The following is a 57,671-nucleotide window of genomic DNA, read 5'->3' as shown; positions in this document are numbered from 1 at the left end:
ATTTTTGCTCGAAGCATCTTTTTCTCTCTTATCACCCTCTGCAAACGGAATATAACACTTATCCAAGACCTCGTCCAAAATCAGATTTTTCTGAGCATACAGACGAACATCCTTGGCTGACTTATCGTCAGAAAGGTATTCCAGCTTGTAATAGTCTGCATACCGATTGTATCTGGCACCGTTTTTGAATACATCAAAAGAAACATCAAATATTTTGCTCGTCCTTTTCGATGATACGGCTGCAGAAATGATAATAATAACTGTCAACGCCAAATATCCCCAGACAGAATTTGCAAATCCAAACAAAGTGTTGTCAAATCCCAGTGTAGTTCCCTTAACACCTGCATTAAATGCCAACAGCACAATCGCAGTCGCTGCTGAAAACAAAGCCTTAAAGATTATTTCACAGTCCCAGTAAAGACTTCCCATGCCTGCACCTGAACAACTTATGCTGCCAGATACTTCATCACGCAATTCTCTAATCTTTTCATTTTCCAAAAGACTGAATTTCATAGCATTTGCTTTCTCATTAAGTCTAATCTCATGTGCCGGAAACAATTGGTTATAACCAACCGAAATCCGTTTATTGATAAATGCCGATACTATCGTAAGTATCAATGTCAGCATAATTGCTACAGTTACACTCACAGTCAATACCCATACCCGCTGATGTGAACTTAGCTCACTTATAACTACAGATGTCATGCAGATACCAATATACGGTATCAGCATGGTTATCGCAGAATATATGAATAACAATTTAAGCTGTCCCGGAAGAAATGTCTCAAATTCATTCATTCCACGATTAATCAATTTAATGTCATCTAAGAGGGTTCTGCCGTTCTTTTTCATATTGCCTGCACCCCCTCCTGATAATATCTGCTCTGTATCATATACATATCATGATACAGACCTCCCTTATCCATAAGTTCATCATGTGTGCCGGCTTCTCTGATTTTGCCGCCATCAATAAGTATTATCCTGTCGCAGAACCTTGTAGATGACAGTCTGTGAGAAATTAAAAAAGCCGTTTTGTTCTTAGATAACTCATTATATTGCAGATAAATATTCTGCTCCGCAATTGGATCCATTGCGGCTGTAGGCTCATCAAGAATCAAAATAGGAGATTCCTTATAGATTGCTCGTGCCAACAAGAGTTTTTGAACTTCACCGCCTGAAAATTCCGTTCCATTTTCAGTGATATGCCTGACTAACGGTGTTTCCAGTCCCATTTCCAATGAAGCAATCTTATCCTCAAGTCCTACAAGAGTTACAATGCGAGCCAGCCTTTCTTCATCAACTTTTTTATCATTCATGACAATATTTCTCTTAATACTGACAGGCAACAGCACAGATTCCTGAAAAACTGCGGATATTGCCTTTGAACAATCTTCCCAGCCAACAGATGAAATCGAAATTCCACCAATCAATATCTGCCCGGCTGACGGATGCAGCAAGCCACATATCAATTTGATAAGTGTAGTCTTTCCGGCTCCATTAGAACCAACCACAGCAATCTTCTCACCCGGTTTAACTTTTAATGACACATTATCTAACACATTATTCTTACCGTCATAAGAAAACGAGACATTATCCAGTTCTATGCCCGGAGCACCGGAAAGTTCCAATTTCTCCTCAGAACCAATCTTTCCGTCCGGCAAACCAAGAAACTGCCTGAAATCAGTTACATTATTATCGCTTTCTCTAAATGCCCCAACACCTGTCGTTATCTGTGCTAACCACTCACCAAGACCATTTACTGCGGCTGCATACAGTGCGAAGCTGCCAATAGTAATGTCACCTTTAAGAGTAAGCCATATCAATATCAGATATACTAAACCATCTCTCAACAAGACGACCATACCGTTGACGATAAAAACAAACAGTTGATAGTTTTGAACCTTGTCATCTACTTTTTTCTTATCAAGCCTTGCCATTCCAGCCATCTGACTAATCCACTCTCTCATGGAATATACTCTGATGTCCTTAGCTATGCTCAAATCTCTGGTGCTATAAGCAAAATAATTCATTTTTCGTTCTGCTTTTGCAGCATCGTCCTTTAGCATCTGTTTTTTCTTCTCTGCATAAAAAGTCACAACCATATTTACTGCATATGCTGCGATAAGAACAGCAAGAACAAGAGGATGAACATATATGAGCATCACGCCATATATAATAAAGCCAATAAAACTCGTTAATAATTCCAACAATCTTGGAATATATGTACCTATGCCCCATCTGGTCGTTCCCTCAAGTGTCATTCTCGCCTTGCTCACAGACTGCTTTCCAAGCTCTGATGTAAAGACTTCGTAATCCATGGTTGCCACTTTCTCAATCCACAATTTGTTGAGCTGTATCAATACGAATGAATTCATATTGTGCTCCATCGTATTCTTTACCAACAGTTCGACAATAGACGAGACAGCAATAACAACCGTTACGATAATAATATTTATCAAGAATGTATATTCACTTCTAAAACTTTCAAGTGAATCAATCACAAGTTTAGGAATAAATATCGAAGCCACGGATTTTATAATCCCGGCTGGCACTAAAAACAGCGATAAAATAAATCCTAACTTATTATAAATGAAACTCTCTTTACAATAAAAATAAAAATTGTTTAAAATTCCGTACTTTTTGCTATGTATCTGCAAATATTTTTTTACAATATTATCCTGAAATATCATGGTATTCTCCTTATTAAATAGTTTATTGCACCATTCTCTGCATAAAACTACTTAACATAGTTTCATGCCATCAGATATTTCTAATACGCCAAAATACCACCATAATTTTACCTCACTTTCAATCTAAATCTGCCATTAGCTACAATTTATTATAACAAGCTATCTATAAGTCCACAACCAAAATACTATATTTTTTCTGTAAATTAGTAACAGTTCAGCCATAAAAAATAATTGACAATACTTGAGCTTGCTCATTGTATTGTTGATTATCTTTTTATGGTAGAATAGCCTTTCATTTCTGAAATGAGGGAAAAGCCCTCGCGAGCACGCTCAGATGGAACAAATTTATTTGTTCCATCTGAGCTTTGCTTTCGCGTAAATAAACCAAAGCTGCTAAGCAGCGACTGACAGCTTGCTGGCAGGTTTATGAATTGAGGAAATAAAAGGCTGAACTGTTATGTAAATTATCAAGTTTTCCCTATCAATAAGAATAAAAAACTTTAATAAAATATTTTAAATCATCTGCATACTTAAATACCAGAGTCAATCATCTCTTTTGCACGATATAAAACAGGTAATTCTCTGTTTGCCACAAGTTTCCCTAATCTTGTATTTGACCTGTATTCATATTCTTTAACTGCATCTTCATATGATAATTTCAATGTAGACAAATGAAAACAATTTATCTCATCTTCGGTCAGATTTTTATCACCAAACGAATTAACTCTACATAAAAAATAATTATTAATATTATGTCTATGAATAAGGTTATAATAATCACTTACAACTCCGATTTTACAAACCACTTCTACATCTGCACCCAATTCTTCTTTTAATTCCCTTTTTATTATACTGTTACATTTTTTCATTTTTAACAACTAAAAGTCATTTCCCAATCCTCTATATATAATAAATATTTCCCTAATGTACTTTCATATTCTCTGTTTCATACTTGTGATTAAGTAAAACACGCCAGACAAAATCAATGTCTGGCGTGTTATTTATAATTAGATTATGAGATTTCCAGCGAAACATCTAAGATGAAATCTTTGATTTCATCATTTATACCGGATAAGCCTTGTTCTCTGTATCCGCTGCTGAAGCATCTACCTTATTCTGCTGAGCTTCTCTGTACTTGAAGAACTCTGTAGCAACCTGTGGGAATAATGCATATGAAAGCACATCCTCGTCCTGCTGCTTGTACTGAGCCATCTCTTTCTCAATATCAGCAAGCTGTGGCTTGATGAGATCTGCCGGACGGCAAGTGATAACTTTTGCATCATCACCAAGACATTTCTTCTGTACTTCAGGGTTAAACGGCTTAACTGTCTGTCCAAACTCACCTGATAGGAGTTTCTTAGACTCTTTAGTTACCATCTTGTATCTCTCACCTGATACTACATTAAGTACAGCCTGTGTACCAACGATCTGTGATGAAGGTGTAACAAGTGGAGGCTCACCAAAGTCTTTACGAACTCTTGGCACTTCCTCAAGCACCTGCTCATACTTGTCTTCTTGTCCCATCTCTTTAAGCTGTGATACAAGGTTGCTTAACATTCCACCAGGAACCTGATAACGAAGTGTCTGAATATTAACACCGAGAACCTTTGTATTCATAAGACCGCTCTTAAGTGCCTCCTCACGCATTGGACGGAAGTAATCAGCTATCTCTGCAAGTTTTGTCTGATCAAGACCTGTATCATAAGGAGTTCCCTTAAATGCCTCAACCATAACTTCTGTTGCGGGCTGGCTTGTTCCCATTGAGAATGGAGACATAGCAGTATCGATAATGTCACATCCTGCTTCTACGGCTTTCATGTAAGTCATTGAAGCAACACCTGATGTGTAATGTGTATGAAGATCGATTGGAATACTTACTGACTCTTTAAGTGCCTGAACAAGCTCTGTAGCCTTTGCCGGAACTAAAAGACCAGCCATATCTTTAATACAAAGTGATTTAGCACCCATATCCTCAATCTGTTTTGCCATATCTTTCCAATAATCAAGTGTATAAGCATCACCTAATGTATAAGAAAGTGCAATCTGTGCATGGCCGTTTTCTTTGTTTGCTGCATTAACTGCTGTCTTAAGGTTTCTAAGGTCGTTAAGACAGTCAAAAATACGGATAATGTCAATACCGTTTGCGATTGATTTCTGTACGAAATATTCTACAACATCATCTGCGTAATGATTATAACCTAAGATGTTCTGACCTCTGAATAACATCTGAAGTTTTGTATTTTTAAATCCGGCTCTTAATTTACGAAGTCTCTCCCATGGATCTTCCTTAAGGAAACGAAGTGAAGCATCAAATGTTGCACCACCCCAGCACTCTACTGCATGGTAGCCTACCTGATCCATTTTATCTACTATTGGAAGCATCTGCTCTGTTGTCATACGAGTGGCAATAAGAGACTGATGCGCATCACGGAGAACTGTTTCCGTAATCTTTAATGGTTTCTTTTCTAAATCTGCCATGATAATCCTCCTATATTTTAGTATATACTCTCGGTATCTTCTCAAAACGAGTCATTTCGGCTGGATTTCCGATATACTGTTTCCATTTTCTCGTCGTACACACTGTAAAAATGTCATTGTATATCAAAAATCCATCTTGAAATTCTTCGTTCAGAAGATTCCAAGAATACATTAGTGTTTAAATTCCGAATATTGCCATAAATACACCGGCGGCAACCGCTGTACCGATAACACCGGCAACATTTGGTCCCATCGCATGCATGAGAAGGAAGTTTGTCGGATCTGCCTCCGCACCAACCTTCTGTGAAACTCTGGCAGCCATAGGAACGGCTGATACACCTGCTGAACCAATCAGTGGGTTTACCTTTCCGTGTGTAACCTTACACATAACTTTTCCGAAAAGTACTCCTGCTGCTGTACCTACACAGAATGCGATAAGTCCAAGTGCAACAATCTTTAACGTAGTTACTTTAAGGAATGCTTCTGCACTTGTTGAAGCTCCTACTGATGTACCAAGTAAGATAACTACGATATACATAAGAGCATTTGAAGCTGTCTCTGCGAGCTGTTTAACTACTCCTGACTCTTTAAAGAGGTTACCAAGCATAAGCATACCTACAAGAGGAGCTGTTGTTGGAAGGAGAAGACAAACAATAATCGTAACGATGATTGGGAATAATATCTTCTCAAGCTTTGATACCGGACGAAGCTGAGACATTTTAATCTTACGCTCGTCTTCTGTTGTGAAAAGCTTCATAATAGGAGGCTGAATGATAGGCACGAGTGACATATAAGAATAAGCTGCCACTGCAATAGGTCCCATGTACTCAGTCTGCTTTAATTTACCACAAAGGAAAATTGATGTAGGACCATCAGCTCCACCAATGATTGATATTGCTGCGGCTGCCTTATCATTGAATCCTAAAAGGATAGCAATAAGGTATGCTGAGAAAATACCAAACTGTGCTGCAGCTCCGAGAAGGAAACTTGCAGGGTTTGCAATAAGTGGTCCGAAATCTGTCAATGCACCTACACCCAAGAAAATAAGTGAAGGCAATATACTCCATTCATCAAGTATATAGAAATAATGTAATAATCCTCCGACACCATTTGATGTACTATCAGGATCTGCCATGATATCAGGATAAATATTTACAAGAATCATACCAAATGCGATAGGTACCAACAATAATGGTTCGTATCCTTTTTTAATCGCTAAATAGAGAAAGATACAGCCAACCACGATCATAAGGTAATTTCCTAATGTAAGTGATGTAAACGCGGTCTGACCTGCAAGATTCTCAAGCGTTGTAATAACGTAATCCAAAGTCAGTCCCTCCTAGTTTAATGTTGCAAGTACTGCTCCTGCTTCTACTGAATCTCCTGCTGCTACATTGATACTTGCTACTGTACCATCCTGTGGTGCAACTACTTCATTCTCCATCTTCATAGCTTCAAGAATCATGATGACATCACCTTTCTTTACAGCCTGTCCTGCTGAAGCCTTAACTGATAAAATCTTACCAGGCATTGGTGCATTTACCTTAACTGAACCTGCTGCTCCTGCCGGTGCTGCTGCCTTTGGTGCTGCTTTAGGAGCCGCCTTTGGTGCTGCTGCCTTTGGTGCTGAAGCTGCTGAGCCTGCTGCTCCTTCCTCTACTGTTACATCATAAACAGTACCATTTACGGTAATTGTATAATTTTTCATGAATTTGTCCTCCATTTAATTTACTTATCTTCTAATAATTGAACGAATAACAAGACCGTCTGCTGACTCTGTCTCACTTGCTGCTGCAATTGCTGCTGTAATAACTGCCACAAGTTCAAGGTCATCAACAAGATTTTCTTCTTCAACGACAGGTGCTGCCTCTACAACAGGCTCTGCCTTAACTTCCTCTTTCTTTGCACCATTCTGGAAATTGCCAATGTGTTTAAACTGTGCAATAATAATTGCTATAAATATAAGAACCGCAAATACTATAGCCATACTAAGAACCGTATTAAGTCCTGCTTTAGCCATCTTGTCTCCAAGACTCTTATATTCTTCTACTTTCCAAGAAGATGTCTGACCCTTTTCATCATATGTCACGGAAAAAATAAGTTTCTTTCCTGATGAAGTCGTATATGTCTCTACAACTGTTGCAGAATCACTGCTGATAGTGAAATCAGTATCAACCTTAGTTCCCTGCTTTCCATACTTTTTCTTAAGCTGTATAGACTCTTTATACTGATTAACCGTGTCCTCGTCAACTTCTGTTGACTGCTCTTTCATAGATTTAACTGCACTCTCAAAATCATAACTAAACCAACTTGTTACAAACGAATCTGCGTTTGTTTCAAGTGTTTTCTTGTTAAAATTTTTGTTGGTCTTTGTAAGACTAAGACTACAGCCTGCCATCATCAGAATACATGACACGATACAAAAAATTAAACATAATTTCTTCTTCATATAACGCTCCTTACTTAGATGGTTCCATGTTTTTTGCCAATAGGATATTCGCTTTTTGTAAACAGCATCTCAAAAGCAAATAAAAGCTGCTTTCTTGCAGATTCAGGAGCGATAACAGAATCTATATATCCTCTTGCTGCTGCTGCCTCAGTACCTGACTGAGTCTCAAACTCTGCTGCCTTTGCAGCCACATCTGCATCTTTGTCATCAGCATACATTATCTTAGCTGCGACATCTGCATCCATCATTCCAACCTTAGCATCAGGAAGTGCAAATACCATATCTGCACCGATATGCTTAGAATTCATTGCAACATATGCACTTCCGTAAGCATTTCCGGTGATAAGATTAACCTTAGGTACATCTGCCTCTGCAAATGCATTTGTAAGTTTTGCAACTGCACCTGCGATAGTTATCTCTTCGTCAACTGTTGTGGCAAAACCTTCAACATTTGTAAGTGTAAGTACAGGAATGTTAAATGCATCACATTTCTTAACAAAAGCTGCTGCTTTCTCACAACCTGCTGTTGTAAGACGTGCATCATATTTTGCTACTGTCTTTCCGTTTTCATCGAACTCAGCAGTTCTGTTTGCAACTGCACCTACAGTCATACCGTCAAGACAAATGAAACCTGTAACCATCTCTTTTGCATAACCTGCTTTTTCCTCAAGGAAGAAATTGTTGTCTCCGAGGTCTGCAAGTGCAACCGCCGGGTCTGCAGCCTCTGCCGCAAATGCATCAACAACACGGTTAAGGTCATCCATACATTCATCTGAAATACCTGTTTCATTATTATTCTGTGGAAGAATAGTGATAAGTTCTCTCACACTGTTAAGAACTTCTTCCTCTCCCTCGATAACAAAATCAACTGTTGAAGCAGTCTTCTGGAACTTAGCTGATGCAGTATCAAGTTTATCTGCATAATTTCCCTCAAGTGTATTTGGTGAATTCACAAAAAGTTTTGCGTTCTTTTCTTCCATGAATGTAAAATCACTCATAGCTGCAAGAACTGCCACACCACCACCACAGTTTCCAAAAACAGCACTTATCTGTGGAACTATTCCTGATGCGTCAGATTTAACTTTGTAAATCTTTCCAAATCCTGCAAGTGCGTCCGTTGACTCCTGAAGACGCATACCTGCACAGTCAATAAGACCGATAACAGGTACTCCTGTTTTCATAGCAAGCTCATATACATGTGCAATCTTCTTTGCGTGCATCTCACCGATAGTACCATTCATTGCAGATGCATCCTGACTGTAGATATAGACAGGATTGTTCTGAATAAGTCCGTATCCTGTAATAACTCCATCAGCCGGTACTGACTTTTCCTGCATGTTAAAATCCGTACTTCTCTTTGTAATCATAGCACCAATTTCAACAAAACTGTTCTCGTCAACTAAAGTCTCAATACGAGCTTTTGCTGACAAAGCATTTGTGTTACTCATGTTCAGCCCTCCAATAATAGTAGAATATATTTGGTAAATCTAATTTATGAAAGTAAATACAACTTCCATAAAATTAAACAAATTTACACCAATGATAAGTTTATTACTTTTATGCAAAAATATCAACCTTTTTTTAGCATTTCTACCAAAAAAATTGCATATCATTACATATAAAAATAATAGGACATTTTTTAATATGCCAAAAAAAATAAGTTTATTTATATGTTTACTAAGTCTTCTGATTACTGGTATCTCATCATATAAAGCTTCCTGCCATTTTCTTAACGATACATATTTCTTGGATACCCCCCTCTCTGATACAACAAACTGCGTTATCAAAAAAATATCCGCTTCTGAAAGTGGCATCAAAAGCTTTTCAAAAACTCCGTCAGGACTTTACTCAACCGCCTGCTGCGTTATTGAAAAAGACAGCAAACAGATATTGTATGAAAAAAACAGCAGCAAAAAACTTCCGATGGCAAGCACTACAAAGATAATGACCTGCATACTGGCACTTGAAAAAGGCAGTCCGAAAGATATAGTAACTGTTTCAAAATATGCCGCATCAATGCCTGATGTACAACTCAATATGCAAACCGGTGAACAGTTCAGGCTTGCCGACCTTCTCTACTCTCTTATGCTTGAATCACATAATGATACCGCTGTTGCGATAGCCGAGCATATCGGCGGCTCGGTAAAAGGCTTTGCAAAGCTAATGAACCAAAAAGCCGCTGAACTCGGATGCAATAAGACACACTTTGTAACTCCTAACGGTCTTGACTCCGACAAGCATTATACCACTGCATATGAACTCTGCCTGATAGCAGATTATGCGTTAAAAAACAGTGGTTTCAGAAAAATAATAACTACTCCTTCATACAGTTTTTCCAATATCAGCGGTTCTAAACAATACAGTGTCAATAATAAAGATGCTTTTCTGACGCAATATAACGGTGCCATAGGTGTAAAAACAGGATTTACCGGAAAAGCCGGTTACTGTTTCTGCGGTGCGGCAAAAAGAAAGAACACAACTCTTATCTCCGCCGTTCTCGCCTGCGGCTGGCCGCCAAACAAAACTTACAAGTGGAAAGACACCAAAAAACTAATGGACTACGGTTTCAATAATTTTACAAAAGTAAATTTCAAACCTGAAAATAAAAATGTAAAGATATTCGTAAAAGGCGGTCAGTCCCCATACACATATGTAAAACTTAAAGATAATTCATGTAAACTCATGCTGTCCTCCTCGGATACCGTCACCTACAAGATAAAGCTGCCAAGAACACTTGACGCACCGATATCAAAAAACAGCATAATTGGCTATGTAAAACTTTTTATCAACAACAAACTATACCGTCAGACTCCTCTTAGAACTGAAAATTCAGTAAAAGCAGTTGACATAAATTATATAAGGTACATTCTCATTCACACATTGTGCGGCATATCGTAAAATAATCCGGCTGCTGCCACTTTACTGCAGAACTGCTCCTAAGAAATCACCATTTTGAGCCAGCTCTACTGCTGCACATATCCTTTTGTGTATAATTGAAGATATCTCAACAGATTTTTTATCTTTATATTCATCGTACAACATAGGTTTTAGATAAAAAACTTCTGTTTTTACTTTTCTAAGACTCCAAAGGTCGAAAACTTTCCATGAATCAACTATTGCAACCGGCACTATTGGAGCCTTAGCTTTCATTGCACTCTTAAATGCTCCCGGTTTAAATTCATCAACATAGTTTCCATTCCGGTGCTCATAGCCTCCCGATGGAAAAATAATAAACTTCCGCCCTTCTTTTACTTCCCTGGTCACCTCTTTTATTATCCCTGCTGCCTGTTTTAAATTGTCAATTTTAAGTCTTTTCCCCTCGACGAGGTCAATAAACTGTTTGACTAAAGGACCATGGCTTCTCGCATCATCCATCACAACCGAGCAGGGTTTATCATGTGTATGCATTATTCCAAGTGCATCATACTTACCCTGATGGTTTGAAAACATGACATATCCGCCCTCCTTAGGCAGGTTTTCCATTCCAAAACCCTCTGTAGTTATACGCCCTGTTTTTTTCATAAGATTTATCGCATACCTGTCATATTCATACCGGAACTGTTCAGAATATTTTTCAGGATGCCTTGAATAATATCCCATCTTTGGAATCATCCATGCTCTATATAAATTACCTGCTATCACATAAATAAATCTCAACAAAATACTTCACCTTTTCTTTATTAATATCGCTTTTTCATCTTCCCGTATATGATATTTATAACTCCCGAACCACTATCTACAAAAGCAACCAAAAAATCCGCAATATACAGTAACATAATTTGAAAAAATTTACAACTGCTATTTTTTATAATCCTGTAACGGCGGTCTAACTGTTACCGTTTCTTCTATATCATGTTTCTTCTTGAATAATAAGCAGTTTTTGTTTAAAATATAGCTTAAATATAAAAATACAGATAATTGCAAAACTAATCATGTTATATTAATTACATCATATTGGGTTCAAAAAATATTTTCCCTCTAACGCAATGGATTACTATCTATTGCATCATAATATACCATAACGGTTTTGCAGACACATATCTAAAAATAATGAAATGAGGTTATTATAAATGGCACTTGACGGAATCGTTATATCAAGTCTTGTTGATGAACTTGACACAAATATTACAGGCGGTCGTATCACAAAGATAGCCCAGCCTGAAAAAGACGAACTTTTACTTACCATAAAACGAAGTACGCAGGATGAAAACGGCAAAACGGTACGAAGCACGAAAAGACTCACCATTTCGGTAAATCCAAGTCTTCCGCTTATATATCTCACCGATACGAACAAAACATCACCGCTCACGGCACCTACTTTCTGCATGGTACTAAGAAAGCACTTAAACAACTGCGGTATTATTTCCGTATCACAGATGGGACTTGAGAGAGTTATAAAATTTGAACTTGAACATCTGAATGAAATGGGTGACCTTTGCAAAAAGTTTCTGTATGTCGAACTGATGGGCAAACACAGCAATATCATATTCTGTGATGACAACAATAAGATAATCGACAGTATAAAACATATATCACTTCTTGTAAGCTCAGTCAGGGAGGTACTTCCGGGCAGAGAATATTTTATTCCCGACACACAGCATAAATACGACCCATTTTCGATTACCGAGGAGGAGTTTATAAATAATGTACTCTCAAAGCCACTCCCTCTCTCAAAAGCGGTATATACCTCAATAACAGGTTTTAGTCCGCTTATGGCAAACGAACTTATATACAGAGCATCTCTTTCTGAGAAAAACAACACTCAGGAATTAAGTGATATGGAAAAGCTGCATTTATATAGGAACTTTTCCGAGATGATGAATGACATATCAGAGAAAAAATTTACACCTGTTATCGCATTTAAAGACAGTATGCCTGCCGAATTTACAAGCCTTGAACTCTCAATGTATGAAAAGGATGACACATACAAGATAAAAAGCTGTGACACTGTAAGCAGTATGCTTTTTGATTATTATGCAACAAAAGAAGTGATGAGCAGGATAAACCAGAAATCCGCTGACCTTAGAAAGATAACAAATACTCTTTTGGAGAGAAATTATAAAAAATATGACCTCCAGACAAAGCAGCTTAAAGACACTGAAAAGCGTGATAAATATAAGGTGTATGGCGAGCTTCTCACAACTTACGGCTACGAATTAAAAGGCGGCGAAAAAAAGCTCACCTGTGAAAATTATTATACAGGCAAAGAGATAACAATACCGCTCGATGAAACAAAATCTGCCGTAGACAATGCCAAAAAATATTTTGACAAATACGCAAAACTCAAAAGAACATTTGAGGCATTAAACATTCAGATAGCAGAGACAAAAGAAGAAATCGAACATTTAGAATCAATAAGCAACTCACTTGATATTGCAAGACAGGACTCTGACCTCACCGCAATAAAGCGTGAACTGTCAGACTGTGGTTATATCAAGAAACATCATGAAAAAAATAAGGGCAGTAAAAATACCGGAAAAAGCAAACCTCTCCACTATATATCATCAGACGGCTTTGATATGTATGTAGGAAAAAATAACTACCAAAACGATGACCTCACATTTAAGGTTGCGACAGGAAATGACTGGTGGTTCCATGCAAAAGCAAGTGCCGGCTCCCATGTAATTGTAAAAACAGAGGGCAAAGAACTTCCCGACCGCACATTTGAAGAAGCTGCAAGACTCGCCGCACATTACTCAAAAGCATGCGAACAGGGCAAAGCTGAGATTGACTATATCCAGAAAAAACACATCAAAAAACCAAACGGCAGCAAACCCGGATTTGTTGTTTACTACACAAACTATTCCATGACGATAAGCACTGACATAACAGGCATACAGGAGGTGACAGAATAATGTTTTCAGATAATAAATCTGCTATTTCAGGACCGGATGCAAATTTGTCAAATGAAAAATTTAATCATGATATTATTCATTCTGACAATCATGTGCACACCTATTTTTCAACAGACAGCGACACACCAATGGAAGAAATGCTAAAAACTGCCATAGACAAAGGATTTACATCCATCTGCTTTACAGACCATATGGATTATAACTTTCCATCAGAAAGCGACACACCTGAATTTCTTCTCGATGTAGAGCCTTACTTTGATGAAATGAAAAAGCTCAGCGAAAAATACAGTGACAGGATAAAAATCCGCAAAGGCATTGAACTCGGTCTGAAAAAAGACTGCCTTGATAAATGTCTTTCACTCACAAAAAACTATCCGTTCGACTTCGTTATCGGCTCAACCCATCTTGTCGATAATATTGACCCATATTATAATATATTTTGGGAGGGCACAGACGAAAAAAACGCTATCTTAAGATATTATGAGACAACTTTAGATAATGTAAATCTCGGGGCAGACTTTGATGTCTACGGACATATAGATTACATCATCCGCTACACGCCAAAAATGAAACAGCTAAAAGCAAAAGGCATCGTGGATGACAGCTATATAGACCGCCTGCTCAAAGACTCGATGGAAATAATAGAAGAAATCTTAAAAACACTTATATCCAACGGCAAGGGAATAGAGATAAACACGGCAGGTTTTAAATACGGACTCGGACACCCAAATCCACATGAAAAAGTTTTAAAACTCTATCACGAACTTGGCGGCGAGATAATCACCATCGGCTCAGACGCACATGAATGTAAACACCTTGCATATGACTTTGAAAAAGTCCCGGAGATACTTAAGAATTGTGGTTTTAGGTATTATAGTGAATTTACGGGCAGAAAAGCGGCGATGGTAAAAATATGATGGTTTAAATATGATAGGGGCTGACCGACAGAATAAAGATTAATTGTTAAATGACTCTCCCATACATGAGATAGATTAACTTCGTGTATGGGAGAGTTTAGATAATTTAAAATATAACTTAAAAGTTTACACTAATAATTCTAAAACTCACACTATTTATGTCTATGTTGCAAGCGAATTTCATTCAATAATATCGGTGATATACTTTTTCAGTCCTTTTTCCGTAGAAAAATCATATTCTGCACTTTTTTCGGTATAATATGATTTTATGCTCTCCATAGAGATTTGCTCATTAGCCGGAATCCCGTCAGCATACCCTCTCCTCGCAAGTTTCCAGGGAGTTTCCTCATGAGTAATCCTTTCCAGCACTTTACCGCTATACTCTCCAAAAGTATTAACAACCAAATCTATAGCATGATGTTCTTTCTCGGTAAGTACATCCTCTGCACATTCAAAAATTGCAAAGCGTGCATCTTCAATAGGATTAAATTTAAAATTTCTAAACATATCATATACTTCGGGATATACCGGTCCATGAACCCATGCCTGACAATTTTCAGGAAATATAGGTTCCCCATTCAGAGCATAAGATTCTCCCTGAATAAAATAAAGTAATTTTTGAAGCATTAACGGAGTTACTTCTTCAAGTTTTTCAAACACATACGAAATCACCCTAAGCATTTTATCCGAAACCGAAAATAACTTTTCCAACTGTACTGCGGCTTCCATTGCCTTATTATATGCGGCAGATGCAATCTTATCTTTGTTTTCATTCAATCTTTTTTGCATAAAATCCGGGGAGGATAATGCCATTCTTATAATATCAGAATACTCTTTAGACGGTATCTGACCGGAAAGGTATCTCGTAATAGTTACTTCACCAAATCCAAGTGCAAGAGACAATGGGGCTTTCCCAATTTTATAAATTTTCATAAGATTTTCAATATCATTAATCGAAACAATATTTTCATAGTCTCTATACTGTTTATCAACTTCCTGAATATTTCTATCAATCAGCCCCGGGATACTCATTTCTTCTCCACACTCACGGCATATTGCAATTGTAATATTAAACATATATTCTACATCTTTTATATTTTTTTTAATATTTCTTTTTTTCAGCACATACTCCGTTTCTTTTCTGCATATCGTACAAAAATCGATTCTCTCTTTCTCTGCCATGGTATTTCCCCCTTATCACATTTCTATTTGAAATAATATTTAATCGGATATTTCTGTTCATGCAATGATACAACAATAACATAACAGTTATCCAGCTTGTTAAATTTTATGTATAAGGACACTGTTTTACTTTCATTACCCATCCTTTCCAAAAGTTCTACATCTTTCCCAAAAACATACAACATTTCATCTTCATATCCCTCGTGTTCATTTTGTAACCTCTCAGAAAAATCTGTTGCCGTCAATCCCATCAATATATCTTTTGCCATTTCTTCATCAATAACATAAGTAAGAAAAAGCTCCCTATTATCCTGCCGCCGGGAATTCATTTCAATTCTATATCTGTTTTTTCTAATCGCATTTTTCACCTCAGTCAAATACGAATCAATATCTTTTAGTGTAATACCCAATATATACATCTCCTCTCATTAATATGATTGACTTTTCATCTTTTTCCATCATCATTATATACTTATGATAGAATTTTGTCAATATCCTATCATGCCATTTTAAATTAACAGGCTATCTGCTTTACAGCAAATAGCCTGTTTTTCAAGATTTTCCCATATACCGGTCATTTTATGACACTATTCTTTTACTAATTCCTGTTCTTTATAAGTTATACTTCCTTTTGAATTATCTGTATCTGATGAAAACACTCTAATCGCATATTCGCAATTATCAGGTTCTATATAAATACTAGAACCATTAAGGGCGATATTCTGCTCTGCTTTCACCCATACCTTTCCCGAAGATTTCTCTATGATCTTTTTATATGTATCTGTGTCAAAATCATAATCCCAATCCGAATCATACTCAAAATGGTATTCAAGTTGAATCCTGTCATCTTTAACCTGATATATTTTTACCCAGCCTGCAAGTTCATCATTATCGACAGACCATTTGCCCTTTATATTCCATTTTACATTCGCTATATCCTCCGAACTTCCATAACTTATCCACCTATCATTTGCAAAATCCACGATATAATTAATTTTTATTACACAATTATATACTGCACAGCCATCTGTTTTTTTTGCATTTACCGTACTTTCAACAGATATTTTTCCATCAGTATTATTAATACTATCCACATAATCATCGTAAAAATCATTATAATCCGAATCTGGGCTTTCTTTTAACAAGTCAACAGATTTCTTTATAGTCTTAATCTTAACACCGGAAATGCTTCCCTCGTCTAATTGTAATGAACTCAGTGATGAATTATTATCCCTGTTTTTAATATCACTTTTAATTCTTTTTGCTGTCGGTTTCTTTTTAATCGAATAAACTGCCTTTTTTACTTCACAGTCTTTCATTTTCCAACTGTCATTTTTAGAATATGCTTTAACATAGAGCAACTCATACTCCGATTTATAACGAACTGTTTTTGCTTCTGATGTAATACTGACTTCTAACTTTTTGTGTTCCGAATCAATTTCTTTCTCTGAATTTATCTTTACATCTTTAATCTTCATGTTTTTCATTTGCAAATTAGGGTCATAACCGGGTACATCTGTTTTTATCTTTTCACTGTCTATTGCTTTAACAAAAACATTCTGTATCAAGTAATCATATCCCATTCTCCCTGCCACAGCAAACACAAACAGTACACATACCAGGATAATTATGTGTTTACCTGTTTTTTTCTTTTTAATATTATATGTATTGTAATTAACAGCAGGTGGCACATATGATACAGTCTGATTATTTTCATTTAACATGGCACCACATTGAGGACATTTAAACATTGCATCCGCACAGCGTTTTCCACAATTGCTACACACTTTCATTATCCGTCACATCTCCTTTCTATTCAAGCGGATATTCACAATCCGCTCTGCTACTTCCCTGATAGTGTTAAAATAATTTTCTATTTAATACAATCCACGGTTCATCTTTATCATAATCGCACTCTTTATTATATAAGTACAACTTAAAGCCTCTTCTTCTGTACCAGTAATTATAAGCTTCACTTTCCTGTCCATACTTTATATTTTCAGCCGTTGCCCTGATTCTGATTTTATTATTAGTTACACTTCTAAGTTTTATATTAACATTATCGTATTGATCTTCGTCAAATATTTCTTTTCGTTTACCATCGCGATATTCTGCCATATCAACCTTTTTGCCATGAATAACAAGTTGAAAACCAATATCGTATTTAAAATATTCATCCTGATACATACCATACCATCTACCGTTTAAGCTATGGAAAATATACCAGTAACCGTAACCTAAGATAATAACTATCAATGCTGCGGCAACTATCATTATCATCGGTTTTCGCTTTTCAAAGCCTATTTTTTTTGCAGCCACTCCACTCTGATAAACCGGAACAGTATTTGCTTTTTTTATATTATTTCCCGGAGCAGCATTTCTTTGCAGCATTTCCCCACAGCGTGGGCACAATAACGCATCATCCGGACACGGATTGCCGCATTTTATACAATACTTTGTCATATAGTTCCTCCCTTTTCTTTTCAATAGTCCTCGTTTAATGTTTCTAATTTACTTTGCAGTCTATTCTTTTTATTTTCTCCAAATTTTTCATATCTGTCCTTTATTTTTTCATAAAACTCATCGTTTTTTCCGTTGTCAGATATTTCTTCTACGATGTCACACAACAAGTCTACAGGCACATCCGAAATATTTTCATTTCCGTCAGTGACGGCTGCACCTGAAGTATTTGCTGATTTCTTTTTGACTTTCGCAACATTTTTATTTAAATCACCATACTCCTTTTTTTTCAATTCAAATATAGCATCCAGTTCACAATCTTTGTATAACTTCAAAAACCTTTCTTTTTGTTTTTCAGATGCTCTCCCAAAATTTGTTTTTAACAATATCCACATGAACTCATCTGCTTTTTTCTCAATGTCAATCTCAAGCTCAGGTTTTGCAGTTTGTACTTCGATTGCCTTTTTTTCTGCCGTATTTTCTTTGTTTTCCATACCTTTTTTATGTAATACGGCTACTATAAGAAGTATTCCCAGAGTCAATATTGCCAACATCTCAACTATAACCGCTGCCTTTAGCATTTTTCCGTGATTTTTTTTACTCTGTTCTCTTTCTTTTTCAGGCTTACTTCTTTCAACTTTCAACTCACCTGACTGTACTGCATTTGTACTTGCAACATTTTTCGTTTTTTTCTGATGCTGCGTACCATTGCGGTCATTTTCTACAACAGGCGGACGCCTTGTTCCTGACAAAATATCTTTATATCTTTGTGCCAATTCTTCCCAATCAGGTTCTTTATAATATTCCGGTTTCTGAGGAATGATTTTTTTATCATCATCCATTATACATACAACACTCTTATCATCCTCGACTCTTTCCATTGCCATAAAGAGATAAAAAAGCCTGTCCGTCACTGAATTACATATTTTTCTTACATCAGCCTTTTTGTCAAACAATGAACCATATCCATCTGCCAGCCTCCTTTCTATCATTTTTTCGTCTCTTTCATTAAAGTCAGCCTCAATAAAATGCTTCATAAATCTGTCAGGCTGTTTTATGCCCGAATTTTTATAGACCATATATGGATTCATAAAAAATTCCGTTGCTGTTATGTAAACATTTTCTTTTTTTCCGTCATTCTCATACATTTCTCGTCTGTTAGCAGGAATATTTATAAGCGATGGCTGCAAAACTCCGTCCAACATTCCGTCAGTTGCAAGTAAGATTCCAACTGACGGCTCAACAATTTTTCCAAATTCCCATGACATTCTTCCGGAACGGAGCGGTCTCACTGATATTCCATCCGGTCCCTTTTGTCTTTTGGTTATCATTTTTGTACTACCGTTTTTAAATCTGACTATTATTCCACCATCACCGGCATGACCGTAAAATATATTTTTACAGTCATATATCACTGCCGACAATGTAGTATCATAATCCTGTATTGCACCATTATTTTTATGAACATACCGTTCAATCTCATCAAATGCATATGAATATCCATCCTCTAAAGCATCTTCTATATCCTCATCAGACATATTTCTCTTTATGTTAAAATCACAATAATGATACAAACTTTCCACAGCCATTTTTGAACCAATATCAGAATATCTCGCACTTCCGACACCATCCGCGACAATGCCTATATAAACACCTGATTTCAACTGCCCAAATTTATTAAAATCCTGACAAACAGTATTATTTTTAATATGTGACTTTCCCTGTACTGAAAAACCATATGTTATCATACATTCCCTCTCCTATCATTCTTAATATTCTTCTTTTTTTATAACACCATCAGGCATATCATCATATTTAAGCCCGGCATCCTCGAAAATAGAAGTTTTTGACACTGATACCATGCTTTCGCTCAGCCAGTCAAACACGGCAGTAAAATCTTCATTCTGAAGTTCCACCACTTCATCAGTAAGCTGATACATACCGTCAACATCATAATCTGCAACGCCTAAAACCCAGAATTTTAAACCACAGCCCTGTTTATGTTCAAAATGGATATTTCTTGTTGCCTGAAGCATTTCATCTATCGGAGAATTTGACACTCCATCTGTTATCATAAATATCCACGGTTTATGGAATGATGTTCCCAAACACTGATATTCCCTTGTTCTTTGTTTGACAAGTTCTATTGCCTTATTTATTCCTCCTGCCATATCCGTATTTCCCGTTGCTCTTATCTCAGGTGTAGGCATTCTCTCAATAGGAACAAAATCACTTATCACCTCAACTTCCGAATTAAATGTTACGATTGCTATCTCAACACGCTTTCTTGCTATCTCATCTGTCATAACATTTCTTTTAAATCTTTTTATTGCCGCGTTGAGACTGTCTATCCTGTCTCCTATCATAGAATACGAACTGTCCAGCAATAATACACAAGCCAGATGCTGTTCACTCGGTGCAACGATACTGTCAAATAATTCTTTCCTTGTTAATTGTTTCTTCATGTCTTTAGTCCTCCTTTTATTGACCTTTTTTATCTATTTTTTCAGATAAATCTAAAAATTGTTGTTTCACATTTTCACTACATTCAGTATAGTTTAAAGCCCAATTGACAATAGTTTTTGACTCATCATAATATTCCTGTCTGTATAATACCTTTGCTTTAACGAGATAAGCCGATGCCTTTTTAGTTTCTTTCTGAATAGCAAAATCACACCATTCCAGTGCAGTATCATATGCAGCAATCTTATAGTTCTCTTTTGCATACGAAACAGCCTGTTTATAGGTAATGTTACTTAGATCACCGACAGTTTCCATACTCGGTGCAGTATTACCGTTATTAGTATCATCCAAAATGTCATTTCTGGTAATAATCCCCCAAGCTATAATGCTGACAAATATTATTATAGCAAAAATCATTTTTGCTTGAACTTTAGGGTCTTTCACATAACTATATTTATTTTTGTCAAAATAAGGTATATTATATGATGTCTCTTCAAAATCATCTGACTCCGGCGTATTATCCGGCAATCCTCCTAAATCATCTGACTCCGGCACTTCTCCCGGTGGATTATCAAAGTCGGCAGGCATACAAAACGGACATTCACTTAAATGATTGAAATAATAATGCCCTGCCTGACATTTCGTGATATTTTCTCTCACTTCGTATAACGCTTCATACCACTCGCCTGCACTGACCCTCTTTTCAGGATTTTGATAGCCATCCACAAAAGTTCTCTTAAACAGTTCCTGCAAACTCTGAGGTAAAGCCTCAAAACCCGGAGCATATATCGGTGTCGTTATTCCTTTTCTTTTTTCATAAAACGGAAAAAATCCGTCCCTGATATTTTCAATCGGCTGAGGTGCTACCACTGACGGTATATTTTCAGAAGTCATCCTGCCTATGTTATACTCCTGTTCTTCTCCAAAATCTTTTGCACAGGCAAACGGATGGCATCCCTCCATCAACAGACAAAATATATGCACAGCCAACGCAAACAGGTCAGTTTCCCTTGTATATGTAGGAAGCGGTGCATCTATAATGCTATATCCCTGTGCCAGTTTTTTCTGCATTTCCGGTGCAATATACTCCGGCAGTCCCACCTCGCATCTGTAAGTCTTTTCCGGTGTCTCATAATGATATGAATCTACATCTACAAGACTTATCTTAAATTCATTGGTACTGTCATTTTTGTCAAGATTTACACATATATTCTGCGGATTTAAATCTCCACATATACTGCCCATTTCATGTACCATATCAATCGCCGCACAAAGATTTGTGGCAGCCAGAAGTCTGTCCTGCAAATCATATTTCTTTTCAGAATACAATATTGTCAACGATTTTTTATTTTCAATCTTTGGCATTATATATCCGACAAAACCTGTGCTGTCATAAATCACATCCTGAGGCCATGCTATCATTTCAAGCTGTTCAGGCGAAAGCTTCTTTTTAATCATTACGCTTAACTTCTCCTGACGCTCAGCCGTCCTGAACTTTTCTTTAAAAATCTTTGCAACCTGTGACGGCATCCCTATTATTTCTTTTATGTCTCCCTCTCCACCATGTGCAATACGCTTGTCCACAACATTATAGATGTTCCCCGAATTTCCCATGTACTGCATAAGTAATCCTCCGTAAATCAAATATTTAAAATGTTTTCTTACTTCATTTTTATTTCATCTGTATATATTTATCCCTTGCATATTCATTTCCGCTGTCCATTCCTATGCGATACAGTTCTTTAATCTCTGACTTTTTAAGCTTCTTATTTGCTTTGAAACCGTCAGACGCTAAATCCGCCAGCATGATACATACATCTCCACGCTCCTCTACTGACAGCCTGCCCACATCTTTCACATTCATAAGGATTGACATATCCTGATTCATAACATTTCCGGGCAATCCCATTATCCTGTGACTCACTGCCATAAGATAATATCCGTAAGGATATGTCTGCAAAACCTGATTGGAATTCAAATATGCCTCCATCGACTGATAATCCTGCTTTTTAAATGATATGTTTGCCAATATCCATAATGCTTCAACAAGTATTCCATCACCCTCAAAGGCACTTATCTCTCCGTTTGACACCTTCTGCTCAACATCAATTAAAATATCATTACATAATGCTTCCGCACCTGCATAATCACCACTGCCATATACAGACCTGATATTGTTCAGCTTGTCAAATATCATATCTTTTGCATTTACAAACGGTGTGCCAACATTATTGTTCCAGATGTTTCCACCACTTCCCATATTCGTGCTGTTTGAACTACCTGCAGTTGTCGGTTTTTGCACATTATTTGCAGGCAGAGGAGGCGTTGGTGCAACCGAAGGTGTCGGCGTAACCGGGGGTGTTGGTGCAACCGGGGGTGTTGGATTAATCGGTGGTGCAGGTTCAATCGAAGTTGTTGGTACAATTCCTTGAGCAAGCTGATAATATTTTTCAGCCATTTTGTCACTCCGTGCAAAATAAATTCCCTCCTTATACATATCACCGATATAGCGGTATCCCTCCAGACAGCCTTTTTTAGCAGCTTTATTAAAATACTTTCGTGCTTCTCCCGGCTTTTTTTCTCTGCCATCCAGACCATACAACAATCTTCTTCCAAGTTCACACATGGCTTCATAGTTTTTTTCTTTATATACAAGATTGTCCAGTTCTGCATTTGACATATTTTTGTACTCCATATCTTCATCCTCCTTGTATAAATCTTTTAGTTTTTATTACCATAACATACCCATGTCAAAAATCGGTTTCCGTTTTTTTTAGCCAATTTGTCCCTATTTTGGGGACTTTTAACGATTTTTGAGCCTAAAATAGGGCTTTTTGAGCTTCATTTTCTTTTTAAATCCTTTTTTTACCAAAAAATTTATACTTTTTTAATAATTAAATTACAGAGTTAATATTACGGTACTTATTTCACAGTATTTTTTCATAATATCAGGTATATTTCCACCATAACACACCCATGTCAAAAAGCAGTTTCCGTTTTTTGACAAAAAATAAGACTGTCACATTAAGTTTAATCTATACAATATACAAATAATAAAAACTTTTATCTGCATATTGTATGAATAACATCTCGTGCAACAGCCTCATCTTTTCTGTTAATCAATATTTATACATAGTATTTTTATCCACAGTCAGGCAGATACTTACAATCCACTCTGCTACTTCTATAATAGTATTAGTTTTTCATTTGTACTGAATATTTTGTTTAATACATTTACCAGTTCCAAGAAATTTAAGGCACAACTTTTCTATTCCTCATAATAATAAATTTCTGTTGCTGTTCCTTTCTTAAATTTAAATTGAAAATACGGTGCTTTTTTAATCTTTTTTATGTATTTGCCAATCTCTGATTTTTTGACTTTCTTCTTCTTATAATTTTTAACATGAATAAACTTTGTTGAAGGTGTAATTTTGAATGTCCTCTTTTTCTTCTTCATTTCGCTTGCCGCACTATATAATGCACAATAAGTCACAAGTTTCTTTTTGCTTAAAGTGAATTTACCATTTACCTGCCATATATTTACGCTTTCTGCTGATGTTTTTGGAACCGGAACTGCTACCACCGATGCCATCAATACAAATGCTAAAATTAATGCAATTTTTTTCTTACCGTTCTTCATATTTTTAATATTGTTCATGTTACTTTTCCTCCTTTTTTATTGTGATGTACTCTCTGTATCTTCTCAAATCAAGTCATTTCGAGAGTACATCGTGTTTAAACTTTTTAAGTTACTTTTTAAAACTATACACATCTTAAACAGACGGATTATTGAACTCAACATCCAACATCATAAAAGAAATCAAAAAAATCATTATAAGTTTTTCCTCTCCATATAATTTTGGTATTGTTATCAAAGGCATCTCCGGCATTCTTTTTACTATTTTCAAACTCATGTCCGACATATGTTAAGCCATCAGGTATTGTTATGCTTTCAAGACTGCTGCAACCAGAAAAGCATCTCTCTCCTATACTTGTCACTCCATCCGGAATTGTTATATCTGTTAATGAACTGCACCAGCTAAAGGTTTCATCATTTAACTTTTTTAATCCCGATGGTAATTTTATACTTTTAAGTTTATTGCAAAAATCAAAACACCCCTTTGCTATACTTGTTACACTGTCCGGGATTGTTATATCTGTAAGTGCTTCGCAACTTGAAAAGCAAGATTCTCCTATACTTTTTACACTGTTAGGAATTGTTATAGATGTTAATGAATCACAACCAGAAAATGTATAGCTATTTAATTTCTTTATTTTATTTGGTAATTTTATGCTTTTTAGTTTTTTACAAGCCTGAAAGCAATCGCCTCCTATACTTTTTACACTTTTAGGAACTGTTATATCTGTTATAACACTTCCCCTAAAGCAGCCATCTCCTATTTCCGTAACTGTATTTGGAATTGTTATAGCAGATAATGAATGACATCCGGCAAATGTATCTTCTTTTAATTTTTTCAATTTATTTGGCAATTTTACCTGCTTAAGTTTTTCGCAATAATGAAATGCTCTATATCCTACTGTATTTACAGTATTAGGAATCGTTATTGACTTAATGCTTGAAAAAGCAAATGCATATTTCCCGATAGACTTAAGTGATTTTGGCAGCTTAACATTTCCTATTTTTGCATTTATAAATGTCTCATCTCCTATTTTTCTTTGTGAGTATTCCCTTTTTTGCATCCGCATCTGCTACGACTTTACTAACTTTTACTTTTTTCGCCGCCTGCGACTTGTTCGGTGAAAACGCAAGTCCTCCAAAAAGCATCACTCCTGCAAATGCTGCAAGTACAACTTTCATTTTTTTCTTTTTAATCATAATAAACCTCTTTTCTGCACACTTTTTTGCTTTACAAGATTGTGTCCGGTGTGCTCAGTCACAAATCTTGTGGAGCCGCTGCATTGATACACAAAAATTGTCAGCGTGCAGCTCCGTTTTTTCTGCTTGTATCTTTACATTCCCCATCCTAACATACCCATGTCGAAAAGCTGTTTCCGTTTTTTTCAGCCAATTTATCCCCATTTTTAGGGCTTTTGACGGCTTTTCTCCGCAAAAATACCGCTTTTTTTGCCTTATTTTGGTGAAAAGTCCAATTTCCCTCCAAAAATTTTATACTTTTTTAATAATTTAATTATAGAGTTGATGCTACGGTACTTACTTTACCTTAACCTTTATGATTCTGCTCCATTTTCCTGAATAACTCTTTCCGCCTGTTTTTGCTACGGCTTTTATACGGAAATAATAATATTTGCCTTTCTTCAAGCCTTTTCCCGTATATCTTCTACTCTTTAGTGATGATTTTCCTGAAAATGTTTTTGCGTTTTTAAACAGTTTATTCAACGAATACTGAATCTGGCAAGTTGTATTGCCTGCAGATGTCTTTTTCCATGTACATTTTATTTTACCTTTTGATGCAGCTTTTACCTTGAAGTTTTTGACACTTGCCGGCAAAACTTTTATTGTTATCTTCTTTGTTGCCGCTTTATAATTTTGAGTTGCCGCTACTTTTACCGTTATAACTGTCACTCCACAGCCTGTTAAAGTAACATCTCCGTATGCCGATACTTTTGCCACACCCGAATTTGAACTCTGATATGTAACAGAACCGTCACTGTCAGTTTCTATTCCGAGTTCAAAACTTCCAAAATCTAAATATTTTGTATAAGAAGACACTGCACTTATTACGGTGTTCATTTGTTCATTGTCAGGTTCTTCTGTCTCTGTCGGTTCTACATAAGGCTTATCTGTCGGCTCTGTAGTTGGTGTCGCCGTCACTGTAGTTGATGGCGCTTTACTTGGCGTCGCACTTACACCCGGTGTTGCACTTGGACTTTGCATTTCATCTGAAGATGGTTCTTTGCCAGGAATTACCGTAGCTGTCGGCTTAGGTGTCGCTGTATATTCTGCCTCTTCAGGTACTTTCGCTTTCACTGAATCCTTATACGAAGAACTGTTACCGTATTTGTCGTACGCATATATGTGAGTTGTATATGAACCTGTTTCATTATTATGGTCTGAAATCTTTACTTTATATGTATAAATATCACCATCTTTTGTACCTGTTACAGCCGCATTTGTTCCCCAGTCTGATGCTATGTCATCCTGTCCGCCTGCTTCTGTCCATGTAGGGAACTGCACTCTGTCTACCATGTAATTATCAGTAACTTTGCATGATACCGTATATCCTTCACTCGTTACATCAGATATTTTTACATCACTTATAACAGGCCCTTGCTCGTCCACTATCGTAAACTTGTCACTTCCACTCTTATATGTTGTTCCATTGGCAACGGCATACATCTGGTAAGTATATGTCTCACCCTGTCTTAAGCCATCCGCTTTTGCTTCGCTCACTATATTCAGATTTTGTTCAACATAAGAAGTTTTCAAACCGCAATCTTCCTTGTGGTCTACAACCAGATTTCCGGCACTGTCCCATATCCATACACCAACCTGTGATATAGTTGCACGGTCAGGATTTTCAATTCTTCCGTGAAGCCCTGCATTCCATGTGTCTACAAATGTAGTATTAAGCTGTGAATACGACACTGACGCTGTCTGAGTTCCTCCTCCTCCGACAAGGTAAATATATCCATAAAATCCTGAGCAGCCGCCCAAAGTCTGCATCTTTGCTTTCGATACGGTTCTGTTGATAACACCGGTGTTTCCCTCAAAACTGTATCCTGCACATCCTCCCTCCGTAACTGTTACATTGTCACCTGAAACATTCTCGACAAAAGCAACATGACCGTACTTTCCGTAGGTACTATTTGCACCTGCGTTATTGTACTTCCATACCGCCAAAGCATATTTTGCCGGCTCACTTCCCTTGTCATAATTTAATGTACGCCAATAATTGTTTGCACCGTAAAGACCAAATTCGTTCATTCCTGTTGCCGGAAGTGTTATTCCAAGCACACTCTGGGCTCTGTCCTTAACCCATTGCACACAGCCACCGTTCGTATAATCTTTGGCTGCACAATATTTTTTCTGTGTGAAGCAGCCAAAAAACATTGAAACAATCAATGTGACTGCCAATATGACGCTTCCTATGCTTCTTCTTGTTCGTTTCTTCATATTAACCTCATTCCTGCACACATTTTTTGTGCGTAATGTGAAATATGATATATTTCACATATAAGATTTGTGCCAAGTGTGCACAGACACAAATCCAGCTCTTAATAAAATTGCAACTATTATCACTTCGTATCCGCATTTCCGCCAAAAAAGCCGGAAATTCAAACACAATTTTCATGATATTTTCGTTTACATCCTAACCATAACACACCCATGTCAAAAAACAGTTTCCGTTTTTTTCGCAGGAAAAAAGCACCATAATGGTGCTTAACCCTTGATTTTATTGACTTTTCCGGCATTATTTTTCATGTAACCGTCCATACCTGCCGCATGAACAAAAAATTTTTTTTGATTTTTTTTATAATTTGTATCGTATCAGCTACCTTTGACTTTAACTTTCAAGCAATCCGAATAAACACTGTAATATTTTTTCTTTACCCGCTTTACTATCGTGCGTACTTTGAAATAATACACTGCTTTTTTATTATTGCATTTCAGTTTAAATTTTGCATTATATCTTTTTATCGAAGATGATTTTAACTTAATCTTCTGATATTTTTTGTCTTTTCCACGGATATATATTTCCGCATAAATGCCGCTGTATTTTTTTAGTTCTATCTGCACATAAGGCATTTTCCGATATGTTCCTGTCGTTCCTTTTATCTTCGGTTTCACTATCGACAGCGTCTTTATCATGCAAACATTTGAATATTTGCCATAATATTTTTGTGCTCCCGTCTTTTTAAACAGCCTTATCTTATAATAATATTTTTGTCCCGCTTTTGCTTTTTTATCAGTATATCTGCATGAACTATTCGTTTCGCCGGCTGCAATCTTCTTCCATGTTATCTTTTTTGACATTGCACGATATATTTCATAGCCAATATTCACTGATGTTTTTTTCCATACTATCTCAGGCTGATTGTATTTAGTCAGTTCAATCAGATTTATCCTTACAATAAGTGCTTTTTTGTCTTTCTCACTTAACCCCGGTACAGATGTTGGCTGTGGTGTGGCTGATGTCGGAGTCGGACTGATTGTATAAAGCGGCTCGTTTGCAAGCGATGGTGACGCATTATCTGCAGGCTGTGGCGTTGTCCTGTCTGTTGGATTTGGTGTTGTCTTGTTCCCTGATGTCGGTTCAGGCTCTTTATCAGGCTTTGACGATACATGTCCATTTGGCATTGCTGATGTAGAATTTATCGGTATTGCCGTCGGTGATACTACCGGAGGTGAACCAGTCATTATCGGTGTTGGTGACGGAACCGTTGCTGTTGCCGCAGGTGTTTTTGTCGGCTTCACCGTCACAGTCGGAGTTTTTGCCGGAGCAGGTGTCATAACAGGCGATACTGTAGGGATTAGCGTTGGGGGCGCAGTAGGGGTTGGTGATGCGGACGGCTTTGGTGTCGGACTTGCCGATACTGCCGGGGTCTGTGTCACCGCCGGTGGTGTCGCAGGTGAAGGTGTCGGCTCATTCGGTGGATGCACCAGTTCCTCCAAAATTCCATAATCCGAAGTCTTTTCAAATTGTTCAGGTGCATCTATTTCTCTATAATCCGAAACATAATGACATTCACTGCAATATGTCACTTCCAGTCCTGTATCGTATGCCCGTGCCTCCTGTACTGTCTGTGTCACAAAATTATGCTCATGCTCCGTGACATTTTCAAAAAGTGCATTATTATTTTTTGCGAACTCACTCATATCTTCTTTTCCATATACCGTAACCTGATTTTCGGGAATATCATAAAAAAGCTCATTATCCTCACTGCCTAAGCAGTTTTCAGGCAGATATAACTTTTCTAATGATGTGCATCCTTTAAAAAGCTGTTTTGGAAGATATTGCGCTGCATCGCTTAATTGAACCAGTGTAAGGTTTTTACAGTTCAAAAACATCTGCTGTCCATATTGTGCATTTTTTCCGCCTAAAATATATTTTATCCCACTCTGAGAAAAAGCATATTCACCTATATCCGTGACACTGTCCGGCAGCACAAGACATTCAAGATTATCGCAATCCCAAAATTCAACCCCGCCTATTTTTTTCAATTTATCTGACAGATAAACATTTCTTAATATCCTTGAGTTCAAAAACGCTCTATCTCCTATTTCAACAACACCTTTTAATGACACAGTCCGCAAATAAACTGCGTTATAAAATGCATATTCTCCTACTGAAGTTACATTATCTGCCTTTATATTAAAAATATGTGCATAAGCAAATGCACCTGCAGCAATTTTTTTGACACTTTCAGGCACATTATATACAGGATAATACTGATTCCATAATTCTGCCGGACACCTTATAAGCGTTGTCATATCTTTATCAAATAATACACCCTGTTCAAGAATATAATTTGTATTGTTCTTATCAAGATAAATCTCATCCGTCATAGCTGCCGCAATCGCCAATTCACCAATCTCTGATACATTTGCTCCTATATATAATTTATATATTGTATTTCTCCAAAATGCTTTGTCACCTATACTTACAACTGTATCCGGTATATACACTTCATCAAATCCAACTCCTGCACTTTCAAATGCACTTTTCCCAACCCTCGTTACTTTATAATTTTCTCCATCATATTTTACATATGATGGGACTCTTAATACCCTGTCATCTAATTTACTTGTATCATTAAACCCTGCATTTGCCATTTTATCATTATCAGCCCCTACGGTTGCTGTTTTCTCAGATTTATTTAATTTATAATAAATACCATATTTATCATTTTGTTCTTCATCAAGTTCATATGTTAATTCTTCATCTGTTTCTTCACCATTTTGTTCTATCATAGGCAGCCATACATTTCCTTCTTTATCCTTGATTACATTAAAATTCTCATAACCATTTTTATACTGAATCTGATAATGTTTAAGTTTACTTATGTCATAATCTTTCGGCATTTTAAGACATGAAATATCATTGTGCAAAAATGGCTTTAATGCCGTATCATAGTCAATTTTTTCATATATATACATACTAAAAAAAATGTCTATTCCATCGTCATCTATATTCTCTATTTCAAATCTCGGATGACATTTTTTAGTTATTTTACTGCTACTAATACTAGCACTCATTATAAAACTACAATTATCACTGTCTGTATTTTCTGCCAGACTAATTTTTCCAATCCTGACCCTTGTAGATTTAATCATATCTATATACAACCAACAGTTATCTATTGATATTTCACCAATCTCATATCTTCCATAAGCGTCGTATATTATATTAGTCAAATAATCTTTTGCTATTACTTTTTTTATTTTTGCCTGCCCGCTCTTAATTCTTAATCCTGCATCCTTTTCAAGCCTTACCGTATCTATGTTCAGGTCAATGTCAATCATAAAATCATTGTTATCTATTATCAGTTCAGAGCCATCCTGACCCTCAATCCTAAAATAATAAAAATCAGTTTTATCATTATAATAATACCAGTCGTATTTGTGCATTACACACGCTATTATCTCCGTGTATTTTCCTGTCACCTCCAGCTTATGACTACCTATATCCATCACACTCATTTCCGATACATTACACTCATATATCGTGCAGTTACTTAATACAACATCAGACTGTAAATGAATACTGTGATTAATCTTAATCGCCGTTGATCTATATTCTTCTTTATTTACGGGTATCCCCACAAATTTTATGCTCTTACATTCCGGCAGCCATACCTCCCCGTCAATTTTATATTCTGTCTGTTCTGCCGGAAATATTATCTTATAATCTCCCTGCTTATCAGTCATATTTGCAAACAGCGTTTTCAGGTCACTGTATTTTCCTATCAACTGACCGCTATTATAAAGTTTCATAACAGCATCCGCTTCATCTGCCGTATCAGCACTCACCAAACATCCGGCAGAAGATAAATTCAAAATCACGATTGCAGATATAAGTAAAAACGCTGCTTTTTGTCTAAACTTCCGTTTAATAATCTTCATAGTATTTCACCTCCTCTCTTATTGCAGATTTTATCATCAATGCCCCGTCACTTTTACCTTTATACAGTCAGAATATACACTGTAATATCTTTTCTTTGACTTCTTTACTATTGTCCGAACTTTAAAGTAATAAACTGCTTTTTTATTATCGCACTTAAGTTTAAATTTTGCCTTATATCTTTTTATGGAAGATGATTTTAACTTAATCTTCTGATATTTTCTGCTTCTTCCCCGAATATAGATTTCCACATAAGTGCCGCTGTATTTTTTTAACGTTATCTGCACATAAGGTATTTTCTGATATATCCCTGTTGTTCCCTTTATCTTCGGTTTCACTATCGACAAAGTCTTTATCATGCAAACATTTGAATATTTGCCATAATATTTTTGTCCACCCGTCTTTTTAAACAGCCTTATTCTGTAATAATATTTTTGTCCCGCTTTTGCTTTTTTGTCAGTATATCTATAGGAACTGTTCTTTTCGCCGACAGCAATCTTCTGCCACTTTATCTTTTTTGACATTGCACGGTATATTTCATAGCCGATACCCTCTGATGTTTTTTTCCAAACTATCTCAGGCTGATTGTATTTATTTAGTCCAATCGAATTTATCTTAATGATAAGTGCTTTTTTGTCTTTATCACTTAACCCCGGAACGGATGTAGGCTGTGGTGTGGCTGCTGCCGGAGTCGGACTGATTGTATAAAACGGCTCGTTTGTAGGCGATGTTGACGCATTATCTGTAGGTTGTGGCGTTGTCCTGTCTGTTGGATTTGGTGTTTCCGTATCCAATAATGTCGGTTCAGGCTCTTTATCAGGCTTTGACGATACATTTCCATTTGGCATTGCCGTCGGTGATACTACCGGAGGTGAATCAGTCATTATCGGAGTCTGTGTCGGTGACGGAACTGTTGCTGTTGCAGCAGGCGTTTTTGTAGGCTTAACCGTAACAGTCGGAGTTTTTGTCACCATAGGAGTCTGTGTAGGCTTCGCCGTAACAGAAGCAGTTTTTGTAGGCTGGGGTGTAGGCGATACTGACGGCTTTGGTTCTTCCGACGGATGCACAAGATTTTCCGGTTCTCTATAATATGTTGTATCTTCTAACTGTTCAGGTGCGGCTATTTCTTTATAATCCAAAATATAATGACATTCACTGCAATACGTCACTTCCATTCCCGACTCATATACTCTGGCATCCTGCACTCTCTGCGTCACAAAAGTATGCTCATGTTCCTCAATATTTTCAAAAAGTGCATTGTTCTTTTGTGCAAATTCTCTCAGATTTTCTTTTCCATATACCGTAACCTGATTTTGGGGAATATCATAAAAAAGCTCATTATTCTCGCTGCCTAAACAAGTTTCCGGTATATATACTTTTTTTAACGATGTACAATCAGTAAAAAGACCACTTGGAAGATACTGCATCGCTTCACTCAACTGAACCAATTTAAGATTTTTACAATTCTCAAATGCCTGTTGTTCATATTGTGCATTTTTGCCGCCTAAAATATATTCAATAGACTCACTATGAAAGCCAAATGTACTTATGTTCAATGAACAGTCCGGTAATACCAGACATTTAATATTACAACTGCCTAAAAACACATATTTACCGATTTTTTCTAATTTATCTGACAGATAGACATTTCTTAACCCCCTTAAATTAAATGCCCCACCCGAACCGAATGCTTCGTCACCTATCTCAACAACTCCTCTCAATGATATTGTCCGCAAATTTTTAGCACTATAAAATGCATGTTCTCCTACTGTAGTCACTGAATCTGCCTTTATATTAAAAATCTTTGAATTCTCAAATGCTCCCGCAGCAATTTTTTTGACACTTTCAGGTACATTATATACAGGATAATATTGATACGATGATGTAATCGGACATTTTATAAGCGTAGTCATGTCCTTATCAAACAATATTCCCTGATAGAGCACAAAATCCGTATTATTATCATCAAGAAATATTTCTTTCAGTGAGCCTGCTGCAATCGCCTCTTCTCCTATATCTGCTACATTTGCTCCAATATACAATTTCACTACAGAACACCAAAAAGCTTTATCGCCTATACTCATCACCGTATCGGGTATATGAACTTCGTTAAATCCACCGGATGAACCTTTAAATGCATTTCTTCCAATCCTTGTCACCTTATAAGTTTCTCCCTCACATTTTACATATGAAGGAATTTTTAATATACCGTCCTCTATTTTACTTAAATCAGTAAGTAATGAAGCAGAGTCTGTATCTCTATCAACACCTAAGGTTGCTGTTTTATCCTTTTCATTTAATTTGTAATAAATGCCATTGCTGTCCTTTTGTTCTTCATCAAGTTCACAGGTTAATTCTTCTTCTGTTGTTTTGTTGTTATCAATTTCTCCTACTATAGGAAGCCATACATTTCCGTCATCATCCATGACTACATCAAATTCTTTCGTCCCCAGATATTTTCCAACCTGATAACTCATAAATTTACTTATATCATAATCTTTTGGCATTTTCAGACATGATATATCATTATGCACAAGCTTCTCTAATGCCGTGTCGTAGACAACGCTGGCACTTATTTCCATTTTAAAACTAACATTGACATTATCTTCATCAATATCCTCTATTTCAAATCTCGGATAATATGTTTTTGTTATCTCAGGGCAATAAACATACATATCAAAATAACTCTTGTTCTTATCAGCATTTTCCGTCAGACCGACCTTTCCTATCCTGATTTTCGCAGATTCAAACAGATCTACATTCAACCTGCAATTCTCTATAGATATTTCACCTATCTCATATCTTCCTGTAGCATAATATGATACTTTTCCGGAATAATCTTTTGCTATAACTTTTTTTATCTTCGCCCATCCGCTTTTTAACTTTAATGATGCATTTTCTTCAAGCCTTACTTTATCTATAAAAAGGTCACTGTCAATCAATAAGTTGCAATTATTTATTATCAGTTCAGAGTCCTTCTGCCCCTCAATTCTGAGGCAATAGATGCAAACATCACTTTCATAATAAAGATTGTCTCCGTATTTAGCATACATCCCCGCCTGTATTTCCGTGTACTTTCCGTCTGTCCTAAGTTTATGACTTCCCATATCGAGTACACACATTTCTGTTGTATTCTGCTCAAATAAAGTACAATTATTCAATGTAACATCCGACTGCAAATGAATACTGTCATTGATTTTTACTGCCGTCGATATATACGGCAAAGAATAATGCGGATCATCTACCTGATTTCCTACAAATTTAATACTCTCACACTCAGGCAGCCAAACTTCCCCATCAATGCAGTATTCCGTCTGTTCAGCAGAAAATATTATCTTATATTCACCCTCACTGTCAGTCATATTTTCAAATGTTGTTTTTAGGTCACCATATTTTCCTATCAACTGACCTTTATCATACAGTTTAATAACATCATCCGCTGTATTTGTTTCATCCGCCGCATCTGCACGCTTTACACAGCCGACAGGACTTAAAGCCATAACAAGAATTGTAAATATAAGTAAGAACGCTAACCGCTTTCTAAATCTATTTTTCATGATTTTCATAATATTTCACCCCCTCTCCTCATTTTATAACTATCGTACTCACTTTGAAATGATACCCTTTTTCCTTATAACTTCTCTCCCCTATATTTCCGATGTTATCTCCACAACTTCCGAGTATGAATACATATCATCTTTTTGGTATGTGCTAAGCAGCACCATGTCAAGCTTATATTTTTCATTTATCGAAGTCATTCCACAGGACGATAAAGTTGCATTTGCCATATTGACAAAATATTCTTTCGCCGAGTTTTGTTCATACTCTTTGTTCTGTCTGCTGTTTTCTTCCGTGTACCTGCGCTGAGCAACATAAAGTATCATTGGCAGCAGGTCTTTTCTCTGAACAAGTCTGCACCTTCTATGGTTTTCAACTTTGAATGACTTAAGCCAGTCTTTTGCCTCTTTTACATTTTCCGGCACTGCCGTTTTTTTTGCACAGCTTTCAATAAATTCTGCCACCCACTCCGGACATATGTCTGTATCATCCTTATATTTTAATTCATTGAGAGCTATCCCGGCACGCAGATTTTTCTCTAACTGAATCGGAAGATTTAAAATATCCGACAATCGTTTTCGTGTAAGATTTCCAAATTCATTATTAGATTTTGAAGTTGAAAATATATCTGCCAGCATTTTCTGTCTGGAATCCGGAGACATATGTGCTATTCTGTTTGCTTCCCTGATATTTTCCATCATACCCTCAGACACATTTTTATCCCTTTTTCTCTTTATATAATAAAGATATTTCTGAACTATCCTCTCGTTCTCATCTGCATTTTTCTTTTTTGTCCATGAATAAAAATCAGTCTCTGCCAAAAACTTTTTCAGGCTTACCATAGACTCATTGCACACATATTCAGTAATAATATCTTTATAAATATTTACATACTCCAGAGTTGTCAGGCTATACCCCTTAAATGAGGAAGTGTTCATATACATCCATTCCATAAATTCTTTTTCATCACTTCTCTTTCTCGCATCAAATTGCTCCATCAGATAATTGGTGGAATGTGTCTTTTCTAATTTTATCTCAAATTTCAGCCTTTTCTCGTAAGTTTCTATATTTTTTTCTGCATCCTCCCATGTCATACCGTTGACAAGTCCATACAGCCATATTACTTCATGATAATCATTAAACTGAACATCGGGTTCTCCAAGTCCCTCCATAAGCCACTCTCTCAATCCATTTTCAGACATCTTGAGGACATATGCTATCTCAAATATGTTTTCCCGTCTTGGCAATGTATATCCGTTTATGCCAAACCACCTTTTTACCGTTGGTACCGCCGCAAATCTCCTATCACCGGTAATCTTACAAAATAAGTGATAAGCCTCTGCTCTTGTCTCCCCGCTTATCTTTTTTGTCATATAATCCTTTTTGAGTACCTTTGATATTATAAATATATCAAATCTCATAAACTTATTTTGCTTTAATACTGTTTTTATCTCTTTTAAAAATTCGCCATCTAAATCTTTGTATCTCATAGTAATTCCTCATTCTCGCTTTATTTTCTGTCGTTATTATGGGATACTTCCCGCAAAATCAACATCTTTATTTTTTTTCTCATTTTTCTTAGTCTGAGTCTTTGGGACACTCGTCTTGGCTGGTGCACTTGTCTTAGTCTCATACGGCTTTGGAGTATTTTGTGTCTGTGGTGTCATTTTTATTTTTTCTCCTTTGCTTACCGTAATCTTTATAACAGTCTTGCTTTTCACCATTTTTCCGTGTTTAGGAGCCTGTCCTATTACAATACCTTTATCTTTTTTACTCTCTTTATATATTATCTTATACGAAAGTTTTTTATCTTTAATTTTTTGTATTGCATTCTTATATCCTTTTCCGACACAATCCGGCACCTTATATTTCTTTTCACCATTACTTACGGTGAGAACTAATGTTTTTTTCTTTCCTCTCTCGCATATTGTTCCATCTGTTACACTCTGTGATATTATCTTTCCCTTTTGAGTGCTACTATATTTTTTGCTCCATTTGACAAGAATCGCCGTATCACCCTTTGCATCCAGCAGTTCTAATGCCTGCTGCTTTGTCATTCCCTCAAATGACGGCATATAATATCTGCTGTCCGGCTCTTTTGTCTCCGCCGTCTGCTGAGTTATCATCGGATTTGCAGAAACCTGTGCAACCGCCCCTTTGTTCTTTGTGAACATTCTTCTGTTATTTACGGCAAATCCCACAACAATGCCTGCCATAGCCACGGCAATAAACAGTACCGCCATTTTTCCTATTGTTTTTGTCCGGTTATTTATCCTTATGTTAAAGCTAAACCTTTTTTTGTTGTATAGTTCACTATACAACTCGTCCATAATCTGTATCCTGTCTTCTGCTTTTATCGACATTCCCTGCATTATCGCCTGTTTCTGTCTTTTGGTTAAATCTATATTTTCAATCTCCGACAAAGGCACAAGCCTGTCCTTAAGCATTCTCTCTATTGACTCATTAGGCTCTTTTCCCGTGAGCATAAAATACATAGTCGCACACAAAGAATATACATCAGACCAGCTCCCCTGCCTGCCTTTGCGAAGATACTGCTCCTCCGAGGTATATCCTCTCTTGAATGTAACGGTCAGGCTTTTATCCGTCATAACATTTTTTTCTCTTGCCGAGCCAAAATCTATAAGAACAAGCTGTTTTTCTTTTATCCTTATAAGTATATTGTCCGGGCTTATGTCCCTATGCAGGATTTTCGCATCATGAATTTTTTTCAGTGACTTGATAATAGGTTTCATCATCAAAAATGCTTCCTGCCCTTTTATCGCACCATTTTTCCTCACATACTCTTTTAATGTAATACCGTCTACATAATCCATAACTATATAAGCCGTATTGTTCAGATAAAAAAAGTCTCTGACAGAAACTATGCCGTCCAGAGAATGAAACTGCGACAGTATTGTTGCCTCACTGTAAAAGTCACTAAGACCTTTATTATATAGTTCACTGTTTTTTCCGTGATAAATGTATATACTGTAGTCATCCCTGCCACGAACATCTCTGCTTCCATAACTAAGAGGAAAATACTCCTTTATTGCAACTGTTATATTTAAAAGTAAATCTTTTCCTATATATGTAATTCCAAAACTCCCCTCGCCTATAACTCTGCCTATCTTATATCTTTCGTTTAGCATTATATCTTCCGGCAGGCAGCGTGGCGTGCTTTCACACATACTGTAAACCTCCTTTGCACATACTTAAATGTCATTATACACCCCCTATGTCAAAAATCGGTTTCCGTTTTTTTCAGTACCATTTTCCACATATAGAATACCACTTTCAACCCCCTCATTCAACTGGCAGAAAACTCATATTCAGGGTTATCTCACGCATAAAACGAGCTCGACACCCCCAAAAATGCAGATTTTTTTTGTAATTAGGTGATTTTTTCACACTTATATTAGAAAAATTTATTTTTTAATGGTTTTATATTTATATACATAATTGTTTTCGGTGATTTAACATGTTTTTTCACCCTTTTATCGTTTTTGCATATAATCTAACTCAATTTTTTGTATATTCTATAATGAAACTTTCTATAAAAGCCTTCTAATAATACTTTTGTTTTATTTTTTACTCCCATAACTTATTCTCTTAATACTTTTATGGCTGTTTTTAATATATCCATTACAAAGTCAACTTCCCTGACTGTATTTTCTTCACCAAGTGTAAATCTTATTGTTCCATCGGCATATTCCTTTGGAACACCTATACTTTCTATCACATGGGAAATCCCCGGTTCTCCTGTATTGCAGGCTGAACCTGCTGAAGCACATATTCCGTTCATATCGAGTATAATGAGCAGAGTCTCTCCCTCAATTCCTTTAAAACTTATATTCAGATTTCCGGGAAGTCTTTCATTTCCCGGTTCTGCACCGTTTAACCGCACATCTTCTATCTCATTTTCTATCCTTGACAAAAAATAGTCCCTTACATTTGCCGTTTTAAGATTTTTCTTATACATATTTTTAAATCCCTCATCAACAGCTGCACCCATACCTACAATCCCCGGTACATTCTCCGTTCCTGCTCTCATATTGCTTTCCTGCTTTCCGCCATAAATAAACTTTTCTATATCACAACCCTTTGATATATAAAGAAACCCCGTTCCTTTCGGTCCGCAGAGCTTGTGCGAGCTTACACTCATCATATGTATCCCGCTTTTTTTTACATCAATCGGAATGTGCATATATGCCTGAACTGCATCCGTATGGAAATAAATATTGTACTTTTTGGCTATCTTAGCAATCTCGTCTATAGGCTGAATCGTTCCTATCTCATTGTTGGCATACATTATCGAAATCAAAATTGTATCATTTCTTATTGCCCTCTCAAGATCCCTAAGCGAAATCACACCCCTCTCATCAACCGGAAGATAAGTCACTCTGTATCCCTGTTTTTCAAGTGCCTTGCAGGAATTGAGGATTGCATGATGCTCAATACAGCTTGTTATGATATGCCGTCCTCTTTTTCCTTTATATCTGCACGCTCTCACCGTTCCAAACAATGCCCAGTTGTCACTCTCCGTGCCACCACTTGTAAAATAAATTTCATCTTTAGATGCATTTATACTCTTTGCCACCTGCTTTCTGGCTGTCTCTATTTTTTCCTTACACTGTTGTGCAAATTCATATGCCCCCGATGGATTTCCATAATAAATTTCCAGACATTTTTTCATCTCAGCAACCGCCCGTGGACATACCGAAGTCGTTGCCGCATGGTCAAGATAAATCATACCGCACCTCTGCACCCGTATATAAAATCAATATATTCAGCATAATGCTGTTTGACACATGATAAATTTGAAATACATATAAGAAACTTAGCTTTTTACCGTTTGATAACTCTAAAATTTATATATTCAGCATAATTTTATTCATCATCTGATAAATCTAAAATCTATATATTCATCATAATTTCATTCATCATCTAATAAAATTAAATAATAAGTTTGAATGTGCTAAAGTGAGGAAGCTTTATGAACTCAGCCGCAAAAACAAAAAAAAAGGTAAAAAACAGACTTAAAAGCAATATAATAAAAGGAACTCTTATACTCTCCTGTGCAAGTATCTTAAGCCGCATAATCGGTTTCATATACAGAATATATCTCGCTGATATTCTCGGCGAACAACTGCTCGGTACATATCAGCTTATTTTTCCTATATATGTGCTGTGCTTTACGATTTACGGAGCGGGTATGCAAAGTGCCATATCTCAGGTTGTTGCGACACTCATGGGCAAAAATAACACACATTCTAAAGACGACGGTTTAAATGGAAGCGTTTCAAAAGATATAACCCCACGCACGATACTTCTTGCCGGCACGATACTCAGCTTTATCCTTGCACTTTTTCTGTCCATTTTTATAAATTTTAACTCAAAGTGGATTGCCTGCAATATCCTCATGGTACCCGACTGCGACATCTATCTTAAACTGCTCACATATCTTTTCCCATTTTGCAGCATTTCAGCCTGCATCTGCGGATACCAATACGGACTTGAAAATGCAAAACCACCTGCCATTGCCGGAATAATAGAGCAGATAACCCGCATCTTATTTGTGTTTATCGTTCAGGGATTTTTCTCTGATAAAGAAATCTGCTCCCAGATAGCCGTGTATGGACTTACCGTTGGTGAATTTTTTGGTTTCCTCTATAATATGTCTACAATAAAAAATAAAAAACGCAACAATAAAAAACATATTTCCGACAAAAATTTAAACAATGATAATGCCAAGCTGCACTCTGAAAGCCTGCATTCAAAAAGACAAAACGCTTATAATGCCAAATCCGACAACCGGCAATTTAAAAGACAAGAATTAAAAAATAAAACTTTCAATAAAAGAAAAAATAAAATTTCTTTAAAAGAAAGTTTTAAACTGCTCCTGCCGGTATTTATTTCGCTAACATCAATAAAACTGACAATCTCTCTTTTACATAGTGTAGAATCAATATTTATTCCTGCTTCACTCGTAAAATACGGCTATACGATGAACGAAGCCTTAAGTGTGTATGGTATATATTCTGGAATGGCTATGCCATTTATAATGTTTCCTGCCACAATAACAATGGCAATATCAACAATGCTTCTCCCTGCTGTTTCAAAAGAACACTCATCAGGAAACAAAAAACAGATTAAAAAACTTATCCGACGCACATCATATTTCTGTCTTGTAACCGGAATGGCTGCTACTGTCTTTTTCCTGATATTTGGAAACATCTGTGCAAGTCTTTTCTTCCACAACGAACTTGCCGGAAGATACCTTACCGTAATGTCTTTCTTATGTCCGTTTTTGTACCTAAACATGACCTACAGCAGTATATTGAATGGACTTGGCAAGCCCCATATGACCTTTGTGATAACAGTAGTATGCACACTCATAAAGATATTGTCACTTATATTCTTTGTTCCTAAATACGGAATGATAGCTTATATTGCCGCATCTCTTGTAGCAGAAGCATTGCTGTGCGTGATGCTTAGACATTATTGCGGATAGATTAAGATGTACCATGCGATACACCCCATAGCATATGGATTTTAGAAGCTTTCATCTAACCCTTGACAAATTCCCAAACATATACTAATATTAAAGGGAATTAAGAAGTAATTAAAACGACACTATCCGTATAGCAGAACGGTTGTCTTGAAATCAAATATTGGAAAGAATGAATCTAACCGCCATCAGTTTACCAGACCAGGGCGGTTATTTTCTTGCATTCTTACCAATCTCATATCCAATCTTATACGCTGAACCACATAAGATACTAGCGATTCCTAATGCATAATAAACAGTTTGTAACGAAATTGTAATCATTGCAAGTGTCCTCCTTTTATATAAATTACCAAACAGGTTTTCTATATGTAAACAGAGCTTATACTCTCTGGTGGAAGACAACCGTCCTACCGTCTTAGATAGTGTTATAGCTATAATATCACATTTGACAATTTCTGTCAAAAATTCCCAATAACAGAAAATAACAACATAACAAGCTGCTCACACCCAAAAGAAGTGTGGGCGGTCTGTCAACCCGTTGGCAGACTTTTACAAGCGAGCTGTCGCTGACCGATATACGACATAAATATAAAGGTCGGTTTGCAGAAGTATTGAGTTTGAGAGACTCTATAATCTCCTTCGCTACTGCTCTTGGCGTTGTTTGGTGTATCTCAGCCATTAAATGAGAAACATTATATCTATAGCGAGTCCCTACTTAGTGGGAAACTAACTGTTTTGTGCAAACTCATTATACCACTGAAAGTCCTGTACGATTTATTTTTTTGAAAAAGTTGTAAAATGGTGATTTTGTAAATATATAAAGCAAAAAACTCTACCCATAAAGAGAGTATGTATTTACCAAGAAGATTTTCATATCTTCTTCATTCTTAAAATAGGGATAGTTGAGTTTACTTACTCTTCTATCCCTATTTTTTACAATTTTATACAAAGTTCTTTGCGGTAAATTTGTTAATTATGATTTGTCTCCATGAAGTTCGTATTATCTCCATTTTATCTCCATTGATATATTAAAATATACTAATTTATATTAAAATATATTGGATTATCTAAGTTATCTTGATGTTAGATATTCTACCCAGATTTCAGAAAGTCCCCTGTTTTACCGTATTCACGCCATTTCTAATCCCACGAATACGGTGTATTCTGATAAACATAATAGTTCAACCAGTTACTAAATAATGCATTTGCTGCACCTCTCCAGCGAAGTTTTGGCCGCTGCTCCGAATCATCATCCGGATAATAATTTTCAGGTACTTCTATATCAAGCCCTTTCGCTTTATCCCTTTTATATTCTGAGTCAAGCGTCATTCTGTCATATTCAAGATGGCCAAGTACAAATATCTTTTTTCCGTCATGTGACACCAAAATTAGTTCTCCGGCTTCTTCGGACTCAGCAAGCACTGTTATGTCTTTACAGGCTGCTATCTCATCATGGTTGACTCCTGTATGTCTTGAATGTGGTGCATAAAACACATCATCAAAGCCTCTTAACAGGGGTTCTTTTCTGTGATGCACGATATGCTCATATATTCCAAATTTCTTCTTTGGCAGCATATATTTATGTATTCCATAATGATAATAAAGTCCAGCCTGTGCTCCCCAGCATATATGAAGTGTTGATGTTACATTTGTATTTGACCAGTCCATTATCTTTGTGAGCTCATCCCAGTATTGAACATCCTCATATTCCATATGTTCAATAGGTGCTCCTGTTATTATAAGTCCGTCAAATTTTCTATCTTTTACATCTTCAAATGTTTTGTAAAACTCATTCAAATGACTTGCAGGTGTATTTGTTCCTATATATGTCGCTGTCGTCAAAAATGTAATCTCTACCTGAAGCGGTGTATTTGAAAGACTTCTAAGAAGCTGGACTTCTGTTTCTTCCTTTAGCGGCATTAAATTCAAAACTGCGATATATAACGGTCTTATATCCTGAGATACCGCTCTTGTTTCGTCCATCATAAATATATTTTCTTTTTCCATTATCTTCTTTGCAGGAAGATTGTTTTGAACTTTAATTGGCATATTTAACGCCCCTTTCTCTTATTTATTATATAATTACGAAGTTTTTTTATTATTCATCACAATTTTATCGAAAACATATCGATAAATTCATCTTCTGTTATTATCTGCACTCCAAGCTCTTTTGCTTTTTTATTTTTTGATGAGTTACTTGTGCTGTCATTATTTATAAGGTATTTTGTCTTTGATGTGACGCTTCCCGTCACTTTGCCTCCTCTGCCCTCAATAAGCTCTTTTACCTCACTTCTGTTTGAGAAATGATTTACTGAGCCTGTTATTACAAAGTTCATACCCTCCATGTCGTTTGCATTATCATTTTCTTCATCTTCAAGCGTGACAATATCGAGCAGGTCATCTACCATATGGTTATTATTTTCGTTTGCAAAAAATTTTACAAATGACTCTGCTATTATCTCCCCGACACCGTCTATCTCTACCAGTTCATCTATTGAAGCGTGTCTTATTTTCTCAAGATCATTTGAAAATGCCTTACATACCATCCTCGCATTTGACAATCCTATATTCGCAATGCCGAGACTGTATATAAATTTTGCCGTTGTTGTTATTTTAGCTGTCTCAGCGGCTTTTACAAGCTTTTCATATGACTTTTCGCCAAACCCGTCCATTGATATTATTTCATCCTTATATCTGTTAAGTTTGAAAAGGTCAGCAAGTTCATGTAAAAATCCTTTTGATATGAATTTTTCTATGGTTGCTTCTGACATTCCATCAATGTTCATTGCATCACGGCTCACAAAAAGTGATATTGATTTGATTTTTTTTGCAAGACAATCCGGATTTTCACAAAATAAAACTTCAACATCATTTTCTTTATGGATGGATGTTTTTTCTCCACACACCGGACATTTGTCCGGTATTTCAAGAGAACCGCTCTTTGTAAGGTTCTGTGCTATCTGAGGAATTATCATGTTTGCCTTATATACCTCGATAGTATCGCCTATTCCAAGCTTCAACTCCTTTACAATGCTTATATTGTGGACACTTGCCCTGCTCACGGTCGTTCCCTCAAGTTCAACCGGCTCAAAAATTGCAACCGGATTTATAAGTCCGGTTCTTGATGCACTCCATTCAACTTCCGTTAGTTTTGTCTTGGCAGTTTCATCTGCCCACTTAAATGCAATGGCATTTCTCGGAAATTTTGCTGTTGAACCAAGCGACTCACCATAACTTATATCATCATACAAAAGTACAAGTCCATCCGACGGGAAGTCATTTGTCTTGACTTTTTCTGAAAACCATTCTACTGTCTCATATATGTTTTTTGCCGTGACAACCTTATACTCAACTGTCTGAAATCCCTGTTCTTTCATAAATTCCATTTTATTTTGCTGGGAATTTTTAAAGTCGACTCCCTCAGCTTCAACAAGTGTAAACGCATAAAGTTCTACATTTCTTTTTGCCGTTATCTCATTGTTTAACTGTCTTACTGAACCGCTGCACAGATTTCTTGGATTTTTATACTGCTCCTCCTCTGATAATAAGGCATTTATCTTCTTAAACTCAGAGTATGTTATTATGGCTTCACCTCGAAGCACCATACGACCTTTAAACGGTATATTGACAGGCAGATTTTTAAACACTTTTGCATTATTTGTTATGACTTCGCCTACGACTCCGTTTCCTCTGGTAACTGCATTTAAAAGCTCTCCATTTTCATATGTCAGCACGACTGTAAGTCCATCCATCTTCCATGATAAAAGTCCCTCTTTGCCACCCAGCCAGCTTGAAAGCTCATCAACCTGTTTTGTCTTGTCAAGCGAAAGCATCGGTGACGGATGTGTCTGCTTAGGCAGTTCACTTAATACCTCATAGCCTACTTTCTGTGTCGGACTTCCTGCCAGCACAAGTCCACTTTCTTTTTCAAGTGCCGAGAGCTCATCATACATCCTGTCATATTCAAAGTTGCTCATTATCTCGTCTTTTCCCTGATAATAAACAGATGCCGCTTTATTCAATATATCAATAAGTTCTTTCATTCTACCTGTTTCTGCCATTGTTTCCTCCATACATACCATATAAAATATATTCATGTGTCATTATCTGCATATGAAAAAATTTATACATAAAAATCAATCGGATATTTGCAATCCGTTTTGATGCCTGTTTATAACACCGGCTGCTGTCGCAGCATATCTGAAAGGACTGTTCCTCTAATGATACCGCCAGCAGCTTTAAAGCATCTTTTTTAATTCTGATACCTCACGCAATGTCAGTTTACGGTATCTTCCTTTTTTGAGTCCGTCAAGGGTTATGTTCATTATTCTGTCTCTCCTAAGATGCACTACTCTGTACCCGAAATATTCACACATTCGTCTTATCTGTCTGTTTAATCCCTGTGTGAGTATGATATGAAAACTAAAATCATCTTCTTTCCATACTTTACACGGTTTTGTAACAGTATCAAGAATAGGAACTCCCTCTCCCATTTTCTTTAAAAACTCATCTGTTACTTTATGGTCTACCTTTACAAAATATTCTTTTTCATGTCCATATCTGCTGCGTAAGATTTTCTCCATAACATCACCCTGATTTGTCATAAGCAAAAGTCCCTCTGATGCCTGGTCAAGTCTTCCGACCGGATATATCCTTTTGTCATAGTTTATATATTCTACAACATTTTTTATTTTCTCACCGTTTTCCTCCGTTGCCGTTGTGCAAACGATTCCCTTTGGTTTGTAAAAAGCAAGATAAATTTCTTCTTCCTCTTTTTTTATATTTCTTCCATCAAGCGTAACCGTCTGTCCGTCACATACTTTTGCACCTGATACCGCCGTAACACCGTCAATACATACCCTTCCGGCGTCTACTAACCTGTCTGCTTCACGCCTTGAACAAACACCTGCTTCACTTAAATATTTATTTATCCTTATACCGTTTTCACTCATGATAATCCTCCATGCCCATACAATGTACTCTCGGTATGAAACACTAATATTTTTTATTCACCACTCTTTAATTCATTAAAAAGTGTCCTCACTTCTTCATCCGTACTTATCAGATCATTCATCCGCTTTTGCACGGAATCTTTTAAAGCGGTTATCTCGTCACTCTTATCAAACTTTGAAATCTCTTTTTGCTCGTTGCTGTTTATTTTTCCAAAATATATCTCATATTCTCCATCTGCTGCTCTCTTTATATAATATGCCGATAATGACGGCAGCATACTCTCAACACCAAATGCCTTTATATCACAATATGCATACACTCTGTATGCATCGGCAGAATAGCATTTTTTGACAGTACACTTTATATTATTATATGACTCTATACTCTGGTTCTGTGCCTGTATCTTTTTTTCATCTATTACTGTTATATCATTTACATATTTTTTCATGCCCGATATGTTATCGTCAAGCTTTGCATTAAGATAACCTGATACAATTCCGTCTATCTGTTCATTTACATTATCTGTTGAAACTGTATCGTAATCACTGTTCTCATCTACTTCTTTTTCTTTCTGGTAATTTGTCTTCTGCTGAATATTATATACTGTATTTCCTGAATCCATTCCCGAAAGTACAGTATATAATATAGCACTTCCCAATAAAAGAACTGAAACCACTAAAAAAATAACAATTTTTTTATATTTAAACATTGAAATCACTTTCCTTCTCTCGCAATTTCCATCCCATAAAAGATAATTTTAACACAACACAAGGTCATTGTAAAGCTAGGCATTCCAGCTAAATTATTTTTGTGTAACAGTTCAGCCATAAAAAATAATTGACAATACTTGAGCTTGCTCATTGTATTGTTGATTATCTTTTTATGGTAAAATAGCCTTTCATTTCTGAAATGAAATAAACCAAAGCTGCGAAGCAGCGACTGACAGCTTGCTGGCAGGTTTATGAATTGAGGAAATAAAAGGCTGAACTGTTACATTTTTGTACGCTGAATATACTTTACAACAACCATGTGATATGCTAAAATACTTAATTGTATGTGCACCCGTAGCTCAGTGGATAGAGCGACAGCCTCCGGAGCTGTGTGTCGAGGGTTCGACTCCCTCCGGGTGCGTTTTTATTATTTTTCTTTCATTTTATATTTATTATTCCCCCTATTTTTTAACAGCTTTTTATACTTTGTCATTTTCTTTTTATTGCAGCTGACAATAAGCTTTTTATTAGTTCCTTTTAATGAATTTTTCCCTGCCTTTCTAAATATTTTACTCCTAATATTAATCTTTTTCAGACTGTGGCAATTTTTAAAACAATTTTTTCCGATTGTTTTTATATTCTTTCCTATCGTTACTTCTTTTAATTTTTTGCAGCCTGAAAATGCATCTGCTGCCACCGAGGTAACTTTATATCTCACACCGCCTTTTGTTATGCTGTCAGGTATGACTGCTTTTTTCGCCTTAGTATCGCAAAATTTCTTTAATGCAACAGTCTTTCTATTTTTATTGTATCTGTTATATTTGGCAGTTTGTTTGTTGGTTTTTGCCTCAGTATTACTACTTTCTCCTGCACTGTTTTTTCCAGCTCCCTGCTGTTTATTCGGACTTGCAGTCATTCTCACCAATGGCGTTTTTGTCTGCTCTGACGAAGCATCTGTCTGCAATGGCATTTCTGTTACTTCAGGTTTTGTACTCTCGGAAACATTATCTTTTTTATCTGTTCCAGCACTGTCATCAGGATTTTTACTTTGATGCGGCAGACTGCTTTCAGATGGATTTTTTGTATCTAACGGTTTATTTCTGGATAAGTCTGAATCTGATTTGTCTTTATCTGTCACATTTGGTATCCATTTTGCATATATAACTTTATCTCCGCTTTCATTTTCTGTTATCTTTTCAATTCTCTGTCCGCTGAATTTTTCATCCTGATACCAGCCTGCAAAACTGTATCCGTCTTTCTTTGCACTCTCCGGCAGTTTTACTCCTGTTCCATACAGATATGCCATTGGACTTCCGTCTTCTGTCTTTCCTCCGTCAAGCATATATTTAATTTTATAAGATTCAGGAGTCCATACCGCATAAAAACATTTATCTCCCGTATCATCAGACTCAATCTTTGCAACATATGTATCATTCTTATCTTTGTCCGCCGACCAGCCTTTAAAGACATAGTTCTTTTTTTCTACATCCATCGGAAGATTTACATCATCTCCAAATCTATACGAACTTATCCTGCTTTTTTCATCCTTAAATTCTCCGCCGTTTGTCTCAAATTTTATACTGTATTCCGACAATCTGTAAACTGCCTTTAAAGTTATATCTCCATGTGAGCCTTTTTTAACAACATAAGCACCCTCGTGCAGCTTATCGCTATCATGCCAGCCTACGAAATCCCACCCGTGTTTCTTTGGCGAAACCACGGTAAAGTCATCTGTCTCGCAATCATATTTCAGAGGATTTACATTTGTCTCAGTCTCTCCACCGTCAAAATCATAAGAAATGCTGTATTCTACCGGTTTCCACTGTGCATATAATATTATCTTATCACCTTTTACAGCAGTAAGCCTGCTTACCTTTTGTCCAACCTCATAACTTGTTCCTTTTCCGTCGTATCTTGTATTCCATCCGGCAAAAACATAATATTCTTTTGTACTTTTGTTATCCGCTATCGTGTACTCTGATTGATACATGATTTCCTTATTTTCAGGTGCTTCACCCATTCCGCCATTTAGATTGTACTCAATATTATATGAGTTTTCCTGCCACCTGGCATAGAGTCTGACAACCTCTCCGTCTTTATCCGTGAGGTTTTTGATGCTTTCACCTGCTTTGTATATTTCTGAACTTCCGTCAGCTAAAGTGCTCCAGCCTGCAAATGTATATCCTTCTTTCTTATACATATTATCCAAAATCTTAAATTCAGTATCATAAAGCAATCCTGCCTGCTCAGTCTTTTCTCCGTCCGTTCCATTTGGCATATACCACACACTGTAGCAATTTGCACACCACTTTGCACTCAATGCTTTTTTTCCTGTCATATCTTCTGATATATTTAGGACTTCTCCCGATATATATTTTCCGGCATCATTATAAAGCTGACTATCACCTGACGCATATCCGCAAAATGTATATCCTTTTTTCTCAGGGACTTCTATATCAGGCATCTTCATTCCACTATAAACAAATATGCCATCTGTCCCGTTATCTCCTCCTTTTTTATCAAACTCCACACAATATGAGATACCGATACACTCAAATTTCCTATTATTTTTTTTACTGTAATCATTAGTTGTTGATTTGCTCCATCCTCTTAAAATTGTATTTTCAGAAAATGTATCATTATTTTCATTGATAACACAATTGGGATTATTTATTTTTATCTCACTTAAAGAAACACATCCGTAAAATGCTCTGTTTCCTATTTTTGCAAGCATATTGTTGTCCGAAAATGTAACTTCATTAAGTTTCTCACAGTTAAAAAATACATTGTCACCTAATTCACTAATATTCTCATCAGACATTACTTTTTTAAGTTCCGTACAATTATAAAATGCTGAATTGTCTATTGTAACCGCTGTCTTTTTAGTACGGTCTCCCATAATAGAAACATTCTCCAATGACTTGCAGCCTGCAAATGCAAATCTGCCTATCTTTTCTATTCCTGCTCCCATTATTACAGCGGCAATTTCATCACTGTCCCTGTATTCATCTGCAAATTCCGTTGTACCATCATTCTCAAAACCTGCAAATAAAATAATTTTATATTTATTTTCTACTGAAAAATCATATTGTTTGCTTCCTGCATAACATCCTATCAAAGTACCTGCATCTATACTGCTTTTATCACTGATAACTGTTTCTTTTCCCTCGAATACAATTTCTTTTATTTCTTTATCTCTCGCAAATGCTTTTTTTCCTATATATTCTGTTGTATTAGGTATAACAAGTGCATCTTTCGTTATCTTCTCATAATCACTCTCATACTTTAAAGAAGTACAACCGGCAAAAGCCTCATCACCTATTCTTGTCACATTTCCAAGAGTAATCTTTTTTAATACCGTGCAGTTTTTAAATGCCCTGTCTCCTATAATTACAATATCCGATGGCACATTAAATCTCTCTAAATATTTTTCTCCTGCAAAAAAGTCCTCACCTATTGTTGTTATCTTATTATAATTTCTGTGATTTTCTTTTGAATAGGACTGTGCCGATGAATTTGAAAATCCTGTTATCACTGCATTTTGTGGTATCGTTTCAAACGACCTGTCTATCTCACAGTCAGGATTTTTTATAATTACCTCGTCTAATGAACTACATCCAATAAAAGCATTTTTTTCGATTTTTCTCACTGAATACGGCACTACAATCTTCTTGAGACTTATGCAGTTTTCAAATGCCCCTGCTCCTATTTCATTAACTGTTCCGTTCTTAATATCAACCGAAACAAGTTTATCCTGGTCTTTAAATGCTCCGTTTCCTATCCGCTTTACTTCTTCCGGAATTTTCACACTCTCAGGCTTTTCAGACATACTTACCAGTGTACCCGAATTTATCACTGCTCCATTAAGACCGTTTTCCCTATAATCTTTAAAAAATCTTTTTACTGTTATATTTCCTGATACCGTCTTTTCTCCATCACATGACACATATTTTGTTCCGGGATAATACGCTCCGATTTTTGTATCTGTCCCAAAATACTGACCTGATATTTTTGTATCATAATCGACTTGAACGGTTTTATTATTGTTTACACTGTCTATCACCTTACCGTCCTCATAATAATCAATACAGGTAACGCTATACTTATTTTTCTGCCATTGGGCATACAATTTTACTGTAGTCGTTGTTATGTTCTGTATGAGCTGTCCTGCCGAATACGCTTTTCCGCTTCCGTCTGCCTTTGTATTCCATCCGGTAAAATGATAATAACTTCTGCCAAAAGAATTTTGCTTTAAATTTTCTGATTTATCATAATTTATCGTCTGGCTCGCCACATTTCCATAACCACCGTTTGCATCATACTCAACTTTGTATGTAAATGTATCATCATAATACGCACCACATCCGCATCTATGTCTTGTATATCCTTTTGAAGAACTCGTCGGAGCCGTAACTGAAACACTTGAATAATTATGTCCTGTTGCCCCTGCACCTGCTGTCTGTGTCCCACAGGTCGTACAGTATAATACCTGTCCCTGCGTGCAGGTTGCCGAACTTTTCTGTGCCCATGTATGATTTGCATACCCTCCTGAATAAGTTGTGCTGCTGCACATAGTGCACTTATATATTGCCGGATGCTGACAGGTTGCTCCTGATACATAAGTTGAGTAATTATGACCTACCGTACTTCCCTGATTTATCGTGCTGTTGCACATGGTACATTTATATACCGCCGGTTGCTGACAGGTTGCTCCTGATATACAGGATGAATAATTATGGCTTATAGTGTTTCCCTCACTTTTTGTATCACCACAGATAGTGCATCTGTACTGGTTATTGTGCTGACAGGTTGCTGCAGATGTAAGCTGCCATTTTGATGAATCATAAATATGTCCGCACTGCCAATAAATATATAACGATCTATGATTTTGTGCATCACTGCTTATAAGATTTTTTGCCTCTGCCAAAGTTGCGTTTTGTGGAGTATCTGATAGCTTATTTCCCATTCCAACCATAGCTCTTATATAAAATCCCGGATTTACAAGCGTTGATGCATCTAAATTTGCAACAATATTTTTATACATATTCACATAATCACTTTTTTCATTTATCAAATACTCAACACATAACGAATCTTCACTTTTTTTCAAAACACTTGAACTTTTCATAATTCCTTCTATTGTATTTTTTAGACTTCCTGTCATTGTAAACGGCTTTGAAAAATGCACAAGATATTGATAATATGTCTCTGCCTTTGCCTTTTTTAAATTCATAAACATTCCATTTGACAAAACAACCGCCACCATCAACACATATATCAAAACTTTTTTTAATAAATTCCTTCTTCTCTCCATATAATCTTTCCCCCCGTTTTACGCTACTATTTCAAGCGAATTAAATGTTTTATTGTACCTGTAAACACTGTCCGACAGATATTCATCCGGCAGCAGACAATTATCATTTACTTCTTTTACCATGTTTTTAAGTTCCTCTTTTGTAAGTCCGGCTTTTGCCGACATTGCAAGCACTTCATGTATGCTGCTCGGCAGGATATAAAAATCACCTCCTATTTTCTCAGCCAGTCGCTTAAATATATCCTGATATAAGATAACTGATGCACCGTTTATCCCCATGTTATTTGTTACCACATAAGGCTCATATAAACACTTACGCTTAAGTGCCGGTTTTTTTAATCCCATCTCCTGTAACTGCACATCAAACATACCGATAACTTCGCTCATAGGCATTATTTTTTCTTCAAATATTCTCTCCGAATTTTTTAATGCCAGTGTGTAAAGTTCTCTTGTATCCGTTTGCCATTCCTTTGCAACTTCATTTGTTATCCGTATGGATGCAATTCCATCCTCATCATTACTAACAAGACAATAGAACACAACTGCCATGTCGAGAAATCTGATATACGGCATATCTTCGAGCAGCTTTTTATTTTTATTCAAAGAGATAAGTCTCATAACTATTTTTTCAATACAATCCTCATACTCCATAGACAGATTTTCATATGTATTCTGTCTCTGGCTGTCCTCATATATCCTCACAACCTCTGATACAAGGCTGTCAATGCCTGTTCCGTCAATGTACTTCTGATACATATTTTGAAGATAAAAATTAGGTGTTATGCTCTTTCCCGTCTCCATGATAGTAAGTGAGTCATATTCAAGCGAATTATTTTTTATGACCTTATGCACCTCTACCGCAACCTCCTTACCAAAACACATTTTTATCTTCTCTGCCATCTCATCTACAAATTCATAATATTCCATATCATCCCTCATTTCTGCACACATTTTTCTTCATATCCTATATAGTAATTTATTTCTATTCCATCAAATAATCGGTATAATTTGTGTCGGGTGTGCTCAGACACAAATATTATCCACCATATCTTAAAAAATCTTTGCCCCAAGCAGACTTCTAATATTTTTGTATTAAAAGTTTCAATCAGATAATCCTTGATTTTTTTATTCTGATTTCACCGTTTTTTCAATCAGGCAAATATTTGTGGTATGCTCTGCTGTTTGCATAATATTGTTAAAACCTGATATATATACTTCTCCTCCTGTCTTTATTTTAGGGATACCTATCTGATGATAAAAATTTGATTTACGGGTGATCTGCTGTTATTTAATCAGCACAAAAAATTTAGAAGTCTGTTTTTAGGCTTAGACAGCCGTCTTAGAACAAAGAAATTTTCCAGTATAACCCACACTGAACACTTTATTATTTTACTGATTATTTTGTGTGGGTTACTAGTTATATGGTAGCAAAGCCGTATATTTTAAACAATGTCAATTATTGATAAAAATATTATGGATTTTTGTTTGATTCATTTATTTTTCTATTTTTAGCAAATTTATTTTTTATGCACTTTGCACTATTCTTTAGTTTTTTTTTATGAAACACTCACAAAATTTTAGACCTAAAAGTGGCTCTAATTCCCTGTATATCATTGTTTGCGTTACTTTTAACATTTTTTATATCAAAAAATAATTTTTTCATTATGCTAAAGGATGTTATTTTTCATAAAATTATGCTTGTTTTTACAAGAAAAAAACTGCTATTGCAAAAATAAAACAGCCGAACCCTGAAAATTTTCAAAATCCGACTGTTTTTATCACATTTATCAAATAGAAATCTCATCACCCAAAGGTAATGGCTTTTTCTTTAATTTTATATATTATTTATTATTTGCTTAAGAACTCATCAATTCCCTTAGCTGCTGCTTTTCCTGCACCCATTGCAAGAATAACTGTTGCGGCACCTGTTACAGCATCTCCACCGGCATATACGGCTGCCTTAGAAGTCTTTCCTGTCTCCTCCTCAGCAACTATACATTTTCTCTTGTTAATATCAAGACCTTTTGTTGTTGATGAGATAAGCGGGTTAGGGCTCGTTCCAAGTGACATGATAACAGTATCTACATCAAGTACGAACTCAGAACCCTCAATTTCAACAGGTCTTCTTCTTCCTGACTCGTCAGGCTCGCCAAGTTCCATACGTATGCACTTCATTCCTGAAACATTTCCTTCTTCATCTTCCATGATTTCTACAGGATTTGTGAGAAGGTCAAATTGGATTCCCTCCTCTTTTGCATGATGTACTTCCTCAACTCGTGCAGGAAGCTCTGCTTCGCTGCGGCGATATACGATATGTACATCTGCACCGAGACGAAGTGCTGTTCTTGCGGCATCCATTGCTACATTTCCACCACCGACTACGGCAACTTTCTTTCCTGGAATGATAGGTGTATCATAATTTTCATCAAAAGCTTTCATAAGATTGCTTCTTGTAAGGTACTCATTTGCTGAGAATACACCGTTTGCATCTTCTCCCGGTATTCCCATAAATCTAGGAAGTCCTGCTCCTGAACCTACGAATACGGCATCAAATCCCTCTTCATTTAAAAGTTCGTCTATAGTAACGGCTTTTCCTATGACAACATCAGTCTCAATCTTAACTCCGAGTGATTTTACATTTTCAACTTCCTTATCTACGACTTTGCTCTTTGGAAGACGGAACTCAGGAATACCGTAAGATAATACACCGCCTGCTTTGTGAAGTGCTTCAAAGATAGTTACATCATAACCGAGTTTTGCAAGGTCACCTGCACATGTAAGTCCGGCAGGACCTGAACCGATAACGGCAACTTTCTTTCCGTTTAGGCTCTCAGCCTTTGCAGGTTTGATGCCCTCTTCTCTTGCAGTATCAGCGACATATCTCTCAAGTTTACCGATAGATACGGCATCACCCTTAATTCCACGGATGCACTTTGACTCACACTGGCTCTCCTGTGGACATACACGGCCACATACGGCAGGAAGTGCAGAATACTCACTTATCACATGGTAAGCTCCCTCAACATTTCCTTTCACGAGTTCACTGATAAATCCCGGTATATTTATATTTACGGGACAGCCCTTTACGCACTGTGGATTTTTACACTGGAGACAACGTGTTGCTTCCGCTGTCGCTTCTTCTTTATCATATCCTAAACAAACTTCCTTAAAATTCGTTGCACGAACTTTTGGCTCCTGCTCACGAACAGGAATTCTTTTCATTACATCAACTTCCATGATATTTTCCTTTCTCTACAATTCTATGTTCTCTGACAGATATTTGCGGGCTTATGTTTAATTCTAAATATTATCTGACACAACTCCGGCATGAAGTATTCCCGCATTTGCTGTATTTTTCTTTTACTGGCAGTTTCCACATCCACCGTGATGTGTATCTCCCTCTTCGAGTTTGAGCATTGCCCTGCCCTCTTCAGTTTTATACATTCTCTGGCGACGCATAGCCTGGTCAAAATCTACAAGATGACCGTCAAACTCAGGTCCGTCTACACAGGCAAATTTAATCTCATCACCTACTTTAAGACGACAGGCACCACACATACCTGTTCCATCGACCATGATAGGATTCATACTTACTATTGTAGGAATATTAAGTTCTTTTGTAAGTATAGTAACAAATTTCATCATTATCATAGGTCCGATAGCTATAACCTTTGTATATGTCTTATTTAAGTTCTTTACAAGTTCATTTATCTGGTCACACGCATTTCCCTTGAAACCATAAGAACCGTCATCTGTTGCAATATAAAGATTTCCTGCAACTTCACGCATCTCATTTTCAAGTATCATAATATCCTTTGTACGTGCTCCGATTATAACATCAACATCAATACCATGCTCTTTCATCCATTTAACCTGTGGATATACAGGAGCTGTACCAACACCACCGCATACAAATAAAAGCTTTTCTTTCTTTAACTCCTCTATAGGCATCCCAATAAGTTCAGACGCACATCCTAAAGGTCCTACAAAATCCATGAAGCTTTCCCCGACTTCATAGCGTGACATCTCTGTTGTAGATGCTCCGACTGTCTGGAATACTATAGTAACAGTTCCCTTTTCTCTATCATAATCACATACTGTAAGAGGGATTCTCTCTCCTTCCTCATCTGTCTTTACAATAACAAACTGTCCGGGCTGACATGATTTTGCTACTCTTGGTGCCTCAACATCCATAAGCCAGATGTTGTTGGCAAGATACTCTTTCTTTAAAATCTTAAACATAATGAGCCTCCATCTCTTAATCGTTTTTTATAAAAATACGCTTAGGTCGTTACATTTTGATAGATAACTGTTTGCGTATCGTTTATCATCACTTACATTTTCGCCAAACCATACCGGTGGCACAAAGTTTTCGGCATCTTCCTCGCTCTCAAACTCGACCTCAATAAAATAAAGTCCATCAAGCACTCCGCCAAAAATATCAAGTTCTCCCATATGTCCATCTTCCAGTGGTATTATATATCTTGTCTTTTTGATAAGATTATCGTCCACCTTTTCTCTCAGATGTTCATATCCTTCTTTTGTCAGGAAAACTTCAACTTCATTATTTATCCTTACATCCGTATTCTTATCTTCACTGCCAATTACAAGTGACTTGTAAGTAAGAATATATCTGTCATTACTTTTTCTTATCCTGACAACCGGATTTGTGCAAAGATACCCCTGCTCAATATGTTTCTGTTCATATTGTTCCAGATTGTCAGGAAGCTTTTTAATCTTGAATTTCTTTTCTATTTCCATTTATATGCCTTTATAATGTTAGACTATTTATCTGCTCAATTAGTCCACTTCTGCTTTAAGCCAAAATGTATCACTCACCGTGAACCAAGTCTGCTTTTATTTCGTTTCCGCAATATTGTCTGCCTTTTCATTTTTTGACTTTCGCCACTTGATACCAAGAAGTATCGCACCATAAGCAACACCAAGACTTACAAGGAATTTAACGAGATACCATAAAAATGCTCCTCCGAAAGTAAGGTCCGCAAGACCTTTTAACAATAATGCTCCTGTCATATCTTCACCATACCTTTCTATCTGCGGTTGACAAGTTCCTTTGTTATGTCACTCC

At 36.5% G+C, this 57,671-nt stretch carries 41 protein-coding genes and 1 tRNA gene (2 of these 42 cut by a window edge); 5 read left to right on the top strand and 37 right to left on the bottom strand.

All coding sequences use genetic code 11. From position 1 onward, the window contains the following. The 8 genes from DW721_RS03170 to DW721_RS03135 all read right to left on the bottom strand — a co-directional run. On the bottom strand, positions 1 to 852 hold the start of the coding sequence (locus DW721_RS03170; protein ID WP_118744763.1) for an ABC transporter ATP-binding protein. 1,017 nt of this gene lie to the left of the window's left edge; only the first 852 of its 1,869 coding nucleotides appear in the window; its start codon is at positions 850 to 852; the stop codon falls past the left edge of the window. Continuing rightward, complete coding sequence (locus DW721_RS03165) at positions 849 to 2,690, bottom strand: ABC transporter ATP-binding protein (protein WP_118744762.1); 1,842 nt, start codon at positions 2,688 to 2,690, stop codon at positions 849 to 851. The genes DW721_RS03170 and DW721_RS03165 overlap by 4 nt, the downstream gene beginning before the upstream one ends. 530 nt (positions 2,691 to 3,220) lie before the next feature. After that, the gene (locus DW721_RS03160) at positions 3,221 to 3,568 is read right to left on the bottom strand and encodes an NUDIX hydrolase (RefSeq protein ID WP_207665608.1); all 348 of its coding nucleotides are present in this window, start codon (positions 3,566 to 3,568) and stop codon (positions 3,221 to 3,223) included. A gap of 184 nt (positions 3,569 to 3,752) precedes the next feature. Further along, positions 3,753 to 5,168, bottom strand: coding sequence for an oxaloacetate decarboxylase subunit alpha (locus DW721_RS03155; protein ID WP_055943297.1), 1,416 nt, complete (start codon positions 5,166 to 5,168; stop codon positions 3,753 to 3,755). Positions 5,169 to 5,346: 178 nt separating this feature from the next. After that, positions 5,347 to 6,495, bottom strand: coding sequence for a sodium ion-translocating decarboxylase subunit beta (locus DW721_RS03150; RefSeq protein ID WP_022014797.1), 1,149 nt, complete (start codon positions 6,493 to 6,495; stop codon positions 5,347 to 5,349). Between the two features lie 12 nt (positions 6,496 to 6,507). Then, entirely contained in the window at positions 6,508 to 6,876 is a 369-nt protein-coding gene (locus tag DW721_RS03145) for a biotin/lipoyl-containing protein (protein WP_022014796.1), read from the bottom strand. 24 nt (positions 6,877 to 6,900) lie between these two features. Beyond that, positions 6,901 to 7,617 (bottom strand): OadG family protein, encoded by a 717-nt coding sequence (locus DW721_RS03140; protein WP_022014795.1) that lies wholly within the window; start codon positions 7,615 to 7,617, stop codon positions 6,901 to 6,903. Positions 7,618 to 7,631: 14 nt separating this feature from the next. Continuing rightward, positions 7,632 to 9,065 carry a carboxyl transferase domain-containing protein gene (locus DW721_RS03135; RefSeq protein WP_118744761.1) on the bottom strand — a complete coding sequence of 478 codons (1,434 nt, stop codon included), beginning with the start codon at positions 9,063 to 9,065 and terminating at the stop codon, positions 7,632 to 7,634. A 196-nt stretch (positions 9,066 to 9,261) separates the two neighbouring features. Here DW721_RS03135 and DW721_RS03130 point away from each other — a divergent pair, with 196 nt between their 5' ends. Beyond that, positions 9,262 to 10,515, top strand: a complete 1,254-nt coding sequence (locus DW721_RS03130; RefSeq protein ID WP_182436182.1) for a D-alanyl-D-alanine carboxypeptidase family protein — start codon at positions 9,262 to 9,264, stop codon at positions 10,513 to 10,515. Between the two features lie 21 nt (positions 10,516 to 10,536). Here DW721_RS03130 and DW721_RS03125 read toward each other — a convergent pair whose 3' ends face one another. Further along, positions 10,537 to 11,277: a lysophospholipid acyltransferase family protein gene (locus DW721_RS03125; protein WP_022014792.1), complete on the bottom strand. Its 741-nt coding sequence runs from the start codon at positions 11,275 to 11,277 to the stop codon at positions 10,537 to 10,539. A gap of 410 nt (positions 11,278 to 11,687) precedes the next feature. On the opposite strand from DW721_RS03125, the gene DW721_RS03120 reads away from it, so the two are divergent. Both DW721_RS03120 and DW721_RS03115 read left to right on the top strand, forming a co-directional pair. Then, complete coding sequence (locus DW721_RS03120; protein ID WP_118744759.1) at positions 11,688 to 13,472, top strand: NFACT RNA binding domain-containing protein; 1,785 nt, start codon at positions 11,688 to 11,690, stop codon at positions 13,470 to 13,472. Then, on the top strand, positions 13,472 to 14,389 hold the full coding sequence (locus DW721_RS03115; protein ID WP_118744758.1) for a histidinol-phosphatase HisJ family protein: 918 nt from the start codon (positions 13,472 to 13,474) through the stop codon (positions 14,387 to 14,389). The genes DW721_RS03120 and DW721_RS03115 overlap by 1 nt, the downstream gene beginning before the upstream one ends. A 180-nt stretch (positions 14,390 to 14,569) precedes the next feature. Here DW721_RS03115 and DW721_RS03110 read toward each other — a convergent pair whose 3' ends face one another. The 17 genes from DW721_RS03110 to DW721_RS03035 all read right to left on the bottom strand — a co-directional run bounded on the left by DW721_RS03110 (position 14,570) and on the right by DW721_RS03035 (position 39,847). After that, a complete protein-coding gene (locus DW721_RS03110) occupies positions 14,570 to 15,571 on the bottom strand; it encodes a type II toxin-antitoxin system antitoxin SocA domain-containing protein (protein WP_118744757.1) in 1,002 nt (333 codons plus the stop codon). Positions 15,572 to 15,594: 23 nt separating this feature from the next. After that, the gene (locus tag DW721_RS03105) at positions 15,595 to 15,990 is read right to left on the bottom strand and encodes a hypothetical protein (protein ID WP_243035928.1); all 396 of its coding nucleotides are present in this window, start codon (positions 15,988 to 15,990) and stop codon (positions 15,595 to 15,597) included. Positions 15,991 to 16,158: 168 nt separating this feature from the next. Further along, entirely contained in the window at positions 16,159 to 17,364 is a 1,206-nt protein-coding gene (locus tag DW721_RS03100) for a hypothetical protein (protein ID WP_118744755.1), read from the bottom strand. 67 nt (positions 17,365 to 17,431) lie between these two features. Beyond that, complete coding sequence (locus tag DW721_RS03095) at positions 17,432 to 18,034, bottom strand: zinc ribbon domain-containing protein (RefSeq protein ID WP_118744754.1); 603 nt, start codon at positions 18,032 to 18,034, stop codon at positions 17,432 to 17,434. A gap of 20 nt (positions 18,035 to 18,054) precedes the next feature. After that, positions 18,055 to 19,779, bottom strand: coding sequence for a protein phosphatase 2C domain-containing protein (locus DW721_RS03090; RefSeq protein ID WP_118744753.1), 1,725 nt, complete (start codon positions 19,777 to 19,779; stop codon positions 18,055 to 18,057). A gap of 21 nt (positions 19,780 to 19,800) precedes the next feature. Further along, positions 19,801 to 20,496: a VWA domain-containing protein gene (locus DW721_RS03085; RefSeq protein WP_118744752.1), complete on the bottom strand. Its 696-nt coding sequence runs from the start codon at positions 20,494 to 20,496 to the stop codon at positions 19,801 to 19,803. Positions 20,497 to 20,512: 16 nt separating this feature from the next. After that, the gene (locus DW721_RS03080) at positions 20,513 to 22,117 is read right to left on the bottom strand and encodes a hypothetical protein (RefSeq protein ID WP_118744751.1); all 1,605 of its coding nucleotides are present in this window, start codon (positions 22,115 to 22,117) and stop codon (positions 20,513 to 20,515) included. A gap of 49 nt (positions 22,118 to 22,166) precedes the next feature. Continuing rightward, complete coding sequence (locus DW721_RS03075; RefSeq protein ID WP_118744750.1) at positions 22,167 to 23,189, bottom strand: SEL1-like repeat protein; 1,023 nt, start codon at positions 23,187 to 23,189, stop codon at positions 22,167 to 22,169. Between the two features lie 573 nt (positions 23,190 to 23,762). Next, complete coding sequence (locus tag DW721_RS03070; RefSeq protein ID WP_118744749.1) at positions 23,763 to 24,152, bottom strand: hypothetical protein; 390 nt, start codon at positions 24,150 to 24,152, stop codon at positions 23,763 to 23,765. 137 nt (positions 24,153 to 24,289) lie between these two features. Then, positions 24,290 to 25,195, bottom strand: a complete 906-nt coding sequence (locus DW721_RS03065; RefSeq protein ID WP_182436181.1) for a leucine-rich repeat domain-containing protein — start codon at positions 25,193 to 25,195, stop codon at positions 24,290 to 24,292. After that, a complete protein-coding gene (locus tag DW721_RS15980; protein WP_182436180.1) occupies positions 25,155 to 25,331 on the bottom strand; it encodes a hypothetical protein in 177 nt (58 codons plus the stop codon). Before DW721_RS15980 ends, DW721_RS03065 begins: the two co-directional genes overlap by 41 nt. A 336-nt stretch (positions 25,332 to 25,667) precedes the next feature. Next, positions 25,668 to 27,590, bottom strand: coding sequence for a GBS Bsp-like repeat-containing protein (locus DW721_RS16580; RefSeq protein WP_118744747.1), 1,923 nt, complete (start codon positions 27,588 to 27,590; stop codon positions 25,668 to 25,670). A gap of 375 nt (positions 27,591 to 27,965) precedes the next feature. Continuing rightward, positions 27,966 to 31,541, bottom strand: a complete 3,576-nt coding sequence (locus tag DW721_RS03055; RefSeq protein ID WP_118744746.1) for a leucine-rich repeat domain-containing protein — start codon at positions 31,539 to 31,541, stop codon at positions 27,966 to 27,968. 36 nt (positions 31,542 to 31,577) lie between these two features. Beyond that, positions 31,578 to 35,105, bottom strand: coding sequence for a leucine-rich repeat protein (locus tag DW721_RS03050; protein ID WP_118744745.1), 3,528 nt, complete (start codon positions 35,103 to 35,105; stop codon positions 31,578 to 31,580). An 81-nt stretch (positions 35,106 to 35,186) separates the two neighbouring features. Next, complete coding sequence (locus tag DW721_RS03045) at positions 35,187 to 36,587, bottom strand: hypothetical protein (protein ID WP_118744744.1); 1,401 nt, start codon at positions 36,585 to 36,587, stop codon at positions 35,187 to 35,189. Positions 36,588 to 36,623: 36 nt separating this feature from the next. After that, positions 36,624 to 38,285 (bottom strand): PASTA domain-containing protein, encoded by a 1,662-nt coding sequence (locus tag DW721_RS03040; RefSeq protein ID WP_118744743.1) that lies wholly within the window; start codon positions 38,283 to 38,285, stop codon positions 36,624 to 36,626. A 413-nt stretch (positions 38,286 to 38,698) separates the two neighbouring features. Then, on the bottom strand, positions 38,699 to 39,847 hold the full coding sequence (locus tag DW721_RS03035) for a cysteine desulfurase family protein (protein WP_118744742.1): 1,149 nt from the start codon (positions 39,845 to 39,847) through the stop codon (positions 38,699 to 38,701). Positions 39,848 to 40,090: 243 nt separating this feature from the next. On the opposite strand from DW721_RS03035, the gene DW721_RS03030 reads away from it, so the two are divergent. Continuing rightward, positions 40,091 to 41,608, top strand: a complete 1,518-nt coding sequence (locus DW721_RS03030; protein WP_118744741.1) for a polysaccharide biosynthesis protein — start codon at positions 40,091 to 40,093, stop codon at positions 41,606 to 41,608. Positions 41,609 to 42,745: 1,137 nt separating this feature from the next. Here the strand turns inward: DW721_RS03030 and metA are convergent. The 4 genes from metA to DW721_RS03010 form a co-directional block, all read right to left on the bottom strand. After that, a complete protein-coding gene (metA, locus tag DW721_RS03025) occupies positions 42,746 to 43,654 on the bottom strand; it encodes a homoserine O-succinyltransferase (protein WP_022014612.1) in 909 nt (302 codons plus the stop codon). Positions 43,655 to 43,710: 56 nt separating this feature from the next. Next, on the bottom strand, positions 43,711 to 45,666 hold the full coding sequence (gene ligA / locus DW721_RS03020) for an NAD-dependent DNA ligase LigA (RefSeq protein WP_347560347.1): 1,956 nt from the start codon (positions 45,664 to 45,666) through the stop codon (positions 43,711 to 43,713). Between the two features lie 177 nt (positions 45,667 to 45,843). Then, positions 45,844 to 46,557: a pseudouridine synthase gene (locus DW721_RS03015; RefSeq protein WP_022014610.1), complete on the bottom strand. Its 714-nt coding sequence runs from the start codon at positions 46,555 to 46,557 to the stop codon at positions 45,844 to 45,846. 53 nt (positions 46,558 to 46,610) lie between these two features. Continuing rightward, entirely contained in the window at positions 46,611 to 47,267 is a 657-nt protein-coding gene (locus tag DW721_RS03010) for a hypothetical protein (RefSeq protein ID WP_118744740.1), read from the bottom strand. 349 nt (positions 47,268 to 47,616) lie between these two features. Here DW721_RS03010 and DW721_RS03005 point away from each other — a divergent pair. After that, positions 47,617 to 47,689: transfer RNA gene (locus DW721_RS03005), tRNA-Arg, on the top strand. Positions 47,690 to 47,695: 6 nt separating this feature from the next. On the opposite strand, the gene DW721_RS03000 is transcribed toward DW721_RS03005, so the two are convergent. The 7 genes from DW721_RS03000 to hisIE form a co-directional block, all read right to left on the bottom strand. After that, positions 47,696 to 52,582, bottom strand: coding sequence for a leucine-rich repeat protein (locus DW721_RS03000; RefSeq protein WP_118744739.1), 4,887 nt, complete (start codon positions 52,580 to 52,582; stop codon positions 47,696 to 47,698). Positions 52,583 to 52,600: 18 nt separating this feature from the next. Next, positions 52,601 to 53,509: a DUF5688 family protein gene (locus DW721_RS02995; RefSeq protein WP_118744738.1), complete on the bottom strand. Its 909-nt coding sequence runs from the start codon at positions 53,507 to 53,509 to the stop codon at positions 52,601 to 52,603. Between the two features lie 921 nt (positions 53,510 to 54,430). Then, positions 54,431 to 55,819: an NADPH-dependent glutamate synthase gene (gene gltA, locus DW721_RS02990; protein ID WP_118498423.1), complete on the bottom strand. Its 1,389-nt coding sequence runs from the start codon at positions 55,817 to 55,819 to the stop codon at positions 54,431 to 54,433. Between the two features lie 123 nt (positions 55,820 to 55,942). Beyond that, positions 55,943 to 56,824: a sulfide/dihydroorotate dehydrogenase-like FAD/NAD-binding protein gene (locus DW721_RS02985; RefSeq protein ID WP_055943341.1), complete on the bottom strand. Its 882-nt coding sequence runs from the start codon at positions 56,822 to 56,824 to the stop codon at positions 55,943 to 55,945. A gap of 27 nt (positions 56,825 to 56,851) precedes the next feature. Next, positions 56,852 to 57,343, bottom strand: coding sequence for a CYTH domain-containing protein (locus tag DW721_RS02980; protein WP_118744737.1), 492 nt, complete (start codon positions 57,341 to 57,343; stop codon positions 56,852 to 56,854). 96 nt (positions 57,344 to 57,439) lie between these two features. After that, complete coding sequence (locus DW721_RS15975; RefSeq protein WP_156335810.1) at positions 57,440 to 57,616, bottom strand: hypothetical protein; 177 nt, start codon at positions 57,614 to 57,616, stop codon at positions 57,440 to 57,442. 17 nt (positions 57,617 to 57,633) lie between these two features. Next, positions 57,634 to 57,671, bottom strand: the final stretch of a protein-coding gene (gene hisIE / locus DW721_RS16575; RefSeq protein ID WP_082440698.1) for a bifunctional phosphoribosyl-AMP cyclohydrolase/phosphoribosyl-ATP diphosphatase HisIE. It continues 1,234 nt past the right edge of the window; the window shows 38 of its 1,272 coding nt (coding positions 1,235-1,272); its start codon lies off the right edge, out of view; it ends in the stop codon at positions 57,634 to 57,636.

It is taken from the genome of Clostridium sp. AM27-31LB, assembly GCF_003480745.1.
Classification (GTDB): Bacteria; Bacillota; Clostridia; order Lachnospirales; family Lachnospiraceae; genus Butyribacter; species Butyribacter intestini.
This window is presented reverse-complemented; position numbering and strand designations above follow the sequence as displayed.

What these genes read in the sequence shown, in the direction of transcription:
- DW721_RS03165 (WP_118744762.1), bottom strand. Translation starts at nt 2,690, where the DNA reads ATGATATTTCAGGATAATATTGTAAAAAAATATTTGCAGATACATAGC.
- DW721_RS03155 (WP_055943297.1), bottom strand. Translation starts at nt 5,168, where the DNA reads ATGGCAGATTTAGAAAAGAAACCATTAAAGATTACGGAAACAGTTCTC.
- DW721_RS03145 (WP_022014796.1), bottom strand. Translation starts at nt 6,876, where the DNA reads ATGAAAAATTATACAATTACCGTAAATGGTACTGTTTATGATGTAACA.
- DW721_RS03140 (WP_022014795.1), bottom strand. Translation starts at nt 7,617, where the DNA reads ATGAAGAAGAAATTATGTTTAATTTTTTGTATCGTGTCATGTATTCTG.
- DW721_RS03135 (WP_118744761.1), bottom strand. Translation starts at nt 9,065, where the DNA reads ATGAGTAACACAAATGCTTTGTCAGCAAAAGCTCGTATTGAGACTTTA.
- DW721_RS03130 (WP_182436182.1), top strand. Translation starts at nt 9,262, where the DNA reads ATGCCAAAAAAAATAAGTTTATTTATATGTTTACTAAGTCTTCTGATT.
- DW721_RS03120 (WP_118744759.1), top strand. Translation starts at nt 11,688, where the DNA reads ATGGCACTTGACGGAATCGTTATATCAAGTCTTGTTGATGAACTTGAC.
- DW721_RS03115 (WP_118744758.1), top strand. Translation starts at nt 13,472, where the DNA reads ATGTTTTCAGATAATAAATCTGCTATTTCAGGACCGGATGCAAATTTG.
- DW721_RS03110 (WP_118744757.1), bottom strand. Translation starts at nt 15,571, where the DNA reads ATGGCAGAGAAAGAGAGAATCGATTTTTGTACGATATGCAGAAAAGAA.
- DW721_RS03105 (WP_243035928.1), bottom strand. Translation starts at nt 15,990, where the DNA reads ATGTATATATTGGGTATTACACTAAAAGATATTGATTCGTATTTGACT.
- DW721_RS03100 (WP_118744755.1), bottom strand. Translation starts at nt 17,364, where the DNA reads ATGAAAGTGTGTAGCAATTGTGGAAAACGCTGTGCGGATGCAATGTTT.
- DW721_RS03095 (WP_118744754.1), bottom strand. Translation starts at nt 18,034, where the DNA reads ATGACAAAGTATTGTATAAAATGCGGCAATCCGTGTCCGGATGATGCG.
- DW721_RS03090 (WP_118744753.1), bottom strand. Translation starts at nt 19,779, where the DNA reads ATGATAACATATGGTTTTTCAGTACAGGGAAAGTCACATATTAAAAAT.
- DW721_RS03085 (WP_118744752.1), bottom strand. Translation starts at nt 20,496, where the DNA reads ATGAAGAAACAATTAACAAGGAAAGAATTATTTGACAGTATCGTTGCA.
- DW721_RS03080 (WP_118744751.1), bottom strand. Translation starts at nt 22,117, where the DNA reads ATGCAGTACATGGGAAATTCGGGGAACATCTATAATGTTGTGGACAAG.
- DW721_RS03075 (WP_118744750.1), bottom strand. Translation starts at nt 23,189, where the DNA reads ATGGAGTACAAAAATATGTCAAATGCAGAACTGGACAATCTTGTATAT.
- DW721_RS03070 (WP_118744749.1), bottom strand. Translation starts at nt 24,152, where the DNA reads ATGAACAATATTAAAAATATGAAGAACGGTAAGAAAAAAATTGCATTA.
- DW721_RS03065 (WP_182436181.1), bottom strand. Translation starts at nt 25,195, where the DNA reads ATGCAAAAAAGGGAATACTCACAAAGAAAAATAGGAGATGAGACATTT.
- DW721_RS15980 (WP_182436180.1), bottom strand. Translation starts at nt 25,331, where the DNA reads ATGATTAAAAAGAAAAAAATGAAAGTTGTACTTGCAGCATTTGCAGGA.
- DW721_RS16580 (WP_118744747.1), bottom strand. Translation starts at nt 27,590, where the DNA reads ATGAAGAAACGAACAAGAAGAAGCATAGGAAGCGTCATATTGGCAGTC.
- DW721_RS03055 (WP_118744746.1), bottom strand. Translation starts at nt 31,541, where the DNA reads ATGAAGATTATTAAACGGAAGTTTAGACAAAAAGCAGCGTTTTTACTT.
- DW721_RS03050 (WP_118744745.1), bottom strand. Translation starts at nt 35,105, where the DNA reads ATGAAAATCATGAAAAATAGATTTAGAAAGCGGTTAGCGTTCTTACTT.
- DW721_RS03045 (WP_118744744.1), bottom strand. Translation starts at nt 36,587, where the DNA reads ATGAGATACAAAGATTTAGATGGCGAATTTTTAAAAGAGATAAAAACA.
- DW721_RS03040 (WP_118744743.1), bottom strand. Translation starts at nt 38,285, where the DNA reads ATGTGTGAAAGCACGCCACGCTGCCTGCCGGAAGATATAATGCTAAAC.
- DW721_RS03035 (WP_118744742.1), bottom strand. Translation starts at nt 39,847, where the DNA reads ATGATTTATCTTGACCATGCGGCAACGACTTCGGTATGTCCACGGGCG.
- DW721_RS03030 (WP_118744741.1), top strand. Translation starts at nt 40,091, where the DNA reads ATGAACTCAGCCGCAAAAACAAAAAAAAAGGTAAAAAACAGACTTAAA.
- metA (WP_022014612.1), bottom strand. Translation starts at nt 43,654, where the DNA reads ATGCCAATTAAAGTTCAAAACAATCTTCCTGCAAAGAAGATAATGGAA.
- ligA (WP_347560347.1), bottom strand. Translation starts at nt 45,666, where the DNA reads ATGGCAGAAACAGGTAGAATGAAAGAACTTATTGATATATTGAATAAA.
- DW721_RS03015 (WP_022014610.1), bottom strand. Translation starts at nt 46,557, where the DNA reads ATGAGTGAAAACGGTATAAGGATAAATAAATATTTAAGTGAAGCAGGT.
- DW721_RS03010 (WP_118744740.1), bottom strand. Translation starts at nt 47,267, where the DNA reads ATGTTTAAATATAAAAAAATTGTTATTTTTTTAGTGGTTTCAGTTCTT.
- DW721_RS03000 (WP_118744739.1), bottom strand. Translation starts at nt 52,582, where the DNA reads ATGGAGAGAAGAAGGAATTTATTAAAAAAAGTTTTGATATATGTGTTG.
- DW721_RS02995 (WP_118744738.1), bottom strand. Translation starts at nt 53,509, where the DNA reads ATGGAATATTATGAATTTGTAGATGAGATGGCAGAGAAGATAAAAATG.
- gltA (WP_118498423.1), bottom strand. Translation starts at nt 55,819, where the DNA reads ATGGAAGTTGATGTAATGAAAAGAATTCCTGTTCGTGAGCAGGAGCCA.
- DW721_RS02985 (WP_055943341.1), bottom strand. Translation starts at nt 56,824, where the DNA reads ATGTTTAAGATTTTAAAGAAAGAGTATCTTGCCAACAACATCTGGCTT.
- DW721_RS02980 (WP_118744737.1), bottom strand. Translation starts at nt 57,343, where the DNA reads ATGGAAATAGAAAAGAAATTCAAGATTAAAAAGCTTCCTGACAATCTG.
- DW721_RS15975 (WP_156335810.1), bottom strand. Translation starts at nt 57,616, where the DNA reads ATGACAGGAGCATTATTGTTAAAAGGTCTTGCGGACCTTACTTTCGGA.